Raw genomic sequence first — 54481 nt, 5'->3', positions numbered from 1 at the left:
GACACGGGCCGGAAGTACCCGGTGGTGAACGCGCAGGCCTTGGCCTCGCTCGGCTACGGAGGAGTCGCCAAACCGCCGGTCACGGGTAGTTTGCTGGCATTGGTGCCGACGGGCCCCGCGCTGGACCCGGCCACGGCCGGACGGCCGGCTCCGTCGGGTGGAACGGGGTGAAAGTCGTGCACATGACAGAAGAGCGTCCGACCGAGGGTGAACTGGACCAGGGGCGGGTCCGGGTCGCGGTCATCGAAGACCACCCGCTGTACCGCGTCTCCGTCGAACGCGTGTTGGCCGAAGCCGGCTTCGTCGAGCTCGGCGCGGTCGTCGATTCGGTCGCCCGGTTCCACGTGCACCGGCAGCCGCCGGGCAGCGTGGTCCTGCTCGACCTGGGTCTCCCGGGGGTCGCGGGGGCGGCGGCCGTGCTGGAGGTGTGCGAGCTCGGGCACCACGTGCTCGTGGTCTCCGCGCAGGCGGAACCGGACGTCGTGCTCGGCGCGATCGCGGCGGGGGCGCGCGGGTTCCTGTCGAAGGACGTCGATGCGGAGGAACTGCTGATCGCGATCAAGACCGTCGCCGACGGCGGCGCGTACGTCTCGGCGGTGGTCGCCGGGATGATCATGAAGGAGAACGCCGACCGGCCCCCCGTGTCGGCCGAAGCCGAGCTGTCCCCGCGCGAGGAGCAGGTGCTGCGGCTGGTGGCGGCGGGGGAGCGGGACGTCGACATCGCGCTGATCCTCGGCATCGGCGTCCGGACGGTCCGCGGCTACCTCGACCGCATCCGCGACAAGACGGGCGAACGGCGGCGGCCGGGCCTGGTCAAGGAGGCCATCCGGCGCGGCCTCATCGGCGACGCGGGCCCGCGACGCGGCGGCCGCAAATGAGCGAGCCGGCGCGGCGCATCTCCGTGGGCGTGATCGAGGACCACCCGCTCTACCGGTACGCGCTGAGCCGCGTGCTGACCGAGGCCCCGGACATCGAGCTCGGCGCCGTCGCCGACTCGGTGGCCCGGTTCGCGGTCCAGGACCAGCCGGCGGGCAGCGTCGTCGTCCTCGACCTCAAGCTCCGTGGTGTCCAGGACGCGGCCGCGGTCCTGGAAGTGGGGCAGATGGGGCACAAGGTGCTGGTGGTGTCCGCCCACGCGGAACAGCCGGAGGTGCTCGGCGCGATGCAGGCGGGCGCGAAGGGCTTCCTGTCCAAGGACGTCGACGGCGACGAGCTCCTGCGCGCGATCCGCACGATCGCCGACGACAACGCGTACGTGTCACCGACGCTGGCCGGGATGATCATCCAGGACAGCGAAGACCGGCACGCGGGCCCGAAGATCGTGTTGTCCGAACGCGAAAAGCAGGTGCTCCGCCTGGTGGCGGCGGGGGAGCGGGACGTCGACGTGGCGGAGATCCTCAACATCAGCGTCCGCACGGTCCGTTCGTACCTGGACCGCATCCGCGACAAGACCGGCGAGCGCCGCCGCGCGGGCTTCGTCCGCGTCGCCATCCGCGAAGGCCTCCTCCGCTAAGGCGGTCACTTTCCCTGGGAAAGATGCGTCCGAGGGGGGCCCGGACGCATCTTTCCTAGGGAAAGCTCCGTTCAAAGGCGGCGGTTGGCGAGGGCTCCGGTGGCCGCGCGGGCTTGGGCCGACACGGCCGGGTCGACGTCGATCAGGAGGGTTTCCGGAGCCGCGCCGGCCTGGGCGAGCACCCGGCCGAAGCCGTCGGCGACCAGGGAGTACCCGATTCCCGTCGGGGCCTTCGGGTTGACCGTGACGCCCGTCGCCGCGGGGTCGGCCTGGCCGCAGCCCAGCACCCAGCAGCCCGAATCCAGAGCCCGCGCGCGAACCAGGACCTCCCACTGGTCGCGCTTACCCTCGCCCGCGCCCCACGACGTCGGCAGCAGGACGACGTCCGCGCCGTCGTCGGCCAGCGCGCGGAACAGCTCCGGGAACCGTACGTCGTAGCAGGTCGCGACGCCGTAGACGACGCCGTCCAGCTCGAACGTCGTCGCCGAGGAACCGGGCGCCACCGTGTCGGACTCGGCGAACCCGAACGCGTCGTAGAGGTGGATCTTGTCGTAGCCGCGGTGGTGCCCGCCGCCGGTGATCAAGAGCGTGTTGCGGACCCGCCCGTCGCCCGCCGGGGTGAACATCCCGGCGACGACGACCACGTCGTGCTCGGCGGCCACCGCGGCCACGGCCGACGCCCACGGGCCGTCGAGGGGCTCGGCGATCGGTTCGAGCGGCCGCCCGAACCGCGCCATGGCCGCTTCGGGGAACACGACGATCCGCGCGCCGTCCGTCGCCGCGGCCTCCACCCCCGTGCGAATCAGCTTCAGGTTCGCCTCCGGATCGTCACCCGAGTTGACCTGGCACAACGCGATTCGCGCCACCGCTGCCTCCTGCATGCTGGGATCGGCCGTCACCGGGGAGTATCGCCGAAAACCCCCTCGACGTGACCTCGTACCCTGGTGGGCATGTTGAACCGCACCGACCTGCGCGGGCAGGTCCCGACCGCCGCCGAACTGCGCGCCACGCTTCCCCGCGCCGAATACGACGTGGACGCGGCGCTGCATCACGTGCGCCCGGTGGTCGAGGCGGTCCGTGACCGCGGTGTCGAAGCCGTCCTCGAATACACCGAGAAGTTCGACAAGGTCCGCCCGGCCGCCGTGCGCGTGCCGCGGGCGAAGCTGTCCGAAGCGCTCGCGCAGCTCGACCCGCAGGTGCGTGCCGCGCTGGAGGAGTCGATCACCCGCACCCGGAAGGTGCACGCCGAGCAGCGCCGCACCGACGTCACGACCACCGTCGTCGAGGGCGGCACGGTCACCGAGAAGTGGGTGCCGGTCGAGCGCGTCGGCCTCTACGCCCCGGGCGGGCTGGCCGTGTACCCGTCCACCGTGGTGATGAACGTCGTCCCGGCGCAGATCGCCGGCGTCGGGTCCCTGGTCGTCTGCTCGCCGCCGCAGGCCGCGTTCGGCGGGCTGCCGCACCCGGCCATCCTCGCCGCGGCCGAGCTGCTCGGCGTCGACGAGGTGTGGGCGGCCGGCGGCGCGCAGGCCGTCGCGCTGCTGGCGTACGGCGGCACGGACACCGACGGCGCCGAACTGGCCCCGGTCGCCGTCGTCACCGGGCCGGGCAACATCTACCTCACCGCGGCGAAGCGGCTCCTGCGCGGCCTGATCGGGATCGACTCCGAGGCCGGGCCCACCGAGATCGCCATCCTCGCCGACGAGACGGCCGACCCGGTGCACGTCGCCGCCGACCTGATCAGCCAGGCCGAGCACGACCCGCTGGCCGCGAGCGTCCTGGTGACGACGTCGCCCGAGCTGGCCGACGCCGTCGACAAGGAGCTGGTGCACCGGGTCGCCGCGACGAAGCACGCCGAGCGCGTCACCGAAGCGCTGTCCGGCAAGCAGTCCGGCATCATCCTGGTGTCCACAGTGGACGACGGACTGCGCGTCGTCGACGCCTACGCCGCCGAGCACCTGGAGATCCAGACGGCGGACGCGCGCGAGGTGGCCGCCCGGGTCCGCAACGCCGGCGCGATCTTCGTCGGCGCGTACGCCCCGGTGTCGCTCGGCGACTACTGCGCCGGGTCCAACCACGTGCTGCCCACCGGCGGGTTCGCCCGCCACTCCTCGGGCCTGTCCGTGCAGAGCTTCCTCAAGGGCATCCACGTCGTGGACTACTCCGAGGACGCGCTGCGCGAGGTCGCCGGCCGCGTCGTCGCGCTGGCCAACGCCGAGGACCTGCCCGCGCACGGCGAGGCCGTCGCCGCGCGCTTCGGAGGCGAGGCCCGATGACCATCGGCGAAGAGGTCACGCTGGACGCGCTGCCGCTGCGCGAAGACCTGCGCGGCAAGTCGCCCTACGGCGCGCCGCAGCTGGACGTCCCGGTGCGGCTCAACACGAACGAGAACCCGTACCCGCCGCCGCCCGAGCTGGTCGCGGACCTGGCCGAGGCGGTCCGCGCGGAGGCCGCCGAGCTGCACCGCTACCCGGACCGCGACGCGGTGGCGCTGCGCCAGGACCTGGCCGACTACCTGAGCGTGTCGACGCGGGTCGTGCTGTCGGAGGCGAACGTCTGGGCCGCCAACGGGTCCAACGAGGTGCTGCAGCAGATCCTGCAGGCGTTCGGCGGTCCCGGGCGCAGTGCGCTCGGCTTCGAGCCGTCGTACTCGATGCACCCGATCATCGCGTCCGGCACGCGCACCGAGTGGGTTCCGGCGCCGCGCCGCGAAGACTTCACCCTCGACACGGCCGCGGCGGCGGCGCTCATCCGGGAACGGCGTCCGGACATAGTGTTCGTCACCAGCCCGAACAACCCGACCGGCGGCTCGATCCCGCTCGAAGAGCTGCGTGCGGTCCTGGACGCGGCCACCGGGATCGTGGTGGTCGACGAGGCGTACGCGGAGTTTTCTTCGCAGGTCAGCGCGGTGCACCTGCTCGCCGATTACCCGGCGCGGCTGATCGTCTCGCGCACGATGAGCAAGGCGTTCGCGTTCGCGGGCGGCCGGCTCGGCTACCTGGCGGCGGCGCCCGCGGTGGTCGACGCGTTGCAGCTGGTGCGCCTGCCGTACCACCTCTCGCGGCTGACGCAGGCGGCGGCACGGGCAGCGCTGCGGCACGCGGACGCCACTTTGGACAGCGTGTACAAGCTGGCCGCGGAACGCGACCGCGTCGTGGAAGCGTTGGCGGGTCTGGGTTACGACCCGGTGCCGAGTGATGCCAACTTCGTCCTCTTCGGACGGTTCCGGTCCCCCTCGGCCGCCTGGAAGTCCTATTTGGACGCCGGAGTGCTGATCCGCGACCCCGGTATCGAAGGGCACCTGCGCGTGAGCATTGGCACCCCGGAAGAGAACGACGCCTTCCTCGAGGCGAGTAAGGAAATCTCGCGATGACCCGCATCGGCAAGGTCGAACGGACCACCAAGGAGTCCTCGATCTTCGTGCAGCTGGACCTCGACGGCACGGGCGAGGTCGAGATCTCGACCGGCGTGCCGTTCTACGACCACATGCTCACGGCCTTCGGCGTCCACGGCTCCCTGAACCTCAAGGTCGAGGCCACCGGCGACGTTCACATCGACGCGCACCACACGGTGGAGGACACGGCGATCGTGCTGGGCCAGGCGATCCGCCAGGCCCTGGGCGACAAGAGCGGCATCCGCCGCTTCGGCGACGCCTGGATCCCGATGGACGAGACCCTCGCCCACGCGGCCGTCGACGTCTCGGGCCGCCCGTACTGCGTGCACGTGGGCGAGCCGGAGCAGTTCAACACCTTCACGATCGGCGGCAACTACCCGTTCGTGCTGACCCGGCACGTGTTCGACTCGCTGGCGTTCCACGCGCAGATCGCCCTGCACGTAAGGGTGATCCACGGCCGCGACCCGCACCACATCGCGGAGGCGGAGTACAAGGCGGTGGCTCGCGCGCTGAGGGCGGCGACGGAGCCGGACCCGCGAGCGGCCGGCATCCCGTCGACGAAGGGCGTCCTGTGAGCAGCGGAGTCATCGGCGTTCTCCTGCTCGCCCTGGGTGGTTTCCTGGTGGGCGGGGTGTATTCGACCTGGAAGACGGCGAAGTTCCTGGCGGTGGTGCTGGGCATCGCCGCCCTGCTGGCCATCGGCGGCGCGATCTTCTGGTTCATGGGCTGAGCGCAGGAGAAAGCCCCCTCGGCCACACCGAGGGGGCTTTCTCCTGTGCTCGCTAGCGAGTTGCGCCGACCAGCTCGCGCTCCTCGGGCTCGTCCAGGTGCTTCGTGAGCTTCTCGCCCTCCACGTCGACGTCCGGCAGGATCCGGTCCAGCCACTTCGGCAGCCACCACGCGCTGCGGCCGAGCAGGGACATCACCGCCGGGACCAGGGTCATGCGGACCACGAACGCGTCCACCAGCACGCCGAACGCCAGCGCGAAGCCGATCGACTGGATCAGCGACGACTCCGCGAGCACGAAGCCGGCGAAGACGCTGATCATGATCAGGGCCGCCGCGACCACCACGCGTGCCCCGTGCCGGAAGCCGGTGACCATCGCCTCCTGCGGTTCGGCGCCGTGGACGTGCTCCTCGCGCATCCGCGTCACCAGGAACACCTGGTAGTCCATCGCCAGCCCGAACAGCACGCCGATCAGCAGGATCGGCAGCATGCTCATGATCGGGCCGGTCGAGGCGACCCCGAGCAGGTCCGTGAGCCAGCCCCACTGGAACACCGCGACCACCGCGCCGAACGTCGCCGCGACCGAGCCGAGGAAGCCGATCGTCGCCTTCAGCGGCACCACCACCGAGCGGAACACCAGCATCAGGAGCACGAACGCCAGCCCGACGATCAGCGCCAGGTACGGCAGCATCGCGTCCGACAGCTTCTCGGAGACGTCGATGTTGGCCGCGGTCTGGCCGGTGACGGACAGCTTCGCGCCCGTCCCGTTCTCCAGCGCGCCGGATTCGGTGCGGATCGCGGCGACCAGGTCCTCGGTCTGCGAGCTGCTCGGGCCGCTCTTCGGGATCACCGTGAGCAACGCCGTGTCACCGGTCTGGTTGACCCGCGGCGGCGTGACGGCGGCGACGTCGGGCAGCTTCTGGATGTCGGCCGCGGCCCGGCCGAGCGCCGCCTGGCGGTCGGTGCTGGCGGAGATGTCGACGACGACCAGCAGCGGCCCGTTCGAGCCTTCGCCGAAGCTGCGGCTGGCGATTTCGTACGCCTTGCGCTGCGTCGACTCCGGTGCGGCGGTGCTGTCGTTGGGCAGGCCGAGCTGCATGCTCAGCGCGGGCAGGGCGACGACGGCCAGCCCGGCCAGCCCCACCAGCAGCACCGCGATCCGGTGGCGGCCGACGAACCGCGCCCAGCGTTCGCCGTGCGTCGTTTCGACCGGCTTGCGGCGCAGCCGGATGCGGTCGCCGGCCACCCGTGCCCCGGCGAAGCCGAGGATCGCGGGCAGCAGCGTCAGGGCGATGAGCACGGCGATCGCGACGGTGACGGCGGCGGCGACGCCCATCTGGCCGAGGAACGGGATGCCGATGACGGTGAGGCCGGCCAGCGCGATGATGACGGTCAGCCCGGCGAAGACCACCGCGGACCCGGCGGTGCCCGCGGCGCGTCCGGCGGCTTCTTCGGGGCTGCGGCCGATGGTCAGTTCGTGGCGGTAGCGCGACACGATGAACAGCGCGTAGTCGATGCCGACGGCCAGGCCGATCATCAGCGCCAGCACCGGCGTGTTCGAGTTCAGCTCGAGGAACCCGGAAGCGAGGAAGATGCCCGCCATCCCGGTGCCGACGCCGATCAGCGCGGTGAGCAGCGGGATCCCGGCCGCGAGCAGCGAACCGAACGTGATGATCAGCACGACGGCGGCGACCGCGACACCCAGGCCTTCGGTGGCTCCGGTCGCGGGCGCGCCCTCCACGGCGTCGCCGCCGAACTCGACGGTGAACCCGGCGGCGCGGCCGGCGTTCGCCGTGTCCAGCAGGGCCTGACGGTCCTCGTCGGTCAGTTCGTACGCTTTCGCTCCGTAACTGACCTGGGCGAGCGCGACGCGCCGATCGGGGGAGATCGACTGCGCCTGGAACGGGTCGACCACGGCGGCGACCTTCGGCGCCGTCTTCAGCTGCCCGACGAGGGCTTCGACGGCGGCCTTGCCCTTCGCGTCGGTCACCGTGGTGCCCGCCGGGGCCTCGATCACCACCCGCGCGGTGGCGCCACCCGCGTTGGCCTGCGGGAACTTCTCGGCGAGCTGGTCGATCGCCCGCTGCGACTCGGTGCCGGGGATCGTCACCGAGTTCGAGAGCTGGCTCGACAGCGTCAGTGCACCGAGGCCCAGCGCCACCAGGACGGCCGCCCAGACGGCCACGACCAGCGCTTTGCGCCGGAAGGAAAACCGGCCGAGCCGGTACAGGAAGGTCGCCACGAGTCAGCTCCATTTCGCCCGAACGGGGTCAGGTAACTCCATCAGGTGGGTTCCACGCTAGCCGATCGGCAGGGAGACTCCAAGCCGATCGGCAAGTATGTGACTTGCCGAACAGCAAGGTTTATTACTTGCCGGTCGGCTAGTTACTCGGTTTGCCGATCGACAAGGCGTGACGTAGGCTCCGACGGCTGCTGAGGAGGAAGAATGACCGCCGGCCCGGCCGAGGACACCCGGACCCGACTGCTGCGGACGGCGCTGCGCCTGTTCACCGAACACGGGGTCGAGGGCACGTCGCTGCAGATGATCGCCGACGCGCTGGGCATCACCAAGGCGGCCGTCTACTACCACTTCAAGACGAAGGCGGAGATCACCGAGGCGGTCGCCGAGCCGGGCATCCGCGACCTGGACGACCTCGTCCGGCGAGCGGCCGCGCTGAAGCGCCGGGGCGCGCAGGTGGACCTGCTGCTGGAGGGGTTCGTCGACCTGGTGATCCGCCACCGGGCGCTGGTCGCGCTGTTTTCGAGCGACCCGGGCATCGCCCGCGCGATCGAGAAGTCGGCCCACGGCGGCACGGAGGGCTTCGGCCGCGCGTTGCTGGCCATCCTGTCGGGCCCGGACCCGGACACGACGGCCCGGGTCAACGCCATGGTCACGCTGACGGGCATCGCCATGGCAGGCGGCTCCCCGGACCTCGCCGGCCTGAGCGACGAAGAGTTGCGCGCAGAGCTCCTCGACGTGGGCCGCCGCCTCCTCGGCCGCCCCCGCCGCCGAACCCTCACCCCCGTGTCGACCCCCTAATCACGCGAGCCGACCCGCCAATCACGCGAGATACGCGCTCAAACACGCGAGTTCCGGGCCTGATCACGCGAGTTCCGGCTCTGATCACGCGAGTTCCGTGTTCGATCACGCGAGTCACGCACCCGAACGGTCGGCTCGCGTACCTGGACGGTCGGCTCGCGTGCTTGGAGGGTCGGCTTGCGTGCTTGGAGGGTCGACTCGCGTGATTGGGGGGACGACACGGGTTCTCAGCCGGTGCGGTCGAGGTAGGGCGGGGGGACTGAGGCGGTCAGCCAGACTCCGTTGGCGCTCACCTGGAACGCGTGGCCTGCCGCGGCCATGGCGGCGGCGTCGACCTGGAGGATCACCGGCTTGCCGCGGCGGGCGCCGACGGTCCGGGCCGTTTCCACCGTGGCCGACAGGTGGACCGCGTGGCGGTTCATCGGGCGCAGGCCCTCGCGGAAGATCGCGTCGAGGTACTTCGCGACCGTTCCGTGGTAGAGCACGGCCGGCGGTGTCGCGTCCGGTAAACCCAAGTCGACCGTGACGCTGTGGCCCTGGCTTGCGCGGATGCGCGTGCCCGTTTCGTCGAAGGCGAAGCGGCGCTTGTTGTTCCTCTCGACCACTTCGCCGAGCTCCTCGCGGGTGATCGAGAGCGCGCGCACGAGCGTGTCGACGGGGACCCAGCCGCCGGGGGCGAGTGTCAAACCGAGGGCGGCCGGGTCGTGGCGCAGGTGCCGGGACAGCCGCTTCGAGATGCGGATCAATTCCTTTTCGTTCATTGCCTCCCCAGCATCCTCCCCGCGCGCAAGCGGTTTAGATGCCGCCTTCGACCACCGGACGCAACTTGCTCGCGCCCGGCCCGAAGCGGGCCAGCTCGTCGTCGTTGTTGTACAACGCGCAGCTGCGCAGCGACAGACAGCCGCAGCCGACGCAGCCGGTGAGCCGGTCGCGAAGCCGTTGCAGGGCGTCGATGCGTGCGTCGAGCTCGTGCTGCCAGTCGCGGGACAGGCGCGCCCAGTCCGCCTTCGTCGGGGCGTGGTCCGCCGGCAACGTGGCCAGCGCCGAACTGATGTCCTCGAGCGAAAGCCCGACCCGTTGTGCCGCGCGGATGAACGCGATCCGGCGCAGCACCGAACGCGGGTAGCGGCGCTGGTTGCCCGCCGAGCGCTCCGAACTGATCAGCCCCTTCTCCTCGTAGAACCGCAGTGCCGTGTGCGGAACCCCGCTGCGTTCCGCCACCTGTCCGATGCTGAGATGTTCAGCGAGCCTGGTCACCAGGTCAGGCTATCCTTGACTTCGAGTTTAGTCGAGGTTGCATCGTCGGGTCATGACCACTGTGACCGAACCGGGCTACGCCGACCTGCCCCGGCTGATTTCGCTGATGACCGGCGACGAAAAGCACAGCGCCGCCGCCGAGTCCACTCTGGACGTCCTGTGGGTGCTCTACGACCGCGTGCTCGACGTCACGCCCGCGAACTTCCGTGAGCCCGGCCGCGACCGGTTCCTGTTGTCCAAGGGACACGGGCCGATGGCGTACTACGCCGTGCTCACCGCGAAAGGCTTCATCGCCGAGGCGGAGCTGGCGACGTGGTCCGACCCGGTGTCGCGGCTCGGCCACCACCCCGACCGGCGCCGCATCCCCGGCGTCGAGATCTCCAGCGGTTCGCTCGGCCACGGCCTGCCGATCGCGCTCGGCACGGCGCTCGGCCTGCGCGCCCGCGGCCTGGCGAACGCGAAGGTCGTGACGCTCGTCGGCGACGCCGAGCTGGACGAGGGCTCGAACCACGAGGCGATCGTCGTCGCGGCGCGCGACGGCCTCGAAAACCTGACCACCGTGGTGATCGACAACCAGTCGTCGACGCGCGGCTGGCCGGGCGGCATCGAGCGCCGCTTCGCCGTCGAGGGCTGGGACACGCGCACGGTGTCCGGCCGGGACCACGACGCGCTGTACGACGCCTTCACCACCCCCCACCCCGGCCGGCCACTGGTCGTGGTCGCCGTCGTCGAACCGAAGGGCTGAACATGTTGCCGATGCGGGAAACCTTCCTCGCCACCACCGAACGGATCCTCGACGCGGACCCGGACGTCGCGGTCGTGCTGGCCGACATCTCGGCGGCGCAGCTCGCCGGCGCCGCGCGTCGCCACCCGGACCGGGTGATCAACGTCGGGATCCGCGAACAGCTGCTGGTCAGCGCGGGCGCCGGGCTGGCGCTGGCGGGCCTGCGGCCGATCGTGCACACGTTCCCGTCGTTCCTGGTGGAGCGCGCCTTCGAGCAGATCAAGCTGGACTTTTCGCACCAGGAGGTGGGCGGCGTCCTGGTGTCGTGGGGAGCGTCGTACGACATGTCGACGGCGGGGCGCACGCACCAATCCCCCGGCGACGTGGCGTTGATCGATTCGCTGCCGGGCTGGACGGTCCACGTACCGGGCCACCCGGCCGAGGCCGAGCGGCTGTTGCTGGAGTCGATCCCCGGAGACGGCCGCGTCTACCTGCGGCTTTCGGCGCAGTCCAACGAGTCCCCGCACCTGGGGGTGGGCTTCACCCGCGTGCGTTCCGGGGCCGCCGGCGTCGTGGTGGCGGTGGGCCCGGTGCTGGACCGGGTCCTGCGAGCAACGGCGGGCCTGGACGTGACGGTGCTGTACGCGTCGACGATCCGGCCGTTCGACGCGGCCGGTCTGCGGTCGGCGGTGCTTTCCGCGTCCGCTTCGGTGGTGTTGGTGGAGCCGTATTCGGCGGGGACGTCGGCTTTCTGGGTGGCGGAGGCGCTTTCCGATGTGCCGCACCGGTTGCGGTCGTTGGGGGTGCGGCGGGATGTGGAAGTGCGGACTTACGGCGGGATCGCGGACCACGATCTCGCGCACGGGCTGGACGCCGGGTCGCTGGGGCTTTCGATCAGGGAGTTCTTGGGGGAGTAGGAGGGGAGTCGCCGGTGCTGGGGGTACCGGCGACGGGGTGCTTGTAGTGAAGCGTCACGGTTTCGTCGCCGCTGAGCAGGGACATCAGTTTTACATTGTTCGTGCGTTCCGTGTCCGTGTCGTCCGGCTGCTCGAGGTGCAGGCTTTCGTAGAGCTTGAATCGGTTCAGATCCAGAACCGTCCGCACCATTTCCATGTATTCGATCGCCGCGGCGATCGAGGCGCGATACGCGATGTAAGCCAGGAAATACGGTCCGAGGGACGCCAGGAGCCACCAACCGTCTGTGAACAGGAAGCCGACCGCTTCGACGGTGGCGAGTAGTGCGACGACGCACAACCGGACAGAGGTGTCTAACTGCTGTCTGGTGTCTTGGAGGTAGTTTAGGTGAGGTTCCGGGGCGATCAGTGCGATGTACGGAGTTGTCCGGACGGCGTCCAGTGCGTACTGACGGCCGATGGAGTCTTCGGCTGAGCGCAGCGCATTGCCCAGTCGGGTAGGCATCATCCGATCCGGGTCGGGATAGTGTGCCAGCAGGACCGGGATCGATGCCATCGCTGCGTGTGCTCCGCTGGCGGGATAAGCCTGTGTGCTGAAGAGAAGATTCTCGAGTTCTCGCTTCAGTCGCTCCGAAGCCCACCGTGCTGGATCTTCGGCGGTGGCGGGGTCATCCGCCAGTTTGCGAAGGTAGCGGCCGACAAGCAGCTTGGTGAGTACGCGGTTGCGGCGTTGTTCGAGCTTTTCCCTTCTGGTCGAAAGACGGTTGAACCGCTTCCGATGGTGCGTGATGCGAGAGCGGAGCAGGGCAGCGGCGATTCGTGAACTTCCCCAGTATCCTTCCAAAACCTTCGTCATGGCAAGCTGCAAGGGGTGCAGAAACAGGGCCAAGACGAGAGTTCCCAGGAGGAGCCAGGCGACTTCGCTCACCGTTATGCCGGTCAACTCGTGGGCCATGCGGCTGAGGACCGGTCGTCCCGACCACGCCCCGCTCACGACGAGCACGAAGGTCCATGTGCTCAGGAAAAGTACCGGCAGCATGCTCACAACACTGAAATAACGGCCGACTCGTGAGCCCAGGCTCATTGCGGTATCCGGTAGCGAAGGTGTGCTCACGGGATCCGCTTTTCCGGGGGAATCATGTCATCGCATTCCCGGCACCAATACCCCTTGCGTGTCTTGAGAAGCGTGGTCGTGCGGTGTTTCGGGCAGTGACCGTTGCCTTCTGGCCGCTCGCTGTCGCCAGGTGGCTTGACCGGAGGGTTGTTGATCGGAAGGAGTCGCTGGGAGCGGGCAAGACCGACGAGGAGCCGAAGCCTGCGCATGCGCCTCACCCCGCCCTCCAGGATTCGACCATGTTAGGCCAGCATTCAGGCCCAGTCGACAAGCGAGAACGAGGTGATCATGGGGCTGTCGCCCTGGGCGGTGCCCGCCGTGGGCATGGTGGTGGTGGCCCTTGCCGGGGCGGGTGGCAGTGGGTGGGCGTGGCTGGCCGTCGGGGTGCTCGGTGTGGCCGGGGCCGGGTGGGTCGGGTGGCTTGTGCTTCGGGAGGCGCGGGTCGATAGCGTGAGCGCCATGCCATCGATCCGGCCGATCGTGCTCGCCGTCATCCGGCGTGGGGGTGCGATTCTCGTCTTCGAAGCGCACGACGATGTCAAGGACGAGATCTTTCACCGGCCGCTCGGGGGTGGGATCGAGTTCGGGGAAACCAGCAAGGAAGCCCTCGAGCGGGAGTTCCTGGAAGAGCTCGGCGCCGAGATCACGGTCGGCGAGAGGCTCGGGGTGCTCGAGAACGTCTTCTCCTGGCGCGACCGGCCCGGGCACGAGATCGCCTTCGTCTTCGCCGCCAAGTTCGTCGACCAGAGCCTCTACCGGCGCGACGAGATGAAGATCCTCGACGATCCCGGTACCGCGCGGTGGGTCGACGTCGCCGAGTTCCGCGACGGCAGCAAGATTCTCTACCCCGAAGGGCTCATCGAACTCCTCTCACCGGATCAGCGACCGCGAAGTCGGTAAGAGCTCGACAGAAGCTTCCGAAGGCGTCCGGCTGAACCACACCGCGAACGGGCCGTCCGTGCGAACCGGCAGCTGCGGGAAGTTGTTCGGAGACGGCTCCGTCTCGAACGCCGCGAACGCCGGCTCGGGTGGGGGAGCCGGAGCGGAGATCGTCACGTGCAGACCCGTGCCCGGCGGTGGTGCGGCCAGGCCACGGCGGACCGGGCGCAGCAACAGCACGTTGTCGGAGTCGATCATCGTGGCGTTCGCCGCCGAGCGGTGGGCCTTCCAGGCCGGGCCGGAGTAGAACCTCTCCAGCGCCTCCTTGCGGGCGGCCATCGAGCGGAAGCCGCGCAGCCACACGAACTCGTCCGGCGAGGCGCGGGCGCGGAACAAGCCGAACAAGTGCGCGCCCGCCGCCTCCTGCGGCTCGACGAACTCGCGCTCGAACAGCTCGATCAGCTCGTCACGCCGGCCGGGGTGCAAGGTGTAGCGCCGCAGCTCCACCACGGTTTCGAACTCGGAAAAAGTCATGCCGCGAACGCTAGCGGTGACCACCGACAAAAACCGGTCAGCGGAACGCGGACAGCCCCGTGACGGCCTGTCCGAGCGACAGCGCGTGCATCTCCTCGGTACCTTCGTAGGTCAGCACCGTCTCGAGGTTCGCCATGTGCCGCATCACCGGGTACTCCAGCGAAATCCCGTTCGCGCCCAGCATCGAACGGGCCTCGCGCGCCACGGACAGCGCCGAGCGGACGTTCGCCATCTTGCCGAAGCTGACGTGGTTGTGGTGCAGGTCGCCGTCGTCCTTCAGGCGCCCGATGTGCAGGGCCACCAGCCCGGCGCGGTTGACCTCGACGACCAGGTCGGCCAGCTTGCGCTGGGTCAGCTGGAACCCGGCCAGCGGCTTCCCGAACTGCGAACGGGAGAGCGTGTACTCCAACGCGGCTTCGTAGCACGCGCGCGCCGCGCCGACGACTCCGAACAGGATCCCGTAGCGGGCCTCGTTCAAGCAGGACAGCGGCCCGCGCAGGCCGCGGACCTCGGGGAACGCCGCCGACGACGGCAACCGGACGCCGTCGAGCACCAGTTCCGCGGTCAGCGACGCCCGCAGCGACAGCTTGTGCTTGACCTCGTTCGCGGTGAAGCCCGGCGTGCCCGTCGGGACGACGAAGCCGCGGATCCCGTCGTCGGTCTGCGCCCAGACGACCGCGACGTCGGCGACGGTTCCGTTGGTGATCCACATCTTCGTGCCCGAGAGCACCCAGTCGTCGCCGTCGCGCACCGCCCGCGTCCGCATCGAGCCCGGGTCGCTGCCCGCGTCCGGCTCGGTCAGCCCGAAGCAGCCCAGCGCCTCGCCGGTGGCCATCCGCGGCAGCCACTCCTGCCGGTGTTCTTCGCTGCCCCACCGGTGGATCGCATACATCGCCAGCGATCCCTGCACCGACACGAAGCTGCGCAATCCCGAGTCGACGGCTTCGAGTTCGCGGCACGCGATGCCGTACGCGACGGCGCTGGTGCCGGCGCAGCCGTAGCCCTCCAGGTGCATGCCGAGCAGGCCGAGCGAGCCGAAGCCCTTCGCCAGCTCCGCGGCGGGGAGCGCGCCCGTTTCGTACCACTCGGCGACGTGGTCCAGCAGGTGGTCCTTCGCGTACGCGCGGACGGCATCGCGGATGGCGCGGTCCTCTTCGGCGAGCCCGGCGTCGAGGCCGAGGAAGTCGTGCGGGTCAGGGCTGCGACTCATGAGGAGCTCCCGGGGACGCGTCGATGCGGCCACCGCAGGAAACCACAGTCAGGCGTCTGTTCTCCGCGTGGCTTTCGTCACGCGAGCGGCAGACGCGCCGGGCACGCACCGCGGCCGGACCTGCTGGCGCGGGATCAGCAGCTCGGTGAACTGCGGAAACGGCACGCTCTCGATGTCTTCACGCCAGGCGTGCAGCATCTGGGACAGCAGATCGTCCTCGGCCATCTTCGCCTCCCAGGCGTCCGTCGTGCCGGGCTGAGCGCACACGATCGGGTGAAGTGATACCCGGGGAGCGGGAAGGTCAAACGGGGTTTCCCCAAGATTTTTCCGGTCGTCGACCACTCTGTGGCACGGGCCTGTTCGGTCGAGGGCCGCCGGGCCTTCCGGCTACGCTGGGTGGCGTGTCTCGTGTGGTGATTCTCGACTACGGTTCCGGCAACCTCCGTTCCGCCGAACGCGCTGTCGCGCGCGCCGGGGCCGACGTCGAGGTCACGGCCGACCCGCATGCCGCCGTCGAAGCCGACGGCCTGGTCGTGCCCGGGGTCGGCGCCTACTCCGCCTGCATGGCCGGCCTGCTGGACGTGCACGGGCACCGGATCATCGGGAAGCGGCTCGCCGGCGGGCGGCCGGTGCTCGGCATCTGCGTCGGCATGCAGATCCTCTTCTCCCGCGGGGTCGAGCACGGCGAGGAGACCGAGGGCACCGGGGAGTGGCCCGGCGTCGTCGACCGGCTGCACGCCGACGTCCTGCCGCACATGGGGTGGAACACCGTGCGCGCGCCCGCGGGCTCGCAGCTCTTCGCCGGTCTCGACCCCGAGGAGCGGTTCTACTTCGTGCACTCCTACGCCGCGCGCAAGTGGGAACTCGACGGCCTGGCCGGGCAGGAGCCGAAGGTCACCTGGGCCCACCACGGCGAGGACTTCGTCGCCGCGGTCGAGAACGGGCCGCTGTGGGCCACCCAGTTCCACCCGGAGAAGTCCGGGGACGCCGGGGCCCAGCTGCTCCGGAACTGGCTGGCGACCCTCTGACCGGGTGATCCGGGTCTCCGTCCTAGAGTTACCCGCGTGACTTTCACGCTGCTTCCCGCCGTTGATGTGGCCGATGGCCAGGCCGTGCGACTCGTCCAGGGCGAGGCCGGCACCGAGACCTCCTATGGCAGTCCTCTGGAGGCCGCGCTCGCCTGGCAGCGCGACGGCGCCGAGTGGATCCACCTGGTCGATCTCGACGCCGCCTTCGGCAAGGGCAGCAACCGCGAGCTGCTCGCCGAGGTGGTGGGCCGGCTCGACGTGCAGGTCGAGCTGTCCGGCGGCATCCGCGACGACGCCTCGCTGAAGGCCGCGCTGGACACCGGGGCCCGCCGGGTCAACCTCGGCACCGCCGCGCTCGAGGACCCGGAGTGGACCAGCCGGGTCATCGGCGAGTACGGCGACCGCGTCGCGATCGGCCTCGACGTGCGGATCACCGAGGCCGGCCACCGGCTTTCGGCCCGCGGCTGGACCTCCGACGGCGGCGACCTGTGGGAGGTCCTCGAGCGCCTCGACCGCGACGGCGCGTCCCGCTACGTCGTCACCGACGTCAGCAAGGACGGCACGCTGCGCGGCCCGAACCTCGAGCTGCTGAGGGACGTCGTCGCCCGCACCGACGCGCCGGTGATCGCTTCCGGCGGGGTGTCGAGCGTCGCCGACCTCGTCGCGCTGGCGGGCCTGGCGTCCGACGGCGTCGAGGGCTCCATCGTCGGCAAGGCGCTCTACGCCGGGGCGTTCACACTGCCGGAGGCCCTCGCCGCGGTGGCGAAGGTCTAGCCCGGACGACACAGACGGGTGCGCCCCAAGGTGGCCTTCGGTGCGTTCAACGCACCGAAGGCCACCTTGGGTGCGTTGAACGCACCCAAGGCCACCTTGGGGCGCTTGGGGTGGGGCCCGGTGTTGAGGGACCTCGGACGCGCGAAGGTCTAGCTCGGACGGTAGGTGGTGATCGTGCCGCCGTGGCCGAACGTCAGGACTTCGACCGGCGTGAACCCGCGCGGCCCGAAGCCGCCGCTGAACATCGGCACCCCGCCGCCCGCGACGACCGGGTAGGACTTGACCACCAGCTCGTCGATCTCCGGCAGCAGCTGACCGGCCAGGTCCCCGCCGCCGCACAGCCAGATGTCCAGGCCTTCCTCGGTTTTGAGCTGCCGCACGAGTGCCAGGGGATCGCCGGGCACGAGGGTGACGGCCGGGTCGGCGAGCCGGCTCAGCGACCGCGAGACGACGTACTGCCGCAGGTGCGCGTACGGGCTGGTGACGCCTTCGGCCAGCGGTACCGCGTAGGTGCCGCGGCCCATGACGACCGTGTCGTACCGCTGGTTCGGCGTGTCCGCGGCGATTCCGACGCGCGGCCGGATGTGCGTCGGCATGGTCTCCGGGAACTCCGCGCGCACGTGCGCGACCATGTCCGGGTCGAGCGGGTGGAAGTCGGTTTCGCCGCCCGGTCCGGCGATCACGCCGTCGATGGTGGTGCCGGTGAAGTACACGAGCTTGCGCACAGCTGCCCCCTGCCGGATCAACTCCGGATGTAGTACTTTGCTTGAAGTGGTTGGAACTGTAGTACTACGTCTGGAGTGGTGTCAACGTCATGGTGCGACGCAACCCCGAGCGGCGGGCGGCCCTGCTCGACGCCGCCATCGAAGTCCTGGCCGGCGAAGGCGCGCGGGGACTCACCTTCCGCGCGGTCGACCAGCAGGCCGGTATGCCGGTCGGCACCGCGTCCAACTACTTCGCCAGCCGTGACGAAATCCTCAACCACGCGGGCGAGCGGGTGTACGAGCGGCTGGTCGACGAAGAGGTGATCGCGGACGGTCTGGCGGGGCCGCGTGATCCGGCGCGCGTCACGGAGCTGATGCACGCGCTCGTGGACCGCGTGGCCGCGTTCCCGACGGGTTTCCTGGCGCTGCTGGAACTGCGGCTCGAAGCCACGCGCCGCCCGGAACTGCGGGACGTGCTGACCCGCCGCATCCGCGCGGACGTCGACTTCAACGTCGAATACCACCAGAAGTCCGGCCTGCCCGGCGACGGCACGATGGTGGTCCTGCTGTGGCTGGCGCTGAACTGGCTGATCATGGACCGGCTGACGTTGCCGGACCTGTTCACCGACGAGCAGCGCCACGACCTCGTCACGGCGCTGGTCGAGCGCCTGCTGGCCGGGCAGCCCGCATTACCTCCGGCGTAATCGACGCCGAGCCGGCGAGCGGCCAGGATTCCTTTCACCACAAGGACGAAGGAAGGAACCCCATGACCGCCTACGGACTCGCCCACCTGCGCCCGCCCGCCGTGCTGCCGGAGGAGGTCTTCGAGTACCTGGAGCGCATCCAGGCGACGCTCGACCCGTACGGCGGCCGGTTCCTCGTGCACGGCGCGCCGGTGCAGGTCATGGAAGGCGACTGGCCCGGCGGGCTGGTGCTCATCGAGTTCCCCAGCCTCGCCGCGGCGCACGAGTGGTACGCCTCGCCCGCCTACCGGGAGATCCTGCGGCTGCGCGCGGACCACATCCCGGGCGACCTGATCGTGGTCGAGGGCTGCGGGCCGGACCACGACTCGGCCGCCATGGCGGCGGCCTTGAGAGCCGCTTGAGTCCGAAAAGCGGCTGACAGCGGACCGGCGGGGTCGTAGGTTGCCGCGGTGGAGGAGATCGTCACCGAGCTCGAAATGACCGCCGCCCGTCAGCTCAACCCCGCTCCGCTCGTCGAGGGGGTCGCGCTTCGGAGCGCCGAGCCGGGGCCGCTGATCCGCGAGCTGCACGTCCGGATCGGCACGCCGTACCGGTGGCCGAGCGCCACCCGCGGTGCCGATGAATGGGACCGCTGGCTCGCCGCTCCGCACCGGGAATACCGGATCGTCGAATACCGCGGCGAAGTCGCCGGCGCCGCGGATTTCGAGCCACAGCCCGGGAACGACGTCGAGATCACCACGTTCGGCCTGGTGCCGGAGTTCGTCGGCAAAGGACTCGGCGGGTTCGCGCTCACCCTCGTCGTCGCCGACGCGTGGGCGCTGCCCGGGACGCGGCGCGTCTGGCTGCACACCTCGACGCTCGACCACCCGAACGCGCTGCCGAACTACCTCCGGCGGGGCTTCCGCAGCTTCAGCCGTCCATTTTGACCGCGATGCCGATCGTCCGGTCCGCCGGGCCGCGCAGCTTCGAGAAGAACATCGTGACGCGCCCGACGATGCCGTACTTGCGGGCGATGGCCCGCCTGGCCTGTTCGGTCCCGGCGTCGTCGAGCAGCCGGGCCTGCCCGGAGACCTTCGCGCCGTGCGTCTTCTTCCCGCGGACGTCGCAGGCCTGCACCTCGACCCGGCCGTCGTTGCGGATGCGCTTGACCTTGCCGGCCACGCGCACCGACGTCAGCAGGAGCTCGCCGTCGGCGCCGGCCACCCAGATCGGGGTCGGCACGGCCCGTCCGTCACGCCGGAACGTGGTCAGCACGACGTAGCGCTCGGCGGCGAGGCGGTCGGTCTCGGAAGTCATGCGCCCACCGTAGCCCGTGGCGGACGATCCACAGTGGAACGACCGGGCCCGCCGGTCCCGGTTCGCGGGAACCGTGTCCCAGCGTGACCGGCGTGAAAAACACATAGGCCGTTCGCACCGAAACCCCACACGCTTGGCCGAAGCGTTTCAATGCATGTGCCTGCAACGCTTCACCGACTGGATCACCGCACTCTGGAGGGCATCGATGGCGGTCAAGCAGCAAGTACCGGTTCATCCGCAGGCAGGGTTCTTCGGCGCCGGGCCGTATCCCGCGCGCCGGGCCGCCATCGCCGTCGCCGCCGTCGTGGCGGGGTTCGTGCTGACCGCCATCTGGTCGGCGCCGTTCGTCGACTCCGTGATCGGTGACAGCGTCGCGAACGGGCTACTCGGCCACGACGCGAAAGCCACCCCGATCAGCGGAGTCGTCGCCGGGACGCTGTTCGCGTTCGTCTCCGGCCTCGCCGGGTCCTTCACCGCCTGCAACATCGCCGCCTTCGGAGCCGTCGCGCCGTTGGTGGGCGACCAGGCGGGCGGGAAGCGGAGCGTGCTCAAGCCGCTCGGCTGGATCTCCGCCGGTCTGCTCGCCGTTTCGGTCGTCTACGGCGTGATCGTCGCGCTCGTCGGCACGCGGATGCCGCAGTTCTCCACCGCGAAGACCACCGGGCTCTCGCCGCGCAACATCCAGTCCATGGTGGCCTTCGGCGTCGTCGGCCTGGTCTTCCTGCTGATGGGCTTGATCGCCCTCGGCATCCTCCGCAACCCCTTCGCGAGCTTCACCCGCCGTCACCCCGCCGCGCCGCTCGTCCTCATGGGCGCGCTCATCGGCGGGTTCCTCATCGGACGGCCGTACCCGCTCTTCCGGATCATGTTCCGCGACGCCGCCGAGCAGCACAACGTGTTCTACGGCGCCGCCGCGTTCGCGTTGCAGTCGCTCGGCAACATCGTCGTCATGGTGGTGCTGTTCCTCGTCCTGACCTACGCCACGGGCGGGCGCGTGCAGCGCTGGCTGGCCGCGGAGCCGGCGCGGATCGCCACCGTGACCGGCGTGGCCCTGCTCGTCGGCGGCACGTTCACGCTGCTCTACTGGGACGTCCGCGTGCTGGGCCGGCTCGGGATCATCTGGTTCCCGATGATCAGCTGGTAGCCCGCCCGAGCCAGCCGTAGTCGGGTGCCGGGTCGAGCTGGACGCCGTTCGCGACGGCGATCAGCTCGGCCTCCGGCCGCGAACCCGACACCGTCAGCCAGCGCCCCGACGGCAGCCGGACCGCGACCACCGCGTCCTTCCCGTCCTGCGGCGCCACGAAGAAGCCGGCCCCGCCCCGGACGGTCACCCGGGCGGCGCCGGCCGTGCCGGGGGGTACCGGGCCGGCGGCGGCCCGCACCACCGGGATCGACGGCCGGGCCGGGTCGGTCGCGGTCAGCTCGGTGCTCGCGTCGCCGGGACCGGTGCCCCGCACCGCGGCCGAACGCTCGGCCAGCCCCGCCGGCAGCGGGCCGAACCGCAGCTCGCCGCGGACGCCGACCGGTTCGGTGGCGACCGAGCCGGCGATCCGCTCGGCGACCGCGCGGGCGTCCGGGATCCCGGCGATCGACGCGCACAGCACGTGCTTGTCGTCGGCCAGCCAGGTGAGCTGCGCGGTGCCGCCGGAGCCGGTGACCATGCCGACCCGGCCGTGCACCACGACCTGGTCCTTGATCGACGCGATCTTCAACGCGGCCTGCGACCACTCGGGGTCGGCGGTGGAGTACGCCGACAGCGTGATCGACGCCGGGCCGTCGGACCACCGCCGGACCTGCGGGGTGATCCCGGGCCCGCCTTCGCGGTACTGCTCGGTGAAGCCGTCCGGCACCCACTCCGGGCCGTAGGCCAGCACCGGACGGCCCGCGGTCGGCGCCAGATCCGGGCGGGTCAGCAGCTGCGTGCCCGCGACGACGCCGACGACCAGCACGACCACGGCGGCGGCCACGAGGGCCAGCCGGGTCGACGGCCGCCGTTCCCGGCCGGCGCGGGCGAGGGCGTCGCGCACCGCGTGGCCGTCCGGGGCGCGGGCGGCGAGGCGGTCCAGGCTGTCCCGGATCAGCGTTTCGGTCTCGTGCTCGCTGCGGGTCATTCGGGGGCTCCGGTGGCTCCGGTGGTGATGACGGTCGGCTTCAGGCCGGCTTGGCGCAGGGTGGCCAGTGCCCGCGAGATCTGGCTGCGCACGGTGGACGCGCCGCACCGCAGGACCGCGGCGATCTCGGCGTCGGAGTAGTTCTCGTAGTACCGCAGGACGAGGGCCGCCCGCTGCTTGCGGGGCAGCGTGGCGAGCAGGCCGAGCATGGCGTCCCGCTCGTCGTAGGCGGCCGACGGATCGGGTTCCGGCGGGCCGATCGCGTCGAGGACGTCGTGGCTGCTGGCCACCATCCGCCGCACCGCGCGCCGTCGCCAGGACAGGTACTCGTTGGTGATCATCCGCCGCACGTAGGTCGGCGGGGCGTCGATGCCGTCCCACCGCTGCTGGGCGCGCAGGAGCACGTCCTGGACGACGTCCTGCGCCAGGTGCGGGTCGTTCGTCAGGACGGTGGCGTAGCGGAGCAGCCCGTCCAGCCGCTCCGCCACGAACTCTTCGAAGGTCACACGCGTCCTCTCCGTCAGACAGAGGACGCACGAGGGGGCCGTGCCGCTGCACGGCGGCGGAAAGTTTTCACCGGCCGAAGACGTCCTCCAGCCGGACGAAGGCGAAACCCGTGGTCGGGAGGTCGCCCGCCGCCGGCCGGCGTTCGCCGTCGTGGACCACCAGGAGGCCGTGCGGGAAGCGGCGGCCCAGGTACGCCGTGCTGATCGCCGAGCCGTCGGAGTGCTCGACCGAGTCCGTGCCGCGGCCCGCGACGATCCGCAGGTCACGGACGTGCTTGCCGTAGACGACGAACCGCGAGTCGCCCTGGCTGGAGGCGAACAGCGTGCCGTTCGCCACCGCGAGGCCCTCCGCGTCGGCCGTCAGCCACCGGCCGCCGTAACCGGGGTCGGGCCCGTCCGGGACGCACTCCTCGGTGGCCGCGTCCCAGCGCTGCGGGACGCCGAAGGAGCGCACCCGGTCGACCAGCTCGGGCCGCCCGAAGCCGGTGCCGGTCAGCGGGATCCGCCAGATCCCGACGTCCTCCTGCGCGGTGTAGAGCACGCGGCCGTCGAGCACCGAGCCCTCCAGCTGCGGCCGTTCGCCGGGTTCCTCGCACGGCGACCAGACCGACCCGTCCGGCAGGCGGAACTCCGCGGGCAGGTCCACGATGGCGACCGGCGTGGTGCCGACGGTGCCGTCCGGCCGGTCGGCCAGCCGCAGCAGCGCCACGCGGGTTTCGTGCCGCCGGGTCACCGCGACCCACCGGACGCCGGTGCGCGGGTCCCGGCCCGCGGCCAGGCCGTAGGCGGTCCGCTGCTCGTCCACTTCGGACTCCGACGCGGAGAACACCGGCGCGGCGGCGGGGTCGGTGACGTCGCGCAGCACGTGCGCGCCGGCGGCCGAGCCGGCGGGGTCGATCCGGTAGACGCGGATCCGGTCCCGGCCGCGGTCGCTGACCACGGCCAGGTCCCCGACGACGTCGACGTTGTTGAACCGCCCGCCCGGCCCGGCGGGGACCAGCTGCAGGGTCCGCGCGCCCAGGTCGAAGGCGGCGAGCCCGCCCTCCTTGAGGGCGCCGAGGACGACGCTGCGCTCGGGGTCGCGCGGGTGCACCCAGACGGCGGGATCGTCGGCGTCGGCGTTGGCGGGGGAGGCGCCGGGGTCGTCCACGAACGCCTGGGTCTGCAGGACGGGCGCCGGATCGCGGGGAGCGGCCGCGGCGGGGACGGCGGTCAGGAGGGAGACGGCGGCGACGGCCACCGGAAGGAGTCTGCGCACGCGCGAAACCTAGACGAACCGGGTGGCCGGGGCGTGAACGGCGGACGCCGGGCCGTGCCATCGGCGGCGGTCCCGACCCCCTTGACTACGCTGGTGGCCATGTCTGTCGCGGTGCGGGTGATCCCCTGTCTCGACGTCGACGCGGGCCGGGTGGTGAAGGGGGTCAACTTCGCCGGCCTCCGCGACGCCGGTGACCCCGTCGAGCTGGCCCGGCGCTATGACGCCGAGGGCGCCGACGAGCTCACCTTCCTCGACGTCACGGCGTCCTCCGGGGATCGCGAGACCACCTACGACGTCGTCCGCCGGACCGCCGAGCAGGTCTTCATCCCGCTCACCGTCGGGGGCGGCGTGCGCAGCAACGACGACGTCAACCGGCTGCTGCGGACCGGGGCCGACAAGGTCAGCATCAACACCGCCGCCATCGCGCGGCCGGAGTTCCTCAGCGAGGCGTCGAGAAGGTTCGGCGCCCAGTGCATCGTGCTGTCCGTCGACGCCCGGCGCGTGCCCGGGGGCGGCGAGCCGACGGCGTCCGGCTTCGAGGTCACCACCCACGGTGGCCGCCGCGGAACCGGGATCGACGCCGTCGAGTGGGCCGCCCGCGGTGAGGAACTCGGCGTCGGGGAGATCCTGCTGAACTCCATGGACGCCGACGGCACGAAGAACGGCTTCGACCTCGAACTCATCGAACTCGTGCGCAAGGCCGTGCGCGTGCCCGTCATCGCCAGCGGGGGCGCCGGCGCCGTCGAGCACTTCCTGCCCGCCGTGCGGACCGGGGCCGACGCCGTGCTCGCCGCCAGCGTGTTCCACTTCGGGCAGCTGAAGATCGGGGACGTCAAGAACGCCCTGCGCGAAGGCGGGGTCGAGGTCCGGTGAAGTCCTGGCAGGCACCCGTCGAGGTGAAGGTCACCGCCGGCCTGCTGGCCGGGCTGCCCGTCGCGTGGGCGCTGCTCGATCTGATCCCGGTGCTGTCCGCCGGGGCGAGCCTGGCCATCTACCGGATGCCCGCGCTCGCGCTGCTCCTCGGCGCCGTCGTGACCACCGGGCTCGTCCTGAAGATGGGCAGCGCGCGGATCGGCGGCCTGGTCGTCGTCGTGGTGTTCGCGCTGCTGCACGCGTTCCTGCTGCTCGGTGCCGAGCTGTGGTTCAACAAGCTGTTCTCCGGCCTTTCCTTCGCCGGCTACGGCTACGCGTTCGTCCTGCTGAACTCGATGCCGCTCAAGCGGCACCTCCTGGGAGCCTACGCATGACACTGGACGCGGCCGTCTCGGCCCGCCTCAAGCGCAACGCCGACGGGCTGATCGCCGCGGTCGTCGTCGAGCACGCCACCTCCGACGTGCTGATGATGGCCTGGATGAACGACGAAGCCCTCGCCGCCACCCTGGTCACCCGCCGCGGGACGTACTGGTCGCGCAGCCGGCGGAAGCTGTGGGTCAAGGGCGAGACGTCCGGGCACTACCAGCACGTTCGCGAAGTGCGGATCGACTGCGACGGCGATACGGTCCTGCTGCGCGTCGACCAGACCGGCCCGGCCTGTCACACCGGCACGCACACCTGCTTCGACACCGAGGAACGCCTCCTCCTGGCCGATGAGAAAGAGCACGCGTGACCGTCGTCGCCGACATCCTGGTCGGGCTCGTCGCCCTGATCCACCTCTACATCGTCGTCCTGGAGATGTTCCTCTGGACGACGCCCCGCGCCCGCGCCGCGTTCGGCACGACGGAGGAGTTCGCGGAGGCGAGCAAGACGCTCGCCGCGAACCAGGGCCTGTACAACGGCTTCCTGGCGCTCGCGCTGGTGTGGGGCCTCATCGCGGGTGAATTCCAGCTTCAGCTGTACGGCCTCGTCTGCGTGATCATCGCGGGCCTCTACGGCGCCGCGACGGCGAGCAAGCGGATCCTCTTCGTCCAGGTGCTCCCCGGCGCGCTGGCGTTGATCGCGCTGCTGCTCGCCCGCTGATCCTGCTCACTTGCACGCTCGGCGGGACCGCCGGGTTGCCCCGGTGTGCGCTATCGCCGAAACGACCCTGACCTGCGGGTTTCCCCGCTAGGTTTGGTCAATGGAACTGGGGTCGGAGATCGGGGACGTCACCCGAGGGTTGTCGTGGCGGAGAATCGCGTGGGACACGGTGCTGCCCGAACAGTCCCGGCAGGCCTGGCGGCCGGACATCCACGTCCGCTACCCCGACGGGTCGGTGTTCGCGCTGTGCGCGGTCCCGGCGATCGACCGCATGCAGAAGCTGGCGGACCGCCCGAACCGCCGCGCCTGGATCGGCGGCTGGGGACGCGACATGGTGGTGCTGTTCCCGCCCGGGCCGCTCGGGGCCCGGTCCCACCCGATCCCGGCGTACTCGATAGATCCGCGCGAAGACGGATAGGGCGCGGTCAGCGCAACCGGTCGAGAGCGGCACGCCACGCCCGGGCGGACAGGTTCAGCCGACCGGCCCGCCGGGCCTTGGTGTCCCGCACGCCCACGACCGGCCCCAGCGCCACCTCGACGCAGTTGTCATTGGCACCGCTGTACGAGGACTTCCGCCAAACGGTCGAGCTCACCATTGCCTCCGGTCACCGGGCGGCCTCCCGAAGCAGAGCCTGGGAAGCCTCTTCGCTCAGAGCTACCTTACGGAGCAGCTTAGCAAGTTGCTGGTGTCCGGAGATCTGTGTGTCCTCGTGGAGGAACGCCGTGGAGTAGGCGTGTTCGACCGAAGCGATCGGTGGGGAGCCGGGGAACTCGTAGATGTCGAAGGGGCCGATCAGGCCGGGGTGGTAGCCGATTCCGGCGGGGACGATGCGCAGGCTGATGTTCCCGCGCTCGGACATCGTCACCAGGTGATCGAGCTGGTCGGACATGATCCCGGGATCGCCGACATTTTCCTGAAGCGAACGTTCGCCGAGCAACGCGGTGAACCGGACCGGGTCGGTTCGGGTGAGGATCTTCTGCCGTGCGAGCCGCACTCGCAGCCGCTTGTCGGCCTGCTCGACCGTCACCGCGGAGTTGTCCATGATCGACCGGATGTAGTCCGGGGTCTGCAGCAGCCCGGGAACGATCAACGGCGACCACGTGGTGATGGCGGTCGCGGTCCGTTCGAGGTCCAGCCTCGTGGTGAGCGCGAACGGGAGGTCGGTGTTGCTCGACGCCAGCCAATTGGGTTCGCGGGCGTGCCGGGCGAGCGTCCGGATCCGGTCGCGTTGCTCCCCGTGGATGCCCAGCAGCGCGAGGATCGCCGACACGTCCTCGACGCTCGGCAGGCGATGTCCCTTCTCCCACGCCGACAGCAGCTGGGGGAGGATCCCCAGTTCGTCGGCGAGAACGCGCAGACCGACTTTCCTTGCTTCGCGTTCTTCGCGCAGTGAAGCGGCGAGAGTGCGCGCGGCGGGCCCCGAAGACGTTGGCTTCATGAGCCGATAATACGAATCCCGTCGATTCCCCGGATGTGCGAATGTGTCCACGAAATGCGATCGACCGCCATTTCGTCCGGCATCCGGGTGAACGCGCGGGCCTGCTCGCTTGCCCGTCCGGCGCGCCCCGCCGGCGGATATACTGCGTCGATGCGTAGCTGGATCGGCATGTACTATCCGCACGTTCACTTCCGCGATGACGCCTGGTTGAAGCGGGCCGCGCTGTACTGGGACCAGCTCCACCGGTTCTTCCACAACGACGCGAACAGTTCGTTCCCGATCAGCCGAGCCGAGATCGAGTTGCTCGAGGACGGTTTCATCCGGCAGATATCCCCGTCCGCGGACCACCTCGAGCAGGTGGCCGGGGAGTTCGCGAAAATCGTCGGGAATTCCGACGGCCGGACAGGGGAGCTTGCCCGGCAGGTGGAGCTGTCCGAGGAACGCCGGCTGTACGACATCCAGGTCGAAGACATGCACCAGGCGGTGGCGTCCTGGAAGATGTCTGAGACCCTGGCGAGTGAACTGGTCGGCAGAAGGCTGGGATACCGGGTCGGCGATGATCGAATTTCGATGAGGCGCACCCTGGCGCACGCCTACCTCCTGCTCCTCGGCATGCGGGTCTCCCGAGACGTCGGAGCTCACCCGGTGGCCGACAACGAGTTCCACCACGCCGCAGTCGGGGTGTCGCCGGAACGGCTCTTGCGGCAGATGGCAGGCGACGCGCTCGCGCAGGAATTCCCGGCCGGGTTCGAACGTGAAGTGATCCTGGTCAACCTCACGATCGACGACATCGTCCCGCGCGACATCGCCGGCATCCCCCTTCGTGACATCACGAAATTCCGCCGGAAGTACGCCGGAAAGCGCGCGAAGTTCCGAGATGCCGTCTCCGGCATACTGGCCGAGTGCGCCGAACTCGACGACGTCAAAGATCCCGAGGCGCTGCTCAACCACTTGCGGATCAGGTACGACACGCGCGTCCGGCCCGCCGTTGCGGAGCTGGAGCAAGCCATGCGACGGCACGGCTGGACGAGTACCGCACTGCAGGCCGTGAACGTGCAGACCGTCGTGCCGCCGATCGCCGCGACCGCGATCACCCAGCTTGCGCTGCACCCCTCGGCTCCGGCCGCGGCCGCGATCGGGCTCGGCGGGTTCTCCCTCGGCGTCTGGCGATCACGTCGTGAAGGCCGGCAGAAGCGGGACGAGCTGATCACCGCCGCGCCGATGGCCTATCTGCACCACCTGCGTGCCGATCTCGCTCGCAAGCCGCTGGCCGAACTGGTCCGGAAGTCCGTTGCCCGGCTGACGCCCGATCAGCCGATCTCGCCGGTCAAGTAGCGCTGCAGGGTCGGCGCGATCGCCCGCACCAGCACCTCGACGTCCTCGGTGGCCAGCGGCTCGAACTTCGCCACGTACCGGACCAGGCCCAGGCCCACCATCTGCGTCGCGCACAGGTTCATGCGCAGCGGGATGCGGTCCGAGCCGACCGAGGTGATCAGCGTGCTGAAGAACTGCTGGAAGAAGTCGCGCAGCACGTGCGCGGCCTGCTCGTGGCCGGTGATGCTGCGGATGAGCGCCACGAACACGCCGCCGCCCGCGCTGTCCCAGCGGGTGAGGAAGGTGCGGACGATCCGTTCCGCGAGTTCGTCGTCGGGGCCGTTGCGCAGCGCCTTCTGCACTTCCACGGGATCGAACGGCAGCTGGAGGACGGCCTGGGCGAACAGGCCCTCCTTGCTGCCGAACCAGTGGTTGACCATGGCCGCGTCGACACCGGCGCGGGTGGCGATCGCGCGCACGGTCGCACCGTCGTAGCCGGTTTCGGCGAACACGGCCCGCGCGGCTTCGATCAGCGCGGTGCGGGTGTCCTGGCCGGCGGGCCGCCGGCCGCGGCGGCGGGCCGTAGTCTCGGTGTTGTCCGTGGTGCTCACGGCTCCATCATGACTCACCGATGCGCACAATTCAACATCCGTTGAATTTCGGGCCCGCCGCAGCCGTCATCCGCCGGGGCGGCACAATGAGGCCCATGGTCAGCGCATCCGCCGGTCCCGGCACGGTCAGCCCGTCCCGCGAGGACTTCCGCGTCCTCGCCGAGAGCCGCCGCGTGATCCCGGTCGTGCGCCGGGTCCTCGCCGACGGCGAGACGCCGATCGGGGTGTACCGCAAGCTCGCCGCCGACCGGCCCGGCACGTTCCTGTTCGAGTCCGCCGAAAACGGCGCTTCCTGGACCCGCTGGTCGTTCATCGGGGTCCGCAGCCCGGCCGCGCTCACCGTCCGCGACGGGAAGGCGGTCTGGACCGGCACGCCGCCGGTGGGCCTGCCCACTGAAGGCAACCCCCTGGAAGTCCTGCGCGAGACCATCGAAGCCCTGCACACCGAGCCGCTGCCCGGGCTGCCCCCGCTGACCGGCGGCATGGTCGGCTACATCGGCTACGACGCCGTCCGCTGGCTGGAACAGCTGCCGGAGCTGGCCGAGCGCGACCTCGACATCCCCGAGCTGACCATGCTCCTGTCCACCGACCTGGCCGCGTTCGACCACCACGAGGGCACGGTCACGCTCATCGCGAACGCCGTCAACTGGGACGACTCGCCCGAGCGCGTGGACGCGGCCTACGACGACGCCGTGGCCCGGCTGAGCGCGATGACCGAGCAGCTGCAGGTGGCCGCGCCCGCCACCGTCGCCGCGTTCGACCGGCCCGTGCCGGAGTTCACCCGGAAGCGCTCGAAGGAGGACTTCCACGCGGCCGTGGAGAAGGCCGTCGAGGCGATCAAGGCCGGCGAAGCGTTCCAGATCGTGCCGTCGCAACGGTTCGAGATCCCGACCGCGGCCGACGCGCTCGACATCTACCGCGTGCTGCGGACGTCCAACCCGAGCCCGTACATGTACCTGCTGCGGCTGGAGGGCTTCGACATCGTCGGCTCCAGCCCCGAATCCCTGGTCACCGTGCGCGACGGCCGCGCGACCACGCACCCGATCGCGGGCACCCGCTGGCGCGGCACCGACCCCGAAGAAGACGCGCAGCTGGCCAAGGACCTGCTGGCCGACGAGAAGGAGCGCGCCGAGCACCTGATGCTCGTCGACCTCGGCCGCAACGACCTCGGCAAGGTCTGCAAGCCGGGCACCGTGCGCGTCGTCGACTTCTTCCAGATCGAGCGCTACAGCCACGTCATGCACATCGTGTCCACCGTCACCGGTGAGCTGGCCGACGGCAAGACGGCGTTCGACGCGGTCACGGCGTGCTTCCCGGCCGGGACGCTGTCCGGTGCGCCGAAGGTCCGCGCGATGCAGCTGATCGAGGAGCTGGAGCCGGTCCGCCGCGCGCTGTACGGCGGCGTCGTCGGCTACCTCGACTTCGCCGGCGACGCCGACACCGCGATCGCCATCCGCACGGCGCTGGTGAAGGACGGCATCGCGCACGTCCAGGCCGGTGGCGGGGTCGTCGCCGACTCGGTGCCGGACTACGAGGACACCGAATCGCTCAACAAGGCCAGGACCGTGCTTTCGGCGGTGGCCGCCGCGCAGACGCTGGCGGCGGCGGGCGCCCTCGACCCGGCCGCGGACGCCGCGCATGTCTGACACGCCGCCCCGCCGTCCACTGTGGATGATCGTGGTCGCGCTCCTGCTCGGCGCGCTGGCCCTGTGGGTTGCGTCACAGCTGTCCTGGTTCGCCGAGTTCCGCGACGGCGGCGTGCGGGGCACGGTGCTCTCCCGCGAGACGGGCGAACAGCGGGCGCCCGCGCTCGTGCCGCTGGCCCTGCTGGCGCTGGCCGGGGTGGCCGGGCTGGTGGCCACGGGTGGCTGGGCGCGGCGCGTGCTGGGCGTCGTGCTGGCGCTGGCCGGCGCCGCCGCGGTCTGGGCCGGCGTGGCCGGGGTACGGTTCGGCGGGTACGCCGACGGGCTGCCGGTGACCGAGATGCTGCTGGGACGCGGCTTGGCCGTGCTCGGGGGAATTCTCGTCGCGGCCGGCGGGCTGGCCGCGGTCAAGGGCGCGGGGCAGGCCACCCGGCTCGGGGCGAAGTACGCGGCCCCGGCCACCCGGAAAAAGGTCCGTGACCCCGATGCCCGGCTGTGGGAAGCCCTGTCCGAAGGGGAGGACCCCACGGACGTCCGGGGCAGGCATTCGGAGTAACGCGCACACCCGGAACCGGGCGTCTCGGATGCGGGGGTTAGCATCGTTTCGGCGGGAAGGGGAAGGTTTTTGTGAGCGACCTTGCGAGTGAATCCGTGAGCACGCACCCTGGTGGGGGTGCCCGGTGAGCGTGCTCGAAGACATCGTCACCGGCGTGCGGGAAGATCTCGCCGTGCGGGAATCCGCGTTGCCGTTCGACGAGCTGAAGACCCGCGCGGCCGCCGCCCCGGCGCCCCGTGACGTCATGGCCGCCCTGCGCGAGTCCGGCATCGGCGTGATCGCCGAAGTCAAGCGGCGCAGCCCCTCCAAGGGCGACCTGGCCGACATTCCCGACCCGGCCGCGCTGGCGAAGGACTACGAAGCCGGCGGTGCGCGCGTCATCAGCGTGCTCACCGAGCAGCGCCGCTTCGGCGGCTCGCTGGCGGACCTGGACGCGGTGCGCGCGGCGGTCGACACCCCGATCCTGCGCAAGGACTTCATCGTCAGTCCCTACCAGGTGCACGAGGCGCGCTTGCACGGCGCCGACATGGTGCTGCTGATCGTCGCCGCGCTGGAGCAGAACGCGCTCGTTTCGCTGCTCGACCGCGTCGAGTCGCTCGGCATGACCGCGCTGGTGGAGATCCACAACGCCGAAGAGGCCGACCGGGCCCTGGAGGCGGGCGCCAAGGTCATCGGCGTCAACGCGCGCAACCTGCACACCCTCGAGGTGGACCGGGACGTCTTCTCGCGGCTGGCCCCCGGCCTGCCGATGGACGTCTACAAGGTCGCCGAATCCGGCGTCCGCGGCCCGGGTGACCTGATGTCCTACGCCGGCCACGGCGCCGACGCGGTGCTGGTCGGCGAGGGGCTCGTCGCCTCCGGCGACCCGAAGGGCGCCCTGATCAAGCTGGTCACGGCCGGCTCGCACCCCGCCTGCCCGAGGCCGTCGCGGTGACCGAAGAGCACGGCAAGCACGACCCGGACGAGCGCGGTTACTACGGCCCGTACGGCGGGCGGTTCATGCCGGAGGCGCTGATCGGCGTCGTCGACGAGGTCGCCACCGAGTACGACAAGGCCCGGCACGACCCGGAGTTCCTGAACGAGTTCAACCGCCTGCTTCGCGATTACGCCGGCCGTCCGTCGCTGCTCACCGAAGCCAAGCGCTTCGGCGAGCACGCCGGCGGCGCGCGGGTCTTCCTCAAGCGCGAAGACCTGAACCACACCGGTTCGCACAAGATCAACAACGTGCTGGGCCAGGCGCTGCTCACCAAGCGGATGGGCAAGAAGCGGGTCATCGCCGAGACCGGCGCGGGCCAGCACGGCGTCGCGACGGCCACCGCGTGCGCGCTGCTCGACCTCGACTGCGTCGTCTACATGGGCGAGGTCGACACCGAGCGCCAGGCCCTGAACGTGGCCCGGATGCGGCTGCTCGGCGCCGAGGTGATCCCGGTCAAGACCGGGTCGCGGACGCTGAAGGACGCGATCAACGAGGCGCTGCGCGACTGGGTCACCAACTCCGACACCACGCACTACCTGTTCGGCACGGCGGCCGGGCCGGCGCCGTTCCCGGCCATGGTGCGCAACTTCCACCACGTCATCGGCACCGAGGCCCGCGAGCAGATCCTCGAGCAGGCCGGCCGCCTGCCCGACGTCGTCGCGGCCTGCGTCGGCGGCGGGTCGAACGCCATCGGCATCTTCTCGGGCTTCTACGACGACCCGTCCGTGCGGCTGGTCGGGCTGGAGCCGGGCGGCGAGGGCATCGAGGGCAACCGCCACGGCGCGACCCTGACGAAGGGCGTCCCGGGCAACCTGCACGGCGCGATGACGTACCTGCTGCAGGACGAGGACGGCCAGACGGTCGAATCGCACTCGATCTCGGCCGGGCTGGACTACCCGGGCGTCGGCCCGGAGCACGCGTGGCTCAAGGACACCGGCCGCGCCGAGTACCGCCCGATCACCGACGCCCAGGCGATGGACGCGTTCAAGCTGCTGTCCCGCACCGAGGGCATCATCCCGGCGATCGAGTCCGCGCACGCGCTGGCCGGCGTGCTGGACCTGGGCCGCGAGCTCGGCCCGTCCGGGTTGATCGTCGTGAACCTGTCGGGTCGCGGCGACAAGGACATGGACACGGCGGCCAAGTGGTTCGGACTGGTGAACGAATGAGCGAGCTGGACGACCTCTTCGCCGCAACGCGTGCCGAAGGGCGCGCCGCGCTGATCGGCTACCTCCCGGCGGGGTTTCCGACTGTTTCCGGGTCGAAGGACCTGATCGCGGCGTGCGTCGACGGTGGCGCGGACCTGATCGAGGTCGGCGTCCCGTATTCGGACCCGGTGATGGACGGCCCGACCATCCAGGCCGCGTCGGTGACCGCCCTGGACAACGGCTTCCGCCTCAAGCACCTGTTCGAGGTCGTGGAGTCGGTGTCTTCGCGGGGCGGCCGCGCGGTCGTGATGACGTACTGGAACCCGGTGAACCGCTACGGCGTGGACCGCTTCGCGCGCGACCTCGCGTCGGCGGGCGGGCTCGGCCTGATCACGCCGGACCTGATCCCGGACGAGGCCGGCGCCTGGCTTTCCGCCTCGAAGGAGCACGGCTTGGACCGGACCTTCCTGGTGGCGCCGTCGTCGTCGGAGGAGCGGCTGGCACTCACGGCGGCCGCGTCGTCGGGATTCATCTACGCGACCGCGGTGATGGGCGTGACGGGCGCGCGCGAGCAGGTCGGCGCGGGCGCGGAAGAGCTGGTCCGGCGCACTCGGGTGCACACGGAGCTGCCGATCGGCGTCGGTCTGGGTGTGCGTTCGGGCGACCAGGCGGCCGAGGTGGCGTCGTTCGCGGACGCGGTGATCGTGGGATCGGCCCTGGTCACAGCGGCGGCCGAGGGTGCTTCGGGGGTGCGCGCGCTGTCGGCCGAGCTGGCCGAAGGCGTGCGCCGGGCGGTCGCCGCCGCTTGACCCGGAGTGCGCTCCAGGCGGACTGAACGCTGTCACACTGGGACAGACCCACGGCGGGCGGCGCGAGCGGAGGTGAACCGCGATGGCAGCACCGACTGAGTCTCGGGCGGAGTTCAGCATTCCTCCACGGCCGGATGGCTGGACCGTCGACGAGGTGCTCGCCCTCCCCGAGGACCAGACCTCGCTCCAGCGAATCGAACTCGTGGACGGGGCTCTCCTCGTGAGCCCGTGGCCGCGGCTGGAACACCAGCGGCTGGTTCGCGTGCTCACGGTCCAGCTCGACACGGGTGCGGAGCCGAGGTTCGAAGTGTTCCCGGGCGCGAACCTGGTCTTGGGCAACCGCGGGAATCGCCTGGTTATCCCCGATCTGGTGATAACCGATGAACCCGGGCTGCAGGGCGTGAGCCTCACTGAGAAACAGGTCGTGCTCGTGGCGGAAATCGTCTCGCCGTCGACCAAGATCCAAGACCGGATCCTCAAGCGGGCCATCTACGCCGAAGCCCTGATCCCGTACTACCTCCTGGTCGAACCCGGCGAGCCCATCGCGGCGACCCTGTTCGAACTCCAAGGCGACGATTACCAGCCCATCGCCAAGAGCGACAAAGCGGAAATCGAGCTCACCCGGCCCATCAACGCCACAATCCGCCTCGTGTGACCGGCTTTTGTACGAAAGCTGTACGCCGCCGCGCCACAGTCCGCCCCATGGACATCGCACACCTCCCGCGGCGCACCTTCCTCCGCGGTGCCGCCGGCCTCGCCGTCGCCGGGGCCGCCGGTCTGGTCCTCCCGAGAGCCGCGCAAGCCGCGGGGACCACCGAGCCGCGGATCTACAGCTGTGCCGAATGGGGTGCGCGGCCGACCGCCGATGCGCTCACCACGCTCGACCACCCGGCGAACCGGATCCTCATCCACCACATCGCCAGCGCCAACAGCACCGACTACTCCCTCGCCCACGCCTTCCAGGTCGCGCGCGACTGCCAGGCGGACCACATCGACAACAACGGCTGGTCCGACACCGGCCAGCACTTCACCGTCAGCCGCGGCGGGTACCGGCTCGAAGGGCGGCACGGCAGCCTCGACGCGGTGCGCGGCCGCACCACCATGATCCAGGGCGCGCACTGCCCCGGGCAGAACACCAACGCCATCGGCATCGAAAGCGAAGGCCTCTACACCAGCGTCGAGCCGCCCGAGACGCAGTTCGCCTCGCTCGTCGTCTTCTGCGCCTACATCTGCCGCCAGTACGGCATCCCGGTCGAAGAGATCAAGGGCCACCGCGACTTCTACAACACCCAGTGCCCGGGCGACCGCCTCTACGCGAAGCTGCCGCAGCTGCGCAGCGAGGTCGCCAAGGCGCTCAAGTCAATGTAGGTACCGCATCACGGCGCACAGCTCGTCCGGCGGCAGGGCGCCGAGCCGGTCGAGCTCGGCGCGGCGGACGTCCACCAGCGTCGCCGCCAGCTCCGGGCCGAACGCCGTCGTCAGCGCCGCGTCCGCCTCGAACGCGGTCACCGCGTCGGCCAGCGACGTCGGCAGCCGCTCGGCGCCGGGGAGCGTTCCGGGGTCGACGTCGACCGGCTCCGGCAAGCTCGCCCGCGCCTGCACCCCGGCCAGGCCCGCGAAGATCAGCGCCGCCACCACCAGGTACGGGTTCGCCGTCAGGTCGAAGCACTTGACCTCGAAGTTCGCGGCCCGCTCGCGCTGCCCGGCCGGGCCCTGGACCAGCCGCAGCGGTGCCTCGCGGTTCTCCAGCCCCCACACCCGGAACACGCCGGCCCAGTGGTGCGGCTCGAGCCGCAGGTAGCTGAGCACCGAAGGCGCGCCGATGGCCAGCAGCGCCGGCAGCCGCGAGAGGATGCCGGCGCCGAACGCCTCCGCCGTCTCCGTGAGCCCGAACCGCCGGTCGCCGCCGGCGCACAGGTTGCGGTCGCCGTCCCACAGGCTCAGGTGGACGTGGCCGCCGTTGCCGACGTCGTCCGGGGCGAACTTCGGGGTGAACGACGCCCGCAGCCCGTGCTGCTCGCTGACCGTCCGGATGGTCTCGCGCGCCAGCACCGCGACGTCCGCCGCGCGCACCGGGTCGCCGGCCGCCACGGACACCTCGAACTGCCCGGCCGCGTACTCCGGGTGGATCTGCTCCACCGCGACCCCCTGGGCGGCCAGCGTGGACACCAGCGCGCGCAGGTAGCCCGCCTGCGACGAGAGCCGCGCGAAGCCGTAGGCCGGGCCCGCGGTGGCCGAGCGCGGGTCGTCCGGCGCGTCGGCCGCGGTGATCACCCACTCGATCTCGAACGCCGTCCGCGCGTTGTAGCCCAGCTCCGCGAGCCGGGCCGTCGCCGCCGCGGCCAGCGCCCGCGCGTCCTGCGGGTGCGGCTCGCCTTCCTGGTCGTACCGCCACGCCGGCGCCCACGCCCAGCCCGGCTGCGCGGCCAGCGGCACGAGCGCGTCGAGGTCCGGGTGCAGCCGCAGATCGCCGACCGGGCCGCGCGAATGCGCACCGCCCACGATGTCGTCGGTGGCCAGGAAGAAGTCGAACGAATTCGACGCGCCGACACCCCACGCCGCCGCCGACCACAGCCGGTCCACCGGCACGGCCTTCACCCGCACGATGCCGCTGTTGTCCACGAAGGTCAGCGCGACGAGCTCCACCCCGGCGGCGCGCAGGCCGTCGGCCCGGAGTGCGCCTTGCTGCGCGAGTTCTGCCCGATCAAGCCGGCTCATCCTGCTCCCGTCGCTGTGCTTCACCCGAAGAAAGAGGTGAAGATCGTGGCAGACACCGCCGAAACCCGTCCAGGGCGATGCCGGGACTCGCCGTCTGGCAGGGGGGTGCCGAATCGCGTGGCGGCAGTGCAGCCCGGATGGACTCCGGGGCACGAACGATGCCCCTGCCCGTAGCCCTTGCGGCACCGGGGCAGGGGCATCGTTGCGTACCGCCTACGCCGCTGCTGCTGGGGGACGTCCAGCCTGTTCGGGGCGACGCACCACCAATGCGCCGACGAGCACGATTCCGCCGAGCGCGAGCAAGCCCCACCCGAAACCGCGGCGCGTCGATAGCGCGCTGTCGCAGGCTGCCCGGTAGCCAGCAGTGCCGTCGGACAGCCTCCAGCCGGCGCCGGCGTCGGCTGCGTAGGCGTTAGTCAGCGCGTTGACGTTCGCATCGTGCGCGGCCTGGCTCGTGTCCGTGTGGAACCCGCTCCCGCACGCCACAGATTGCCCGCCCGAGGCGGTTGCCTTCACGGGGACCCCAAGCAGGATCAGCGCGCCGAGGGCGACGGCAAAGGCTGCGACGGCGACGAACGTGCGGGGCGTCATGGAGGGTTCTCCAGCCTGATTGAGGACGTTTCCCGCACAGGTCGTGTCGACGGGCAGCCGTGTTACGCGGCAGGCGGGTCTCAGCCGCTCGACAGCTCGTTCCCGTGGTGGCCGGGACTCGCCGTCCTGTCGGCGCCGCGGTTCGCTCGTAGGGTGGGGGGAGAGGCTCGGCACAGTGGACGGAGGCGCATGACCGACCTGCTCCCGTACGTCGCGGATCTGCCGCTGGTGGACCACCACTGCCACGGCGTCGTCACCCGGGACGTCGCCCGCGCGGACTTCGAGGCGATGCTGACGGAGGCCGACGCGCCGTCGCCGCTGGGGACGAGCCTGTTCGACTCGCTCATCGGGCTGGCCGTGCGCGAACGCTGCGCGCCCGTGCTCGACCTGCCGAAGCACGCCCCGGCCGAGGCCTACCTCGAACGCCGCGCCGAGCTGGGCGCGGCCGAGGTGGCCCGGCGGTTCCTGCGGGGCACCGGGACGACCGATTTCCTCCTGGACGGCGGTTTCCTGCCGGACTCGCCGACCACCACGCCGGAGTTCGCCGCACTGGCGGGCACCCGCGCGCACGACGTCGTCCGGCTGGAGCAGGTGGCGGAGGCGGTGATCCGGGGGACGACGGCCCGCGGGTTCGCCGCCGCCTTCGCCGACGAGCTGGGGAAACGCGCTGAGACCGCCGTCGGGCTCAAGTCGATCGCGGCCTACCGGGTCGGGCTCGGGCTGGCGGGGGAGCGGCCGTCGCCGCCGGAGGTCGAAGCCGCGGCCGGGCGGTGGCTCGCCGGAGGTGGGGGACGGCTCGCCGACGAGGTGCTGCACCGGCACCTCGTGTTCACCGGCCTCGAGCTCGGGCTGCCGGTGCAGTTCCACGTCGGCTACGGCGACGCCGACGTCGACCTGCACCGCTGCGACCCGCTGCTGCTGACCGGGCTGCTGCGGGCGACCCGCGACCGCGGCGTGCCGATCCTCCTGCTGCACAACTACCCGTTCCACCGCCATGCCGCGTATCTGGCGCAGGTCTTCGAGCACGTGTTCGTCGACGCCGGGCTCATCACGCACAACGCGGGGTTCCGGGCGCCCGCCGTGCTGGCCGAGCTCCTGGAGATCGCGCCGTTCGGGAAGGTGCTCTTCTCCACCGACGCGTTCGGCCTGGCCGAGCTGTACCACCTGGGCACCGCCCTGTTCCGGCAGGGTTTGTCGGATTTCGTCCGCGCGGCACTGGCCGCCGGCGCGATGTCCGAAAAGGACGCCGTCCGGCTGTGTGCTTTGGTGGGGCACGAGAACGCGAAGAGGATCTACCGCTTGGAGCACGTGTGAGTGATCTGTGGACCCGGTGGACGCAGGCGATCGCCGGTGAACTGCCCGCCGCCGTCGAGCTCCGGCACGCCGTGCACGCCGACCCCCGCGGTTCCGGCGACGAGGAGGACACCGCCCGGCTGGTCGCCGGCGCGCTGGGCGCGGGCAACGGCATCCGCGTCGCCAAGACCGGGCGGGCCATCCCGCTGCCCGGTGGCACGGGCCCGGCCGTGGCGCTGCGGGCCGAGCTCGACGCCCTTCCGGTGCTGGAGGGCACCGGGGTGCCGTGGGCGTCGGGGAACGAGCTGATGCACGCCTGCGGCCACGACGTCCACCTCGCCGCGCTGGTCGCGGTCTGCCGGGCCGCGGTGCGCGTCGGCGTGCCACGGCCGATCCTGGCGCTGCTGCAGCCGCGGGAGGAGACGTCGCCGCCCGGCGCGCTCGACGTCGTCGAGTCCGGGGTGCTGGCCGAGCACCGGGTGGACGCGGTGATCGGCGCGCACGTCCAGCCGCGGATCGCGCACGGCGTCGTCTCGGCGGCGCCGGGCCCGGTGAACGCCTCCACCGACGAGTTCGAGGTGATCATGCGCGGCCAGGGCGGCCACGCGGGCTACCCGCACCTGCTGCGCGACCCGATCCTGGCGCTGTCGCAGCTGGTCGTGAGCCTGCAGCAGCTCGCGTCGCGCCGGATCGACCCGGTGTTCGGCGCGGTCTGCTCGATCGGCCGGATCCAGGGCGGGACGGCGGCGAACGTCGTCCCGAACAGTGCGAGCGCGTTCGGCTCGCTGCGCCTGATGCGCACGAAGGACCGCGAGCGCGCCCTGGAGACGCTCGCGGACATCGTGCACGGCACCGCGCGGTCGCACGGCTGCACGGCCGAGCTGGAGATCAGCCCCTGCGAGCCGGTCCTGGACAACGACCCGGCGCTGGCCGCGGGCGCGCAGCAGTGGCTGCGGCACGCCGGCTTCGTCGTCGACGAGGGGTTCCGGTCGTTCGGCGCCGACGACTTCGCCCACTACTGCGGCGGCGGAACCCGCGGCCTGATGCTGTTCGTCGGCCTCGGCGACACGGCGGGCGTGCCGAGCCTGCACGACGACCGGTTCCTCCCGCGTGACGAAGCCGTCACCCAGGTCGCGCACGCGCTGGTGGCGGGGTACCTGGCCGCCTTGGATGCTCCGGTGCCTTAGCGCTACGGTGGCCGCGTGATGAGCGCCTTTCTCGCGACGATCCCCAGCCCCGACCGCGGTGTCTGGCACCTGGGACCGATCCCGCTCCGCGCGTACGCCCTGTGCATCATCGCCGGCATCATCGTGGCGATCTGGTGGGGCGAGCGGCGCTGGGTGGCCCGCGGCGGCACCAAGGGCACGGTGATCGACATCGCGGTGTTCGCGGTGCCGTTCGGCCTGGTCGGCGGCCGGTTGTACCACGTGATCACCGACCCCGAGCTGTACTTCGCCGAGGGCCGCAACCCGTGGAAGGCGTTCGCGATCTGGGACGGCGGCCTCGGCATCTGGGGCGCGATCGCCCTGGGCGCGGTGGGCGCGCTCATCGCCTGCCGCCGCCGCGGCATCCCGCTGCCGGCGATGGCGGACGCGGTCGCCCCCGGCATCGTCGTCGCGCAGGCGATCGGCCGCCTCGGCAACTACTTCAACCAGGAGCTGTACGGAGCGCACACGGACCTGCCGTGGGGCCTGGAGGTCTACCAGCGCTTCAACCCGGAGGACCCGGACAACCTCCTGAACGGCATCGCGACGGGGCACATCCCGCTGCCGGAGAGCCCGGTCCACCCGACGTTCCTGTACGAGCTGCTCTGGAACCTGCTGGTCGCGCTGCTGGTGGTGTGGGCGGACCGCAAGTTCAAGCTCGGCCACGGCCGGGCGTTCGCGCTGTACGTGGCGGGCTACACGGCCGGCCGCGGCTGGATCGAGATGATGCGCACGGACACGGCGAACCACATCCTCGGGCTGCGGGTGAACGTGTGGACGTCGATCCTGCTGTTCGCGGGCGCGGTGGTGTACTTCGTGCTCGCCGGCAAGCGGGGGCCGCGGGAGGCACCGGAGACCTTGCGGGGCAAGGACACCCCGGGGCCGGACGAGGTCCCGGTCGCCGCGGAGGCGCCTGCTGACGAACCGGAGCAGGCGGCCGCCGCCGAGCCCGAGCCCGCCAAGGTGACGGCCGACGCCCCGGCTTCCGCCGAGAAGCCCGCGTCGGAGGACCCCCCGGCCGAGGAGCCGAAGAAGACCAGCGAGAGCTGACAGCCCGCTTTCCGAAGGCCGCCACCGAGTTCGCTCGCCGGCGGCCTTCGGCGTACCCGGCCGCTTCTGCCGGGCAGGGCGGGCGGGGCGGGGCGGGGCCACCAGCGCCCCAATGTGGCCTTCGGTGCGTTGGGCGCACCGAAGGCCACATTGGGTGCGTTGGGCGCACCGAAGGCCACATTGGGTGCGTTGGGCGCACCGAAGGCCACATTGGGTGCGTTGAGCGCAACCAAGGCCACATTGGGGTGCTGGCTGGTTGCCAACAGGGTCAGAGGTCGGGCAGGCCCAGTTCCAGGTTCGGTGCCTGCAAGCCGCCGTCGACCTCGAGGATCTTGCCCGTGAGGTAGCCGCCGGCCCGCGAGGCCAGGAACACCACCGTGGCCGCGATGTCCTCCGCCTCGCCGATCTTCCGCAGCGGGGTGGCCGACTCCATCTTCGACTTCAGGTCCGGGTTGCCGACCACGATGTCCAGTGCCGACGTCGCCACCGAACCCACCGAAATCGCGTTCACCCGCACGCGGGGGGCCAGGTCCGCCGCCGCCAGGCGCGTGTAGTGCGCCAGGGCCGCCTTTGCCGTTCCGTACGCCGCGAAGCCGCGGCCGCTCACCCGGCCCAGCACCGACGAAATGTTGACCACCGAGCCGCCCGTCTCGAGCAGCGAAGGCGCCGCCGCGACCGTCAGGGCGTGGGCCGTGGCCACGTTGAAGCGGAACGCTTCCTCCATGAACTCCACCGAGGACTCCAGCAACGGCCGCGGGTACGTGCCGCCGACGTTGTTGACCACCAGGTCGAGCCGGCCGAACTCCGCGACCGCCGTGGCGGCCAGCGCGGCCGCCGCGTCGGGGGAGGACAGGTCCACCGGCACCGCGACCGCCCGGCGGCCGGCCGCCGAGACACGCGCGGCGACCTCGTCGAGCTGCGAAGAAGTGCGAGAGGCGATGACCACGTCGGCGCCCGCTTCGGCGAGGGCCACGGCCGTGGCCGCGCCGATTCCGCGTCCCGCGCCGGTGACCACCGCGACCTGGTCGGTGAGCTTGAACCGATCGAGGATCATGCGGCGAAATGTAACACGTTCTAGTGACTCGGGACACAGTGCGCCGATCACGTCACGTTGGACTTGACCAAGGTTTCCGGGCCGTATACTCACGGAACGAACTGCCGGGAGCCCATCAGGAACTATGTCGTTCCACGCAGCCAGATCGTTACCGTCCGACGCTGTCCGGTGCGCTCTGAAGTGCTGCTGCGGTGTTTCCCAGGTGTTAAAGTCGCGCTAACAAGCGGGCCATCGTCGTCCCGTGCGCTCCCCGGCCGGTAGCCCGGCCCCGCACGACAAGACGACGAAGGAGGTCCCGTTGATCTTCTCCGCCATTCCCGGCAAGCAGGGTTTGTACGACCCGGAGACCGAACAGGACTCCTGCGGTGTGGCCATGGTGGCCGACATCCGCGGGCGCCGCTCCCACGGCATCGTCACCGACGGCCTGGCCGCGTTGACCAACCTCGACCACCGCGGCGCCGCGGGCGCCGAGCCCACCTCCGGCGACGGCGCCGGAATCCTGCTCCAGCTGCCCGACGCGCTGCTGCGCGCCGAAGCCGGCTTCGAGCTGCCCATCCCCGACGAGCACGGCCAGCACGCCTACGCCGCCGGCATCGCGTTCCTGCCGCAGGACGCCGAGCAGCGCCGCAAGGCCGTCGGCCTGGCCGAACGCATTGCCGTCGAAGAGGGCCTGGAGGTCCTCGGCTGGCGCGAGGTCCCCGTCGACGCCGACCGCGCCGACATCGGCCCGACCGCCCGCTCGGTCATGCCGCACTTCGCCATGCTGTTCGTCTCCGGCGACGGAAAAACCGGCCTGCAGCTGGACAGGCTCGCGTTCTGCCTGCGCAAGCGCGTCGAGCACGAAAGCGCGAACGCCGGCTGTGGCACGTACTTCCCGTCCCTGTCCTCGCGAACGCTCGTCTACAAGGGCATGGTGACGCCGGAGCAGCTGCCCGCGTTCTTCGCCGACCTGCGTGACGAACGCCTGGAAAGCGCCATCGCGCTGGTGCACTCCCGCTTCTCCACCAACACCTTCCCGTCGTGGCCGCTGGCGCACCCGTTCCGGTTCGTGGCCCACAACGGCGAGATCAACACCATCCGCGGCAACCGCAACCGCATGCGGGCCCGCGAGGCGCTGCTGGAATCCGACGTCATCCCCGGTGACCTGAGCAGGTTGTTCCCGATCTGCTCGCCGGACGCGTCGGACTCGGCGTCCTTCGACGAGGTCCTCGAGCTGCTGCACCTGGGCGGCCGGTCGCTGCCGCACGCGGTGCTGATGATGATCCCGGAGGCGTGGGAGAACCACGCCACCATGAAGCCCGCGCGCCGCGCTTTCTACCAGTTCCACGCCAGCCTGATGGAACCGTGGGACGGCCCGGCCTGCGTCACCTTCACCGACGGCAGCCTGGTCGGCGCGGTCCTGGACCGCAACGGCCTGCGCCCGGCGCGCTGGTGGCGCACGGCCGACGACCGCGTCGTGCTCGCCAGCGAGGCCGGTGTCCTGGACGTCGCCCCCAAGGACGTCGTCGCCAAGGGGCGGCTCAAGCCCGGCAAGATGTTCCTGGTCGACACCGAGGCCGGCCGGATCGTGGACGACGAAGAGGTCAAGTCCGCGCTGGCCGCCGAGCTGCCCTACGACTCGTGGCTGCACGCGGGCCTGCTCAAGATCGCCGAGCTGCCCGACCGCGACCACGTCGTGCAGAGCCACGACTCCGTGCTGCGGCGCCAGCTTTCCTTCGGCTACACCGAAGAAGAGCTCAAGATCCTGCTCGCGCCGATGGCCGAGAAGGGCGCCGAGCCGATCGGCTCGATGGGGTCCGACACCCCGCCCGCGGTGCTGTCGAAGCGGTCCCGGCTGCTCTACGACTACTTCAAGCAGAACTTCGCCCAGGTCACGAACCCGCCGCTGGACGCGATCCGCGAGGAGCTCGTCACCTGCATGGCGCGGATCATGGGCCCGGAGCGCAACCTGCTGGCTCCGGGACCGGCCTCCTGCCGGCACCTGAAGCTGCCGTACCCGGTCATCGACAACGACGAGCTCGCCAAGCTCATCCACATCAACGACGACGGCGACCTCCCCGGCTTCGCCTGCAGTGTCCTTTCCGGACTGTACGAAGCAGACGGTGGCGCCGAGGCGCTGGCGTCGGCGATCGAGCGCGTCCGGCGGGAGGCGTCCGAGGCGATCGCGGCCGGCGCGCGCACGCTGGTGCTGTCCGACCGCGACTCCGACCACCGGATGGCGCCGATCCCGTCGCTGCTGCTGGTGTCCGCGGTGCACCACCACCTGGTCCGCACCAAGGAACGCCTGCGCGTCGCGCTGGTCGTCGAATCCGGCGACGCGCGCGAGGTGCACCACATCGCGCTGCTGCTCGGCTACGGCGCCGCCGCGGTGAACCCGTACCTGGCCTTCGAAACCATCGAAGACATGATCGGCCAGGGCGCGGTCACCGGCATCGAGGCCGCCAAGGCGATCCGCAACTACGTGCAGGCGCTGGTCAAGGGCGTCCTGAAGATCATGTCCAAGATGGGCATCTCCACGGTCGGCGCGTACACCGCCGCCCAGGTCTTCGAATCCCTCGGCCTGAGCCAGAACCTGCTCGACGAGTACTTCACCGGGACGTCGTCGAAGCTCGGCGGTGTCGGCCTGGAGGTGCTCGCCGAAGAGGTCGCGACGCGCCACCGCCGCGCGTACCCGGAGAACCCGACCGACCGCGTCCACCGTGGACTCGACACCGGTGGCGAGTACGCCTACCGCCGCGAGGGCGAGCTGCACCTGTTCACGCCGGAGACGGTGTTCCTGCTGCAGCACGCGTCCAAGACCGGCCGTGACGAGGTCTACCGCAAGTACACCGACGAGGTGCACCGCCTCTACCGCGAGGGCGGCACGTTGCGCGGGCTGTTCTCGTTCAAGGACGGCGTCCGCGAGCCGGTGCCGCTCGACGAGGTCGAACCCGCCGAAGCGATCTTCAAGCGCTTCAACACCGGCGCGATGTCGTACGGCTCGATCTCGGCCGAGGCGCACGAAACGCTGGCCATCGCGATGAACCGGATCGGCGGCCGCTCCAACACCGGCGAGGGCGGCGAGGACCCCGAGCGGCTCTACGACCCCGAGCGCCGCAGCGCGATCAAGCAGGTCGCTTCGGGCCGCTTCGGCGTCACGAGCGAATACCTCGTCAACGCCGACGACATCCAGATCAAGATGGCGCAGGGCGCGAAGCCCGGCGAGGGCGGCCAGCTGCCGCCGAACAAGGTGTACCCGTGGATCGCGCGGACCCGGCACTCGACGCCGGGTGTCGGCCTCATTTCGCCGCCGCCGCACCACGACATCTACTCCATCGAAGACCTGGCCCAGCTGATCCACGACCTGAAGAACGCCAACGAGCACGCCCGCATCCACGTGAAGCTGGTGTCCTCGCTCGGCGTCGGTACGGTCGCGGCCGGTGTGTCCAAGGCGCACGCGGACGTCGTGCTCATCTCCGGCCACGACGGCGGCACCGGCGCGTCGCCGATGAACTCGCTCAAGCACGCGGGCACGCCGTGGGAGATCGGCCTCGCCGAGACCCAGCAGACGTTGCTGCTCAACGGCCTGCGCGACCGGATCACCGTGCAGGTGGACGGCGCCATGAAGACCGGGCGCGACGTCGTCATCGCGGCACTGCTCGGCGCCGAGGAGTACGGCTTCGCGACCGCCCCCCTCGTCGTCGCGGGCTGCATCATGATGCGCGTCTGCCACCTCGACACCTGCCCGGTCGGCGTCGCCACGCAGAGCCCCGAGCTGCGCAAGCGCTACACCGGCCAGGTCGAGCACGTGGTGAACTTCTTCACGTTCGTCGCCGAAGAAGTCCGGGAAACCCTGGCGGCACTGGGCTTCCGCACCCTCGACGAGGCCATCGGCCACGCCGAGCTGCTGGACACCGACGAGGCCGTCGACCACTGGAAGGCGTCCGGGCTGGACCTGTCGCCGATCTTCGAAATGCCTTCGGCTGAGTCACTTAAAAGCATGGCCTACGGCGGCGCCAAGCGGCGCACCCGCGGTCAGGACCACGGCCTCGAGCACGCGCTGGACCGCACGCTCATCCAGCTCGCCGAGGCGGCGCTGGAGGACGCGCACCAGGTCAACATCGAGCTGCCGGTGCGCAACGTCAACCGGACGGTCGGCACGCTGCTCGGCTCGGAGATCACCCGCCGCTTCGGCGGCGACGGCCTGCCCGAGGGCACGATCCACGTCACGCTCACCGGCTCCGCGGGCCAGTCGCTCGGCGCGTTCCTGCCGCGCGGCATCACCCTCGACATGGTCGGCGACGCGAACGACTACGTCGGCAAGGGCCTCTCCGGCGGCCGGATCGTCGTCCGCCCCGACCCGGAGGCGTCCTTCGCGGCCGAGGCGCAGACGATCGCGGGCAACACGATCGCCTACGGCGCCACCGGGGGCGAGATCTTCCTGCGCGGCCAGGTCGGCGAACGCTTCTGCGTCCGCAACTCCGGCGCCACGGTCGTCGCCGAGGGTGTCGGCGACCACGCCTTCGAGTACATGACCGGCGGCCGCGCGGTGGTGCTCGGCCCGACCGGGCGGAACCTGGCGGCCGGCATGTCCGGCGGCATCGCCTTCGTCCTCGACGTCGACGCGAAGAAGGTCAACCAGGACATGGTGGACCTGCTGCGGCCGACCGCCGACGACCTGGCGTGGCTGAAGAAAACCGTGCAACAGCACTACGATCTCACCCGCTCCGCGGTGGCGGCCTCGCTGCTCGGCGACTGGCCGCGCCGCTCGGCGGCGTTCACGAAGGTGATGCCGCGCGACTACCAGCGGGTCCTGGACGCGGCGAAGGCGGCCCGTGCCGCCGGCCGCGACGTCGACGAGGCGATCATGGAGGCCGCTCGTGGCTGACCCGACGGGTTTCCTGAAGTACGAACGCGAAGAGCCGAAGAAGAAGTCCAAAGAGGAACGGCTTTCTTCGTGGGGCGAGGTCTACGCGGACGTCGCGCCGGGCGAGCGCAACGAACAGGTGCGCAAGCAGGCGTCGCGCTGCATGGACTGCGGCATCCCGTTCTGCCACTCCGGCGGCTCCGGCTGCCCGCTGGGCAACCTCATCCCGGAGTGGAACGACCTGGTCCGCCGCGGCGACTGGGCCGCGGCGAGCGACCGGCTGCACGCGACCAACAACTTCCCCGAGTTCACCGGGAAGCTGTGCCCGGCGCCGTGCGAGGCGGGCTGCGTGCTGTCCATCTCGCCGGCCTCGGGCGGGCCGGTGTCGATCAAGCGCGTCGAGCAGACGATCGCCGACCAGTCCTGGGAAGCGGGCTACGTCCAGCCGCAGGTGTCCGAAGTGTCCAGTGGCCGCCGGGTGGCGATCGTCGGCTCCGGGCCGGCCGGGCTCGCCGCCGCCCAGCAGCTCACCCGCGCCGGGCACGAGGTCACCGTCTTCGAGCGCGACGACCGGCTCGGCGGGCTGCTGCGCTACGGCATCCCCGAGTTCAAGATGGAGAAGAAGGTCCTCGACCGGCGCCTGGCGCAGCTGCGCAAGGAAGGCACCCGGTTCGTCACCGGCTGCGAGGTCGGCGTCGACCTGTCGGTGGAGGACCTGCGCGCGCAGTACGACGCCGTCGTCCTCGCGGTCGGTGCCCTGCGCGGCCGCGACGACACGACCACGCCGGGCCGCGAGCTCGCCGGCATCCACCTGGCGATGGAGCACCTGGTCCCGGCCAACAAGTACGTCGAGGGCGACGGCCCGCCGTCGATCGACGCGCACGGCAAGCACGTGGTGATCATCGGCGGCGGCGACACCGGCGCGGACTGCTACGGCACGGCCACCCGCCAGGGCGCGTTGTCGGTGACGCAGCTCGACCAGTACCCGATGCCGCCCACCACCCGCGACGACGAGCGGTCGCCGTGGCCGACCTGGCCGTACATCCTGCGCACGTACGCGGCGCACGAGGAGGCGGGCGAGCGGAAGTTCGCGGTCGCGGTCAAGCGGTTCGTCGGTTCCTCCGATGGTCGCGTGACGGCGGTGGAGCTGCAGCAGGTCCGCGTCCAGAAGGACCCGGCGACCGGGCGGCGTGAGGTGATCCCGGTGAACGACGAGGTCGAGACCCTCCCGGCGGACCTGGTCCTGCTGGCGATCGGCTTCGAAGGCGTCGAGGAGATGCCGCTGCTTTCGGGCTTGGACCTCTCGTTGACCCGCCGCGGAACCCTGTCGTGCGGCGCGGACTGGCAGACGGAGTCCCCGGGCGTGTTCGTCTGCGGGGATGCGCACCGCGGCGCGTCGCTGGTGGTGTGGGCGATCGCGGAGGGCCGGTCGGTGGCCAACGCGGTGGACACGTACCTGACCGGAGCGTCGGACCTCCCGGCCCCGGTCCACCCGACCGCGCTGCCGCTCGCGGTCGTCTGATCGACGGGTTTCACCGGAAGCCCCCTCGCCGCTGGTGAGGGGGCTTCCGGCGGTTGGTGAAAGCGTTACGCCGGACGGCGGCTGTGCAGTGTGTACACGGGCAACTACTTTCGAGTAGCTGTGTCGCCTTTGCGACGATTCACTTCTGCGGAAGGTGGGGCGTCTTGAAGCACACGAAACTCCGGGCCGCGGTGATCACCGCCGTCCTCTCCCTCACAGTCGCCCTGGTCGGGTCGCCCGCCCAGGCCGCGTCGAAACCCTTCTGGACGCCCGACGCCATGCGGGCGGCCGTGCCGATGGACTCGCTCGTCCAAGCCCCCGCCTTCACGCCGAAAGACGTGGCCAAGGGGCAGAGCGCGATCATCCAGAGCATCCCCAACGGCGGGGGGCCCTGGACCGGCGGCGGCAAGGTCACCCAGACCGCCGGGCGCGTGTTCTTCCTCTTCAACGGCCAGCGGTCGTCCTGCTCCGGGGACGCCGTCACCAGCACCAACGGCAGTGTCGTCGTCACCGCCGGGCACTGCGTGAAGTACCAGGGCACCTGGCACACCCAGTGGATCTTCGTGCCCGGCTACGACAACGGCAACGCCCCCTACGGCCAGTGGACGGCGAAGACCACCCTCACCACCCCGCAGTGGCAGGCCAGTGAGGACATCAACTACGACGTCGGCATGGCCGTGGTGAACCCGCTCGACGGCCGGCGGCTCACCGACGTCGTCGGTGCGCAGGGCATCGCCTTCAACCAGCCGAAGAACCAGAGCATGTACACCTTCGGCTACCCGGCCGCGGCGCCCTACGACGGGACGAAGCTGATCTACTGCAGCGGCAGCACCTTCACCGACTTCCTGCTGACCAGGGACCACGGCATGAGCTGCAACATGACCGGTGGTTCCAGCGGCGGACCGTGGTTCCTCTCGTTCAACGAGGGCACCGGCACCGGCGTGCAGGCCTCGGTGAACAGCTTCGGCTACACCTTCCTGCCGGGCTACATGTTCGGGCCGTACTTCGGCGCCGACGCGCAGAACCTGTACAACCGCGCGCAAGCCGCGTGACCCTCGTCAGCCCAGGGGCGGAGCCGGAGTTCCGGTCCCTGGGCTGACGTCCGCGCGCGCCCGCCAGGGCAGGCTCGGTGCATGCGAAAAACCCTGACCGCGCTGGCTCTCCTGCCCCTGTCGCTGCTCACCGCGCCCGCGGCGGACGCGACCCCGCGCCTGCAGTGGACGACCCCCTGCCCGGACTACGGCATGACGCCGTCCCCGACGGCCGGCCTCGAATGCGCCACCCTGCGCGTGCCGCTCGACTACGCCCACCCGGACCGCACCATCGAGCTGACCCTGTCCCGCCACGCCGGCACCCCCGGCAAGCGCCGCGGCGTGCTGCTGATGAACCCCGGCGGGCCGGGCAGCCCCGGGCTCGCCATGCCCGCCCAGCTGCGGCAGCGCATGGGCGGCTCCGGCCTGCCGGACGCCTACGACGTCATCGGCTTCGATCCCCGCGGCACCGCCTACAGCACGCCGGTGACGTGCGGCATGACGACGTCGGAGGAGCGCGGCGCGGTCCTCGGCCCCTACGCGGACGGACCGCGTGACGTCGTCGCCACCGCGGCGAAAGCGCGTGCCGTGGCCGAAAAGTGCGGCAAAGCGTCCACCCGGGAGCTGCTGCCGCACATGACGACCGCGAACACCGCCCGCGACCTCGACCGGATCCGGGAAGCGCTGGGGGAGCAGAAGATCTCCTACTACGGCGTCTCCTACGGCAGCTACCTCGGCGCCGCCTACGCGTCGATGTTCCCCGGCCGCGGCGACCGGATCGTGCTCGACAGCGTGCTCGGCCCGCGCGGCCTCGACGTCCGCGCCAACCAGCGCTTCGCCGAAGGGTTCGACGAGCGCTTCCCGGACTTCGCCGCCTGGGCGGCCCAGCGCGACGACGTCTACCACCTGGGCCGGACACCGGAAGCGGTGACGGCGAAGTTCTTCGAGCTCGCCGCCGTCCGCGGGCCCGAGTTCCGGTCGAACACGTGGAACGGGCTCTACGACGACGCCTTCTTCCCCGCGATCGCCGAGGACTGGACCGGCACCGCGCGTGCCGCGGCCGGCCCGCTCGACGGCGACAACCACGCGGCCCTGCAGCTGCAGGTGCTCTGCAACGACGCCGACTGGCCCGAGCAGGTCGGCTACTACCAGCGCGCCGTCGAACGCGAACGGGCGCGGCACCCGATGTTCGGCCCAGCCGCGGCGAACGTGAACCCGTGCGCGTTCTGGCCCGTCGAACGCGCGGAACCGCCGGTGCGCGTCGGCGGCCCCGGTCCGGCGAACGTCCTGCTGGTGCAGAACCTGCGCGACCCGGCGACCCCGCTGTCCGGCGCGCGGGAGACGCGGGCGGCGTTCGGAGCCCGCGCGCGGATGGTCACCGTCGACGACGGCGGGCACGGCGTCTTCACCCGGGAAAACGCTTGCGGAAACGAAGCAGTGCTGGGCTATCTGCGTGACGGGGTCTTCCCCGCGGCGGACGGTTCCTGTCAGTCTGGCCGGTAAGGGGGGTTTGGCAGGCGCGGAGGGGTGCGCCTTCTGGTGGGACTTCCCCCCTTGCACATCGAAAGGGGAGAACCATGAAGAAGACCGGATTCCTCGTCGCGGCCGCGCTGGCCGCGACGAGCCTGCTCGCCTCGCCCGCGGCCGCGGAGACCGCGGACGGGTACTGCATCCCGGAGAGCGTCCGGCTCACCGGAGCGGGCGGGACGTCGCTCTGCCTGGCGGTGCCGACGCCGTCGATCACCCCGCCGTTCACGGCGTTCCAGGAGCAGAACGGCACGTCGAACGCCTGGTGCCTGTACACCGCGCCCAACTACGGCGGTGCGTCCTTCCGGCTCCAGCCGTTCTCGACCGCCAACGTGGCCGCGACGTTCGCCTCGGGGCGGCCCTGCTGAGTCCCCGCCGGGGTGGCGCAGCGCGACCACGCCACCCCGGCGCCGGACCTCGGTGGCCGACCGGGAGAAGCCGAGTTCGGGGCGAACCTTATCCTGGTTGGCGTGAACTGGACTGTGGACGTCCCCGTCGACACACTGCCCGAGCTGCCGCCGCTGCCGCCCGAGCTGCGGGCGCAGCTCGACAAGGCACTGGCACTCCCGGCCGCGCAGCAGCCGGAGTGGCCCGACCCCGAGGCGACCCGGCGGGTCCGCGCCGTGCTGGAGAGCGTGCCGCCGATCACCGTCCCGGCCGAGATCGACCGGCTGAAGAGCCGGCTGGCGATGGTCGCCCGCGGCGAGGCCTTCCTCCTGCAGGGCGGTGACTGCGCGGAGACGTTCGAGTCCAACACCGAGCCGCACATCCGGGCCAACCTGCGCACGCTGCTGCAGATGGCGGTCGTGCTCACCTACGGCGCGAGCCTGCCGGTGGTCAAGGTCGGCCGCATCGCCGGCCAGTACGCGAAGCCGCGCTCGGCCGCGACCGACGCGCTGGGCCTGCCGGTGTACCGCGGCGACATCATCAACTCCCTGGTCGCCAAGCCCGAGCTGCGCGTCCCGGACCCCGGCCGGATGATCCGCGCCTACGCGAACGCGGGCGCCGCGATGAACCTGGTCCGCGCCCTCACCGGGGCCGGCATGGCCGACCTGCACCAGGTGCACGACTGGAACAAGGACTTCGTGTCGGCGTCGCCGGCGGCGCAGCGCTTCGAAGCGCTGGCCAACGAGATCGACCGCGGCCTGCGGTTCATGTCGGCGTGCGGGGTCACCGACACCTCGCTGCAGTCCACCGAGATCTTCGCCAGCCACGAGGCGCTGCTGCTCGACTACGAGCGTTCGATGCTGCGCCTGGACCACTCCGACGCGACGAATCCGAAGCTGTACAACCTGTCGTCGCACTTCCTCTGGATCGGCGAGCGGACCCGTCAACTGAACGGCGCGCACATCGCGTTCGCCGAGCTGCTGGCCAACCCGATCGGGTTGAAGATCGGCCCGACGACCACGCCCGACATGGCCGTGGAGTACGTCGAGCGGCTCGACCCGCGCTTCGAGCCGGGCCGGCTGACGTTGATCTCGCGGATGGGCAACGGCAACGTCCGCGAGGTGCTGCCCGCGATCGTGGAGAAGGTCGAGGCGTCCGGGCACAAGGTCATCTGGCAGTGCGACCCGATGCACGGCAACACGCACGAGGCGTCCACCGGCTACAAGACCCGCCACTTCGACCGGATCGTCGACGAGGTCCAGGGCTTCTTCGAGGTGCACAACACGCTGGGCACCTACCCGGGCGGCATCCACGTGGAGCTGACCGGCGAGGACGTCACGGAGTGCCTGGGCGGCGCCCAGGAGATCTCGGACGTCGACCTGTCGGGCCGCTACGAGACGGCCTGCGACCCGCGCCTGAACACCCAGCAGTCCCTGGAGCTGGCCTTCCTGGTCGCGGAGATGCTCCGCGGCTGATCCCGGCCCCCAGCGCCCCAATGTGGCCTTCGGTGCGTTGGACGCACCCAAGGTGGCCTTCGGTGCGTTGAACGCACCCAAGGTGGCCTTGGGGCGCTCGGGGCCTGCACCTCGGCACCGCGTCGGGCAGGCGGGCGCCGGATCAAGAAGCGTCGAGGAGGCGGGCGGTGGACTTCAGCACCGCGTCCCGCAGTGAGCCGACGTCCGGGACCGCTTCGCCGTTGACCTGCAGCCCGACGTGGACCGCATCGCGGTACGTGGCGACCGCGATGCCCACCGCGTGGCGCGGGGCCAGCGGCACGAACGGGTAGACCTCCGCCAGGCGGGCGCCGTCGAGGGACAGGCGGGCCGGGGGGACCGGGACCGTCGTGATCACCAGGTCGAACAGCATCGGTGCGGCCTGGCCCGCCGTGCGGGTGCCCAGGCGGTGCAGCAGCGGTGGCACGCGGTCGGCCAGCAGCGGCAGCGCTCCGGCGCCGCGGCTCGGGCCCGCCGCCTTGTTGCGGGTCATCGCCCGGCGGACCACCCGCAGGCGCTCGACCGGGTCGTCCTCGCCGACCGGCAGGTCGCACAGGTACCCCGAAAGCTTGTTGCCGCCGAGCTGCGCACCCGCCCGGCCGCGCACGCTCACCGGGATCAGCGCGCGCAGCGTACGGCCGTCGGCGCGCTGCCCGCGGTTCACCAGCCACTCGCGCAGGGCGCCGGACAGCACCGCCAGGACGACGTCGTTGGTCGTGCCGCCGTGCGCGCGGCGCACCCGGCGCAGCTCGTTCAGCGGCAGCCGGACGAACCCGAGGCGCCGCTCGGCCGACGGCGGTGCCGACACCGGGGAGAGCGCCGGGCGCGCGGCCCGCACCACCGACGAGGCGATCCCGGCGGCCTCGTTCGCCTGGCCCCACACCGTGCCCAGCGCGTCCTTCACCGTGTCCAAAGTGGAGCGCGGGGCGGGGATCGGGCGGGACGGCGCGGGCTTCGGCAGCTCGACGCCGTCGAGCAGCCCGGCCGCGACCGCGTACGCGCCGGCGCCGTCGGTCAGCGCGTGGTGCAGTTTCAGCAGCAGCGCGAACTTCCCGTCCGGCAGGCCGGTGACGAGCGTCAGGTCCCACAGCGGCCGGGACGTGTCGAGGGGCCGGGCGATCCACCGCGACGCGTACGCCGCAAGCGGGTCCGGCTCGTACAGCGAACTCAACACGACGTGGTGAATGTGGTTGCCCGCAACAAAATCCGGGTCGTCGCTCCAGCTGGCCGAGCCCGGCGGGAACAGTTCCGCGCGCGCCCGCTGGCGCAGCTTGGGCAACCGGGCGGCCCGCTGCGCGAGCACCGCCGTCAACGCGGTGGGATCGACCGGGCCGCGGGCGGTGAAGGTGACCACCGCCCCCATGTGCATCGGAGTGGTTTCGCTTTCCAGGCACAGAAAAGCGACGTCGAGTGCGCTGAGTGGCGAGCCTGCCATGGGCGACCTTTCCGGGTTTCGCGGGGGGCGCACGGCCACGTGCGTCGGAAGGGAAGGAACCCACTGCACCACCCCGGCATGACGGCCGGGTGGTCGAAGTGTTTCCACCACGCTAACGAGCGACCCCGTTCCGCCATTCGAGATACCCCGGGCGGCGGTGCCCCGGCTCACAGATCAAGAAAAGATTCATTCA

60 protein-coding genes (2 of these 60 cut by a window edge) are annotated in these 54481 nt (G+C 71.1%); 39 read left to right on the top strand and 21 right to left on the bottom strand.

All coding sequences use genetic code 11. From position 1 onward, the window contains the following. The 3 genes in view from eccB to ACLJQE_RS31025 are tightly spaced (at most 11 nt apart) and all read left to right on the top strand, a layout consistent with a single transcriptional unit that may run on beyond the window. Window positions 1-171, top strand: the end of a protein-coding gene (gene eccB, locus ACLJQE_RS31035) for a type VII secretion protein EccB (RefSeq protein ID WP_410643060.1). 1251 nt of this gene lie to the left of the window's left edge; 171 of the gene's 1422 nt are visible here — the last part of the coding sequence; the start codon falls outside the window, past its left edge; the stop codon is at window positions 169-171. Between the two features lie 11 nt (window positions 172-182). Next, window positions 183-878, top strand: a complete 696-nt coding sequence (locus ACLJQE_RS31030) for a response regulator (protein ID WP_410643059.1) — start codon at window positions 183-185, stop codon at window positions 876-878. Next, window positions 875-1513 (top strand): response regulator, encoded by a 639-nt coding sequence (locus ACLJQE_RS31025; protein WP_410643058.1) that lies wholly within the window; start codon window positions 875-877, stop codon window positions 1511-1513. Before ACLJQE_RS31030 ends, ACLJQE_RS31025 begins: the two co-directional genes overlap by 4 nt. A gap of 71 nt (window positions 1514-1584) precedes the next feature. Here the strand turns inward: ACLJQE_RS31025 and ACLJQE_RS31020 are convergent, their stop codons facing one another. Next, window positions 1585-2379 carry a carbon-nitrogen hydrolase family protein gene (locus ACLJQE_RS31020; RefSeq protein WP_410643057.1) on the bottom strand — a complete coding sequence of 265 codons (795 nt, stop codon included), beginning with the start codon at window positions 2377-2379 and terminating at the stop codon, window positions 1585-1587. Window positions 2380-2463: 84 nt separating this feature from the next. On the opposite strand from ACLJQE_RS31020, the gene hisD reads away from it, so the two are divergent. The 4 genes from hisD to ACLJQE_RS31000 are packed head-to-tail and all read left to right on the top strand — an operon-like array spanning window position 2464 to window position 5637. Next, window positions 2464-3789, top strand: coding sequence for a histidinol dehydrogenase (gene hisD / locus ACLJQE_RS31015; RefSeq protein ID WP_410643056.1), 1326 nt, complete (start codon window positions 2464-2466; stop codon window positions 3787-3789). Further along, on the top strand, window positions 3786-4886 hold the full coding sequence (locus ACLJQE_RS31010; protein WP_410643055.1) for a histidinol-phosphate transaminase: 1101 nt from the start codon (window positions 3786-3788) through the stop codon (window positions 4884-4886). The genes hisD and ACLJQE_RS31010 overlap by 4 nt, the downstream gene beginning before the upstream one ends. After that, window positions 4883-5482, top strand: coding sequence for an imidazoleglycerol-phosphate dehydratase HisB (gene hisB / locus ACLJQE_RS31005; RefSeq protein ID WP_410643054.1), 600 nt, complete (start codon window positions 4883-4885; stop codon window positions 5480-5482). Before ACLJQE_RS31010 ends, hisB begins: the two co-directional genes overlap by 4 nt. Next, entirely contained in the window at window positions 5479-5637 is a 159-nt protein-coding gene (locus ACLJQE_RS31000; protein ID WP_410643053.1) for a hypothetical protein, read from the top strand. Before hisB ends, ACLJQE_RS31000 begins: the two co-directional genes overlap by 4 nt. Before the next feature lie 52 nt (window positions 5638-5689). Here the strand turns inward: ACLJQE_RS31000 and ACLJQE_RS30995 are convergent, their stop codons facing one another. Next, entirely contained in the window at window positions 5690-7876 is a 2187-nt protein-coding gene (locus ACLJQE_RS30995; RefSeq protein ID WP_410643052.1) for an MMPL family transporter, read from the bottom strand. 204 nt (window positions 7877-8080) lie between these two features. Between ACLJQE_RS30995 and ACLJQE_RS30990 the strand changes: the two genes are divergently transcribed. Beyond that, window positions 8081-8674: a TetR/AcrR family transcriptional regulator gene (locus ACLJQE_RS30990; protein ID WP_410643051.1), complete on the top strand. Its 594-nt coding sequence runs from the start codon at window positions 8081-8083 to the stop codon at window positions 8672-8674. A gap of 227 nt (window positions 8675-8901) precedes the next feature. Here the strand turns inward: ACLJQE_RS30990 and ACLJQE_RS30985 are convergent, their stop codons facing one another. Together ACLJQE_RS30985 and soxR are read right to left on the bottom strand one after the other, a co-directional pair. Then, window positions 8902-9435, bottom strand: a complete 534-nt coding sequence (locus ACLJQE_RS30985; RefSeq protein ID WP_410643050.1) for an RNA 2'-phosphotransferase — start codon at window positions 9433-9435, stop codon at window positions 8902-8904. 34 nt (window positions 9436-9469) lie between these two features. Further along, the gene (gene soxR / locus ACLJQE_RS30980) at window positions 9470-9931 is read right to left on the bottom strand and encodes a redox-sensitive transcriptional activator SoxR (protein ID WP_410643049.1); all 462 of its coding nucleotides are present in this window, start codon (window positions 9929-9931) and stop codon (window positions 9470-9472) included. A gap of 52 nt (window positions 9932-9983) precedes the next feature. Between soxR and ACLJQE_RS30975 the strand changes: the two genes are divergently transcribed. After that, window positions 9984-10676: a thiamine pyrophosphate-dependent enzyme gene (locus ACLJQE_RS30975; protein WP_410643048.1), complete on the top strand. Its 693-nt coding sequence runs from the start codon at window positions 9984-9986 to the stop codon at window positions 10674-10676. Between the two features lie 2 nt (window positions 10677-10678). Continuing rightward, window positions 10679-11572 carry a transketolase family protein gene (locus ACLJQE_RS30970; RefSeq protein ID WP_410643047.1) on the top strand — a complete coding sequence of 298 codons (894 nt, stop codon included), beginning with the start codon at window positions 10679-10681 and terminating at the stop codon, window positions 11570-11572. Here the strand turns inward: ACLJQE_RS30970 and ACLJQE_RS30965 are convergent. Continuing rightward, a complete protein-coding gene (locus ACLJQE_RS30965; RefSeq protein ID WP_410643046.1) occupies window positions 11550-12614 on the bottom strand; it encodes a hypothetical protein in 1065 nt (354 codons plus the stop codon). The two genes, ACLJQE_RS30970 and ACLJQE_RS30965, sit on opposite strands and share 23 nt — an antisense overlap. 357 nt (window positions 12615-12971) lie before the next feature. Here ACLJQE_RS30965 and ACLJQE_RS30960 point away from each other — a divergent pair, with 357 nt between their 5' ends. Then, window positions 12972-13583: an NUDIX hydrolase gene (locus ACLJQE_RS30960; protein WP_410643153.1), complete on the top strand. Its 612-nt coding sequence runs from the start codon at window positions 12972-12974 to the stop codon at window positions 13581-13583. Here ACLJQE_RS30960 and ACLJQE_RS30955 read toward each other — a convergent pair. From ACLJQE_RS30955 to ACLJQE_RS30945, 3 genes are read right to left on the bottom strand one after another with little or no spacing between them, the layout of a single operon-like run. Continuing rightward, window positions 13554-14096, bottom strand: coding sequence for an NIPSNAP family protein (locus ACLJQE_RS30955; protein WP_410643045.1), 543 nt, complete (start codon window positions 14094-14096; stop codon window positions 13554-13556). The two genes, ACLJQE_RS30960 and ACLJQE_RS30955, sit on opposite strands and share 30 nt — an antisense overlap. Before the next feature lie 37 nt (window positions 14097-14133). After that, window positions 14134-15306, bottom strand: coding sequence for an acyl-CoA dehydrogenase family protein (locus ACLJQE_RS30950; protein ID WP_410643044.1), 1173 nt, complete (start codon window positions 15304-15306; stop codon window positions 14134-14136). Window positions 15307-15354: 48 nt separating this feature from the next. Further along, window positions 15355-15531 (bottom strand): hypothetical protein, encoded by a 177-nt coding sequence (locus tag ACLJQE_RS30945; RefSeq protein ID WP_410643043.1) that lies wholly within the window; start codon window positions 15529-15531, stop codon window positions 15355-15357. Window positions 15532-15716: 185 nt separating this feature from the next. On the opposite strand from ACLJQE_RS30945, the gene hisH reads away from it, so the two are divergent. Together hisH and priA are read left to right on the top strand one after the other, a co-directional pair. Continuing rightward, window positions 15717-16334, top strand: coding sequence for an imidazole glycerol phosphate synthase subunit HisH (gene hisH / locus ACLJQE_RS30940; RefSeq protein WP_410643152.1), 618 nt, complete (start codon window positions 15717-15719; stop codon window positions 16332-16334). Between the two features lie 36 nt (window positions 16335-16370). Beyond that, window positions 16371-17108, top strand: coding sequence for a bifunctional 1-(5-phosphoribosyl)-5-((5-phosphoribosylamino)methylideneamino)imidazole-4-carboxamide isomerase/phosphoribosylanthranilate isomerase PriA (priA, locus tag ACLJQE_RS30935; protein WP_410643042.1), 738 nt, complete (start codon window positions 16371-16373; stop codon window positions 17106-17108). Window positions 17109-17257: 149 nt separating this feature from the next. Here the strand turns inward: priA and ACLJQE_RS30930 are convergent, their stop codons facing one another. After that, a complete protein-coding gene (locus ACLJQE_RS30930; RefSeq protein ID WP_410643041.1) occupies window positions 17258-17833 on the bottom strand; it encodes a dihydrofolate reductase family protein in 576 nt (191 codons plus the stop codon). An 89-nt stretch (window positions 17834-17922) separates the two neighbouring features. On the opposite strand from ACLJQE_RS30930, the gene ACLJQE_RS30925 reads away from it, so the two are divergent. The 3 genes from ACLJQE_RS30925 to ACLJQE_RS30915 all read left to right on the top strand — a co-directional run bounded on the left by ACLJQE_RS30925 (window position 17923) and on the right by ACLJQE_RS30915 (window position 19442). Beyond that, window positions 17923-18516, top strand: coding sequence for a TetR/AcrR family transcriptional regulator (locus ACLJQE_RS30925; RefSeq protein ID WP_410643040.1), 594 nt, complete (start codon window positions 17923-17925; stop codon window positions 18514-18516). A gap of 62 nt (window positions 18517-18578) precedes the next feature. After that, window positions 18579-18917 carry a DUF1330 domain-containing protein gene (locus ACLJQE_RS30920; RefSeq protein ID WP_410643039.1) on the top strand — a complete coding sequence of 113 codons (339 nt, stop codon included), beginning with the start codon at window positions 18579-18581 and terminating at the stop codon, window positions 18915-18917. 48 nt (window positions 18918-18965) lie between these two features. Continuing rightward, window positions 18966-19442, top strand: a complete 477-nt coding sequence (locus tag ACLJQE_RS30915; protein WP_410643038.1) for a GNAT family N-acetyltransferase — start codon at window positions 18966-18968, stop codon at window positions 19440-19442. On the opposite strand, the gene ACLJQE_RS30910 is transcribed toward ACLJQE_RS30915, so the two are convergent. After that, window positions 19426-19812 (bottom strand): PPOX class F420-dependent oxidoreductase, encoded by a 387-nt coding sequence (locus ACLJQE_RS30910; RefSeq protein WP_410643037.1) that lies wholly within the window; start codon window positions 19810-19812, stop codon window positions 19426-19428. The genes ACLJQE_RS30915 and ACLJQE_RS30910 overlap by 17 nt on opposite strands. Window positions 19813-20017: 205 nt before the next feature. Here ACLJQE_RS30910 and ACLJQE_RS30905 point away from each other — a divergent pair, with 205 nt between their 5' ends. After that, the gene (locus tag ACLJQE_RS30905) at window positions 20018-20956 is read left to right on the top strand and encodes a hypothetical protein (protein ID WP_410643036.1); all 939 of its coding nucleotides are present in this window, start codon (window positions 20018-20020) and stop codon (window positions 20954-20956) included. Here the strand turns inward: ACLJQE_RS30905 and ACLJQE_RS30900 are convergent. The 3 genes from ACLJQE_RS30900 to ACLJQE_RS30890 all read right to left on the bottom strand — a co-directional run bounded on the left by ACLJQE_RS30900 (window position 20946) and on the right by ACLJQE_RS30890 (window position 23669). Beyond that, entirely contained in the window at window positions 20946-21923 is a 978-nt protein-coding gene (locus tag ACLJQE_RS30900) for a hypothetical protein (protein WP_410643035.1), read from the bottom strand. The two genes, ACLJQE_RS30905 and ACLJQE_RS30900, sit on opposite strands and share 11 nt — an antisense overlap. Continuing rightward, entirely contained in the window at window positions 21920-22429 is a 510-nt protein-coding gene (locus ACLJQE_RS30895) for a SigE family RNA polymerase sigma factor (RefSeq protein ID WP_410643034.1), read from the bottom strand. The genes ACLJQE_RS30900 and ACLJQE_RS30895 overlap by 4 nt, the downstream gene beginning before the upstream one ends. Before the next feature lie 67 nt (window positions 22430-22496). After that, complete coding sequence (locus tag ACLJQE_RS30890) at window positions 22497-23669, bottom strand: phytase (RefSeq protein ID WP_410643151.1); 1173 nt, start codon at window positions 23667-23669, stop codon at window positions 22497-22499. 117 nt (window positions 23670-23786) lie between these two features. Here ACLJQE_RS30890 and hisF point away from each other — a divergent pair, with 117 nt between their 5' ends. From hisF to ACLJQE_RS30865, 5 genes are all read left to right on the top strand, one after another. Then, window positions 23787-24560, top strand: a complete 774-nt coding sequence (gene hisF / locus ACLJQE_RS30885; RefSeq protein ID WP_410609401.1) for an imidazole glycerol phosphate synthase subunit HisF — start codon at window positions 23787-23789, stop codon at window positions 24558-24560. After that, window positions 24557-24934 carry a hypothetical protein gene (locus tag ACLJQE_RS30880; RefSeq protein WP_410643033.1) on the top strand — a complete coding sequence of 126 codons (378 nt, stop codon included), beginning with the start codon at window positions 24557-24559 and terminating at the stop codon, window positions 24932-24934. The genes hisF and ACLJQE_RS30880 overlap by 4 nt, the downstream gene beginning before the upstream one ends. Further along, window positions 24931-25293 (top strand): phosphoribosyl-AMP cyclohydrolase, encoded by a 363-nt coding sequence (gene hisI, locus ACLJQE_RS30875; protein WP_410643032.1) that lies wholly within the window; start codon window positions 24931-24933, stop codon window positions 25291-25293. Before ACLJQE_RS30880 ends, hisI begins: the two co-directional genes overlap by 4 nt. Continuing rightward, window positions 25290-25643 (top strand): DUF1304 domain-containing protein, encoded by a 354-nt coding sequence (locus ACLJQE_RS30870; protein WP_410643031.1) that lies wholly within the window; start codon window positions 25290-25292, stop codon window positions 25641-25643. Before hisI ends, ACLJQE_RS30870 begins: the two co-directional genes overlap by 4 nt. A gap of 100 nt (window positions 25644-25743) precedes the next feature. After that, complete coding sequence (locus ACLJQE_RS30865) at window positions 25744-26061, top strand: hypothetical protein (RefSeq protein WP_410643030.1); 318 nt, start codon at window positions 25744-25746, stop codon at window positions 26059-26061. 7 nt (window positions 26062-26068) lie between these two features. Here the strand turns inward: ACLJQE_RS30865 and ACLJQE_RS30860 are convergent, their stop codons facing one another. Together ACLJQE_RS30860 and ACLJQE_RS30855 are read right to left on the bottom strand one after the other, a co-directional pair. Next, a complete protein-coding gene (locus tag ACLJQE_RS30860; protein ID WP_410643029.1) occupies window positions 26069-26239 on the bottom strand; it encodes a DUF397 domain-containing protein in 171 nt (56 codons plus the stop codon). A gap of 9 nt (window positions 26240-26248) precedes the next feature. Continuing rightward, window positions 26249-27082: a helix-turn-helix domain-containing protein gene (locus ACLJQE_RS30855; protein WP_410643028.1), complete on the bottom strand. Its 834-nt coding sequence runs from the start codon at window positions 27080-27082 to the stop codon at window positions 26249-26251. A gap of 150 nt (window positions 27083-27232) precedes the next feature. Here ACLJQE_RS30855 and ACLJQE_RS30850 point away from each other — a divergent pair, with 150 nt between their 5' ends. Continuing rightward, window positions 27233-28417 carry a DUF6236 family protein gene (locus tag ACLJQE_RS30850; RefSeq protein ID WP_410643027.1) on the top strand — a complete coding sequence of 395 codons (1185 nt, stop codon included), beginning with the start codon at window positions 27233-27235 and terminating at the stop codon, window positions 28415-28417. Here the strand turns inward: ACLJQE_RS30850 and ACLJQE_RS30845 are convergent. After that, the gene (locus ACLJQE_RS30845) at window positions 28393-29007 is read right to left on the bottom strand and encodes a TetR family transcriptional regulator (protein WP_410643026.1); all 615 of its coding nucleotides are present in this window, start codon (window positions 29005-29007) and stop codon (window positions 28393-28395) included. The two genes, ACLJQE_RS30850 and ACLJQE_RS30845, sit on opposite strands and share 25 nt — an antisense overlap. A 95-nt stretch (window positions 29008-29102) precedes the next feature. Here ACLJQE_RS30845 and ACLJQE_RS30840 point away from each other — a divergent pair, with 95 nt between their 5' ends. The 7 genes from ACLJQE_RS30840 (at window position 29103) to ACLJQE_RS30810 (ending at window position 35504) form a co-directional block, all read left to right on the top strand. After that, a complete protein-coding gene (locus tag ACLJQE_RS30840; RefSeq protein ID WP_410643025.1) occupies window positions 29103-30653 on the top strand; it encodes an anthranilate synthase component I in 1551 nt (516 codons plus the stop codon). Window positions 30654-30678: 25 nt separating this feature from the next. Beyond that, window positions 30679-31206 (top strand): Trp biosynthesis-associated membrane protein, encoded by a 528-nt coding sequence (locus ACLJQE_RS30835; RefSeq protein ID WP_410643150.1) that lies wholly within the window; start codon window positions 30679-30681, stop codon window positions 31204-31206. A gap of 124 nt (window positions 31207-31330) precedes the next feature. Next, the gene (gene trpC, locus ACLJQE_RS30830; protein WP_410643024.1) at window positions 31331-32140 is read left to right on the top strand and encodes an indole-3-glycerol phosphate synthase TrpC; all 810 of its coding nucleotides are present in this window, start codon (window positions 31331-31333) and stop codon (window positions 32138-32140) included. Then, window positions 32137-33348 carry a tryptophan synthase subunit beta gene (gene trpB, locus ACLJQE_RS30825; protein ID WP_410643023.1) on the top strand — a complete coding sequence of 404 codons (1212 nt, stop codon included), beginning with the start codon at window positions 32137-32139 and terminating at the stop codon, window positions 33346-33348. The genes trpC and trpB overlap by 4 nt, the downstream gene beginning before the upstream one ends. Continuing rightward, a complete protein-coding gene (gene trpA / locus ACLJQE_RS30820) occupies window positions 33345-34136 on the top strand; it encodes a tryptophan synthase subunit alpha (protein WP_410643022.1) in 792 nt (263 codons plus the stop codon). The genes trpB and trpA overlap by 4 nt, the downstream gene beginning before the upstream one ends. Window positions 34137-34218: 82 nt before the next feature. After that, entirely contained in the window at window positions 34219-34791 is a 573-nt protein-coding gene (locus tag ACLJQE_RS30815; RefSeq protein ID WP_410643021.1) for a Uma2 family endonuclease, read from the top strand. 47 nt (window positions 34792-34838) lie between these two features. Further along, window positions 34839-35504 (top strand): peptidoglycan recognition family protein, encoded by a 666-nt coding sequence (locus ACLJQE_RS30810; RefSeq protein WP_410643020.1) that lies wholly within the window; start codon window positions 34839-34841, stop codon window positions 35502-35504. Here ACLJQE_RS30810 and ACLJQE_RS30805 read toward each other — a convergent pair. Further along, window positions 35496-36854 carry a glutamine synthetase family protein gene (locus ACLJQE_RS30805; RefSeq protein ID WP_410643019.1) on the bottom strand — a complete coding sequence of 453 codons (1359 nt, stop codon included), beginning with the start codon at window positions 36852-36854 and terminating at the stop codon, window positions 35496-35498. The two genes, ACLJQE_RS30810 and ACLJQE_RS30805, sit on opposite strands and share 9 nt — an antisense overlap. Window positions 36855-37067: 213 nt before the next feature. After that, the gene (locus tag ACLJQE_RS30800) at window positions 37068-37445 is read right to left on the bottom strand and encodes a hypothetical protein (protein ID WP_410643018.1); all 378 of its coding nucleotides are present in this window, start codon (window positions 37443-37445) and stop codon (window positions 37068-37070) included. Between the two features lie 189 nt (window positions 37446-37634). Here ACLJQE_RS30800 and ACLJQE_RS30795 point away from each other — a divergent pair, with 189 nt between their 5' ends. Genes ACLJQE_RS30795 through lgt form a run of 3 tightly spaced genes read left to right on the top strand, consistent with a single transcriptional unit; the run spans window position 37635 to window position 40993 of the window. After that, a complete protein-coding gene (locus tag ACLJQE_RS30795) occupies window positions 37635-38759 on the top strand; it encodes an amidohydrolase family protein (RefSeq protein ID WP_410643017.1) in 1125 nt (374 codons plus the stop codon). Continuing rightward, window positions 38756-39925, top strand: a complete 1170-nt coding sequence (locus ACLJQE_RS30790; protein WP_410643016.1) for a M20 metallopeptidase family protein — start codon at window positions 38756-38758, stop codon at window positions 39923-39925. The genes ACLJQE_RS30795 and ACLJQE_RS30790 overlap by 4 nt, the downstream gene beginning before the upstream one ends. Window positions 39926-39943: 18 nt before the next feature. Continuing rightward, window positions 39944-40993 carry a prolipoprotein diacylglyceryl transferase gene (lgt, locus tag ACLJQE_RS30785; protein WP_410643015.1) on the top strand — a complete coding sequence of 350 codons (1050 nt, stop codon included), beginning with the start codon at window positions 39944-39946 and terminating at the stop codon, window positions 40991-40993. Window positions 40994-41261: 268 nt separating this feature from the next. Here lgt and ACLJQE_RS30780 read toward each other — a convergent pair whose 3' ends face one another. Next, window positions 41262-42047, bottom strand: coding sequence for an SDR family oxidoreductase (locus ACLJQE_RS30780; protein ID WP_410643014.1), 786 nt, complete (start codon window positions 42045-42047; stop codon window positions 41262-41264). A 298-nt stretch (window positions 42048-42345) separates the two neighbouring features. Here ACLJQE_RS30780 and gltB point away from each other — a divergent pair, with 298 nt between their 5' ends. From gltB to ACLJQE_RS30750, 6 genes are all read left to right on the top strand, one after another. Continuing rightward, window positions 42346-46914, top strand: coding sequence for a glutamate synthase large subunit (gene gltB / locus ACLJQE_RS30775; protein WP_410643149.1), 4569 nt, complete (start codon window positions 42346-42348; stop codon window positions 46912-46914). Then, complete coding sequence (locus ACLJQE_RS30770; RefSeq protein WP_410643013.1) at window positions 46907-48415, top strand: glutamate synthase subunit beta; 1509 nt, start codon at window positions 46907-46909, stop codon at window positions 48413-48415. The genes gltB and ACLJQE_RS30770 overlap by 8 nt, the downstream gene beginning before the upstream one ends. A 164-nt stretch (window positions 48416-48579) precedes the next feature. Further along, the gene (locus tag ACLJQE_RS30765) at window positions 48580-49467 is read left to right on the top strand and encodes a trypsin-like serine peptidase (RefSeq protein WP_410643012.1); all 888 of its coding nucleotides are present in this window, start codon (window positions 48580-48582) and stop codon (window positions 49465-49467) included. A gap of 81 nt (window positions 49468-49548) precedes the next feature. Further along, window positions 49549-50949, top strand: coding sequence for an alpha/beta hydrolase (locus ACLJQE_RS30760; protein ID WP_410643011.1), 1401 nt, complete (start codon window positions 49549-49551; stop codon window positions 50947-50949). A gap of 74 nt (window positions 50950-51023) precedes the next feature. After that, window positions 51024-51341 carry a hypothetical protein gene (locus tag ACLJQE_RS30755; protein ID WP_410643010.1) on the top strand — a complete coding sequence of 106 codons (318 nt, stop codon included), beginning with the start codon at window positions 51024-51026 and terminating at the stop codon, window positions 51339-51341. A 102-nt stretch (window positions 51342-51443) separates the two neighbouring features. Further along, on the top strand, window positions 51444-52835 hold the full coding sequence (locus tag ACLJQE_RS30750; protein ID WP_410643009.1) for a class II 3-deoxy-7-phosphoheptulonate synthase: 1392 nt from the start codon (window positions 51444-51446) through the stop codon (window positions 52833-52835). 142 nt (window positions 52836-52977) lie between these two features. Here ACLJQE_RS30750 and ACLJQE_RS30745 read toward each other — a convergent pair whose 3' ends face one another. Continuing rightward, window positions 52978-54288 carry a wax ester/triacylglycerol synthase family O-acyltransferase gene (locus ACLJQE_RS30745; RefSeq protein WP_410643008.1) on the bottom strand — a complete coding sequence of 437 codons (1311 nt, stop codon included), beginning with the start codon at window positions 54286-54288 and terminating at the stop codon, window positions 52978-52980. Between the two features lie 186 nt (window positions 54289-54474). Beyond that, window positions 54475-54481, bottom strand: the final stretch of a protein-coding gene (locus tag ACLJQE_RS30740) for a hypothetical protein (protein ID WP_410643007.1). Its footprint extends 695 nt past the window's final position; only the last 7 of its 702 coding nucleotides appear in the window; the start codon falls outside the window, past its right edge — the gene reads right to left on this strand; the stop codon is at window positions 54475-54477.

Source organism: Amycolatopsis sp. lyj-346 (genome assembly GCF_046548975.1).
In the GTDB taxonomy this organism is placed as follows: Bacteria; Actinomycetota; Actinomycetes; order Mycobacteriales; family Pseudonocardiaceae; genus Amycolatopsis.
The sequence above is the reverse complement of the archived record's forward strand: the minus strand, read 5'-3'. Positions and strand labels throughout refer to the sequence as shown.

Bases quoted from the DNA above. Each gene is read 5' to 3' on its own strand.
- ACLJQE_RS30855 (WP_410643028.1), bottom strand. From the start codon at position 27,082: ATGAAGCCAACGTCTTCGGGGCCCGCCGCGCGCACTCTCGCCGCTTCA.
- ACLJQE_RS30850 (WP_410643027.1), top strand. From the start codon at position 27,233: ATGCGTAGCTGGATCGGCATGTACTATCCGCACGTTCACTTCCGCGAT.
- ACLJQE_RS30955 (WP_410643045.1), bottom strand. From the start codon at position 14,096: ATGACTTTTTCCGAGTTCGAAACCGTGGTGGAGCTGCGGCGCTACACC.
- ACLJQE_RS30920 (WP_410643039.1), top strand. From the start codon at position 18,579: ATGACCGCCTACGGACTCGCCCACCTGCGCCCGCCCGCCGTGCTGCCG.
- ACLJQE_RS30985 (WP_410643050.1), bottom strand. From the start codon at position 9,435: ATGAACGAAAAGGAATTGATCCGCATCTCGAAGCGGCTGTCCCGGCAC.
- ACLJQE_RS30865 (WP_410643030.1), top strand. From the start codon at position 25,744: ATGGAACTGGGGTCGGAGATCGGGGACGTCACCCGAGGGTTGTCGTGG.
- ACLJQE_RS30835 (WP_410643150.1), top strand. From the start codon at position 30,679: ATGATCGTGGTCGCGCTCCTGCTCGGCGCGCTGGCCCTGTGGGTTGCG.
- ACLJQE_RS30780 (WP_410643014.1), bottom strand. From the start codon at position 42,047: ATGATCCTCGATCGGTTCAAGCTCACCGACCAGGTCGCGGTGGTCACC.
- ACLJQE_RS30925 (WP_410643040.1), top strand. From the start codon at position 17,923: ATGGTGCGACGCAACCCCGAGCGGCGGGCGGCCCTGCTCGACGCCGCC.
- ACLJQE_RS31025 (WP_410643058.1), top strand. From the start codon at position 875: ATGAGCGAGCCGGCGCGGCGCATCTCCGTGGGCGTGATCGAGGACCAC.
- ACLJQE_RS30795 (WP_410643017.1), top strand. From the start codon at position 37,635: ATGACCGACCTGCTCCCGTACGTCGCGGATCTGCCGCTGGTGGACCAC.
- hisB (WP_410643054.1), top strand. From the start codon at position 4,883: ATGACCCGCATCGGCAAGGTCGAACGGACCACCAAGGAGTCCTCGATC.
- ACLJQE_RS30960 (WP_410643153.1), top strand. From the start codon at position 12,972: ATGGGGCTGTCGCCCTGGGCGGTGCCCGCCGTGGGCATGGTGGTGGTG.
- ACLJQE_RS30990 (WP_410643051.1), top strand. From the start codon at position 8,081: ATGACCGCCGGCCCGGCCGAGGACACCCGGACCCGACTGCTGCGGACG.
- ACLJQE_RS30815 (WP_410643021.1), top strand. From the start codon at position 34,219: ATGGCAGCACCGACTGAGTCTCGGGCGGAGTTCAGCATTCCTCCACGG.
- ACLJQE_RS30945 (WP_410643043.1), bottom strand. From the start codon at position 15,531: ATGGCCGAGGACGATCTGCTGTCCCAGATGCTGCACGCCTGGCGTGAA.
- hisI (WP_410643032.1), top strand. From the start codon at position 24,931: ATGACACTGGACGCGGCCGTCTCGGCCCGCCTCAAGCGCAACGCCGAC.
- ACLJQE_RS30805 (WP_410643019.1), bottom strand. From the start codon at position 36,854: ATGAGCCGGCTTGATCGGGCAGAACTCGCGCAGCAAGGCGCACTCCGG.
- ACLJQE_RS30910 (WP_410643037.1), bottom strand. From the start codon at position 19,812: ATGACTTCCGAGACCGACCGCCTCGCCGCCGAGCGCTACGTCGTGCTG.
- ACLJQE_RS30760 (WP_410643011.1), top strand. From the start codon at position 49,549: ATGCGAAAAACCCTGACCGCGCTGGCTCTCCTGCCCCTGTCGCTGCTC.
- ACLJQE_RS30905 (WP_410643036.1), top strand. From the start codon at position 20,018: ATGGCGGTCAAGCAGCAAGTACCGGTTCATCCGCAGGCAGGGTTCTTC.
- hisF (WP_410609401.1), top strand. From the start codon at position 23,787: ATGTCTGTCGCGGTGCGGGTGATCCCCTGTCTCGACGTCGACGCGGGC.
- ACLJQE_RS31010 (WP_410643055.1), top strand. From the start codon at position 3,786: ATGACCATCGGCGAAGAGGTCACGCTGGACGCGCTGCCGCTGCGCGAA.
- ACLJQE_RS30800 (WP_410643018.1), bottom strand. From the start codon at position 37,445: ATGACGCCCCGCACGTTCGTCGCCGTCGCAGCCTTTGCCGTCGCCCTC.
- ACLJQE_RS30745 (WP_410643008.1), bottom strand. From the start codon at position 54,288: ATGGCAGGCTCGCCACTCAGCGCACTCGACGTCGCTTTTCTGTGCCTG.
- ACLJQE_RS30860 (WP_410643029.1), bottom strand. From the start codon at position 26,239: ATGGTGAGCTCGACCGTTTGGCGGAAGTCCTCGTACAGCGGTGCCAAT.
- hisD (WP_410643056.1), top strand. From the start codon at position 2,464: ATGTTGAACCGCACCGACCTGCGCGGGCAGGTCCCGACCGCCGCCGAA.
- ACLJQE_RS30975 (WP_410643048.1), top strand. From the start codon at position 9,984: ATGACCACTGTGACCGAACCGGGCTACGCCGACCTGCCCCGGCTGATT.
- lgt (WP_410643015.1), top strand. From the start codon at position 39,944: ATGAGCGCCTTTCTCGCGACGATCCCCAGCCCCGACCGCGGTGTCTGG.
- ACLJQE_RS30950 (WP_410643044.1), bottom strand. From the start codon at position 15,306: ATGAGTCGCAGCCCTGACCCGCACGACTTCCTCGGCCTCGACGCCGGG.
- ACLJQE_RS30900 (WP_410643035.1), bottom strand. From the start codon at position 21,923: ATGACCCGCAGCGAGCACGAGACCGAAACGCTGATCCGGGACAGCCTG.
- ACLJQE_RS31030 (WP_410643059.1), top strand. From the start codon at position 183: ATGACAGAAGAGCGTCCGACCGAGGGTGAACTGGACCAGGGGCGGGTC.
- ACLJQE_RS30970 (WP_410643047.1), top strand. From the start codon at position 10,679: ATGTTGCCGATGCGGGAAACCTTCCTCGCCACCACCGAACGGATCCTC.
- trpA (WP_410643022.1), top strand. From the start codon at position 33,345: ATGAGCGAGCTGGACGACCTCTTCGCCGCAACGCGTGCCGAAGGGCGC.
- ACLJQE_RS30840 (WP_410643025.1), top strand. From the start codon at position 29,103: ATGGTCAGCGCATCCGCCGGTCCCGGCACGGTCAGCCCGTCCCGCGAG.
- ACLJQE_RS30755 (WP_410643010.1), top strand. From the start codon at position 51,024: ATGAAGAAGACCGGATTCCTCGTCGCGGCCGCGCTGGCCGCGACGAGC.
- ACLJQE_RS30810 (WP_410643020.1), top strand. From the start codon at position 34,839: ATGGACATCGCACACCTCCCGCGGCGCACCTTCCTCCGCGGTGCCGCC.